51 protein-coding genes and 2 tRNA genes (1 of these 53 only partly in view) are annotated in these 55,433 nt (G+C 69.3%); 34 read left to right on the top strand and 19 right to left on the bottom strand.

Features of this window, described 5'->3' with window-relative positions:
* On the bottom strand, positions 1-132 hold the 5' end (the start) of the coding sequence (locus tag JR064_RS02935) for a LacI family DNA-binding transcriptional regulator (RefSeq protein ID WP_191823972.1). The gene continues 933 nt to the left of window position 1, outside the view; only the first 132 of its 1,065 coding nucleotides appear in the window; the start codon lies at positions 130-132; the stop codon falls past the left edge of the window.
* 476 nt (positions 133-608) lie between these two features.
* Here JR064_RS02935 and thrS point away from each other — a divergent pair, with 476 nt between their 5' ends.
* The 22 genes from thrS to JR064_RS03045 all read left to right on the top strand — a co-directional run bounded on the left by thrS (position 609) and on the right by JR064_RS03045 (position 24,020).
* Positions 609-2,510, top strand: coding sequence for a threonine--tRNA ligase (thrS, locus tag JR064_RS02940; RefSeq protein ID WP_206228776.1), 1,902 nt, complete (start codon positions 609-611; stop codon positions 2,508-2,510).
* 48 nt (positions 2,511-2,558) lie between these two features.
* On the top strand, positions 2,559-3,098 hold the full coding sequence (gene infC, locus JR064_RS02945) for a translation initiation factor IF-3 (RefSeq protein ID WP_080601535.1): 540 nt from the start codon (positions 2,559-2,561) through the stop codon (positions 3,096-3,098).
* A 493-nt stretch (positions 3,099-3,591) separates the two neighbouring features.
* Positions 3,592-3,789, top strand: coding sequence for a 50S ribosomal protein L35 (rpmI, locus tag JR064_RS02950; protein WP_002811096.1), 198 nt, complete (start codon positions 3,592-3,594; stop codon positions 3,787-3,789).
* A gap of 10 nt (positions 3,790-3,799) precedes the next feature.
* Complete coding sequence (gene rplT, locus JR064_RS02955) at positions 3,800-4,159, top strand: 50S ribosomal protein L20 (protein ID WP_003466653.1); 360 nt, start codon at positions 3,800-3,802, stop codon at positions 4,157-4,159.
* A gap of 201 nt (positions 4,160-4,360) precedes the next feature.
* The gene (pheS, locus tag JR064_RS02960; RefSeq protein WP_206228777.1) at positions 4,361-5,356 is read left to right on the top strand and encodes a phenylalanine--tRNA ligase subunit alpha; all 996 of its coding nucleotides are present in this window, start codon (positions 4,361-4,363) and stop codon (positions 5,354-5,356) included.
* A 137-nt stretch (positions 5,357-5,493) separates the two neighbouring features.
* Positions 5,494-7,872: a phenylalanine--tRNA ligase subunit beta gene (gene pheT, locus JR064_RS02965; protein WP_206228778.1), complete on the top strand. Its 2,379-nt coding sequence runs from the start codon at positions 5,494-5,496 to the stop codon at positions 7,870-7,872.
* Positions 7,873-7,893: 21 nt separating this feature from the next.
* Positions 7,894-8,193 (top strand): integration host factor subunit alpha, encoded by a 300-nt coding sequence (locus JR064_RS02970; RefSeq protein WP_003466661.1) that lies wholly within the window; start codon positions 7,894-7,896, stop codon positions 8,191-8,193.
* Positions 8,174-8,530 (top strand): MerR family transcriptional regulator, encoded by a 357-nt coding sequence (locus JR064_RS02975; protein WP_009597860.1) that lies wholly within the window; start codon positions 8,174-8,176, stop codon positions 8,528-8,530. Before JR064_RS02970 ends, JR064_RS02975 begins: the two co-directional genes overlap by 20 nt.
* A gap of 97 nt (positions 8,531-8,627) precedes the next feature.
* Positions 8,628-8,704, top strand: a tRNA-Pro gene (locus JR064_RS02980).
* Between the two features lie 611 nt (positions 8,705-9,315).
* A complete protein-coding gene (locus JR064_RS02985; RefSeq protein ID WP_206228779.1) occupies positions 9,316-10,017 on the top strand; it encodes a polysaccharide biosynthesis/export family protein in 702 nt (233 codons plus the stop codon).
* Positions 9,999-11,426 (top strand): GumC family protein, encoded by a 1,428-nt coding sequence (locus JR064_RS02990; RefSeq protein WP_206228940.1) that lies wholly within the window; start codon positions 9,999-10,001, stop codon positions 11,424-11,426. The genes JR064_RS02985 and JR064_RS02990 overlap by 19 nt, the downstream gene beginning before the upstream one ends.
* 317 nt (positions 11,427-11,743) lie before the next feature.
* Positions 11,744-13,204, top strand: coding sequence for an undecaprenyl-phosphate glucose phosphotransferase (locus JR064_RS02995; RefSeq protein ID WP_179565367.1), 1,461 nt, complete (start codon positions 11,744-11,746; stop codon positions 13,202-13,204).
* 247 nt (positions 13,205-13,451) lie between these two features.
* Positions 13,452-14,708: a polysaccharide biosynthesis protein GumE gene (locus JR064_RS03000; protein ID WP_206228941.1), complete on the top strand. Its 1,257-nt coding sequence runs from the start codon at positions 13,452-13,454 to the stop codon at positions 14,706-14,708.
* Positions 14,705-15,802: an acyltransferase family protein gene (locus JR064_RS03005; protein WP_206228780.1), complete on the top strand. Its 1,098-nt coding sequence runs from the start codon at positions 14,705-14,707 to the stop codon at positions 15,800-15,802. Before JR064_RS03000 ends, JR064_RS03005 begins: the two co-directional genes overlap by 4 nt.
* A gap of 43 nt (positions 15,803-15,845) precedes the next feature.
* Positions 15,846-16,979 (top strand): glycosyltransferase family 4 protein, encoded by a 1,134-nt coding sequence (locus JR064_RS03010; RefSeq protein WP_206228781.1) that lies wholly within the window; start codon positions 15,846-15,848, stop codon positions 16,977-16,979.
* The gene (locus JR064_RS03015) at positions 16,976-18,025 is read left to right on the top strand and encodes a glycosyltransferase (protein ID WP_206228782.1); all 1,050 of its coding nucleotides are present in this window, start codon (positions 16,976-16,978) and stop codon (positions 18,023-18,025) included. Before JR064_RS03010 ends, JR064_RS03015 begins: the two co-directional genes overlap by 4 nt.
* Positions 18,022-19,527, top strand: coding sequence for a lipopolysaccharide biosynthesis protein (locus tag JR064_RS03020; RefSeq protein ID WP_206228783.1), 1,506 nt, complete (start codon positions 18,022-18,024; stop codon positions 19,525-19,527). Before JR064_RS03015 ends, JR064_RS03020 begins: the two co-directional genes overlap by 4 nt.
* Before the next feature lie 52 nt (positions 19,528-19,579).
* Positions 19,580-20,767, top strand: a complete 1,188-nt coding sequence (locus tag JR064_RS03025; protein WP_225209651.1) for a GumK N-terminal domain-containing glycosyltransferase — start codon at positions 19,580-19,582, stop codon at positions 20,765-20,767.
* Positions 20,768-20,821: 54 nt separating this feature from the next.
* Positions 20,822-21,613 carry a polysaccharide pyruvyl transferase family protein gene (locus tag JR064_RS03030; protein WP_206228784.1) on the top strand — a complete coding sequence of 264 codons (792 nt, stop codon included), beginning with the start codon at positions 20,822-20,824 and terminating at the stop codon, positions 21,611-21,613.
* The gene (locus tag JR064_RS03035) at positions 21,600-22,364 is read left to right on the top strand and encodes a WecB/TagA/CpsF family glycosyltransferase (protein ID WP_206228785.1); all 765 of its coding nucleotides are present in this window, start codon (positions 21,600-21,602) and stop codon (positions 22,362-22,364) included. Before JR064_RS03030 ends, JR064_RS03035 begins: the two co-directional genes overlap by 14 nt.
* 105 nt (positions 22,365-22,469) lie before the next feature.
* Positions 22,470-22,940: a cupin domain-containing protein gene (locus tag JR064_RS03040; RefSeq protein ID WP_179565351.1), complete on the top strand. Its 471-nt coding sequence runs from the start codon at positions 22,470-22,472 to the stop codon at positions 22,938-22,940.
* A gap of 57 nt (positions 22,941-22,997) precedes the next feature.
* Complete coding sequence (locus JR064_RS03045; protein WP_206228786.1) at positions 22,998-24,020, top strand: TraB/GumN family protein; 1,023 nt, start codon at positions 22,998-23,000, stop codon at positions 24,018-24,020.
* Between the two features lie 51 nt (positions 24,021-24,071).
* Here the strand turns inward: JR064_RS03045 and dxs are convergent, their stop codons facing one another.
* From dxs to JR064_RS03085, 8 genes are all read right to left on the bottom strand, one after another.
* A complete protein-coding gene (gene dxs / locus JR064_RS03050; protein WP_206228787.1) occupies positions 24,072-25,985 on the bottom strand; it encodes a 1-deoxy-D-xylulose-5-phosphate synthase in 1,914 nt (637 codons plus the stop codon).
* A 150-nt stretch (positions 25,986-26,135) separates the two neighbouring features.
* Positions 26,136-26,795 carry an HNH endonuclease gene (locus tag JR064_RS03055; protein WP_179565345.1) on the bottom strand — a complete coding sequence of 220 codons (660 nt, stop codon included), beginning with the start codon at positions 26,793-26,795 and terminating at the stop codon, positions 26,136-26,138.
* 102 nt (positions 26,796-26,897) lie between these two features.
* Entirely contained in the window at positions 26,898-28,682 is a 1,785-nt protein-coding gene (locus tag JR064_RS03060) for an acyl-CoA dehydrogenase C-terminal domain-containing protein (RefSeq protein WP_206228788.1), read from the bottom strand.
* Positions 28,683-28,845: 163 nt separating this feature from the next.
* Positions 28,846-29,841 (bottom strand): HlyD family secretion protein, encoded by a 996-nt coding sequence (locus JR064_RS03065; protein ID WP_191823987.1) that lies wholly within the window; start codon positions 29,839-29,841, stop codon positions 28,846-28,848.
* An 8-nt stretch (positions 29,842-29,849) separates the two neighbouring features.
* Positions 29,850-30,056: a DUF1656 domain-containing protein gene (locus JR064_RS03070; protein WP_179565340.1), complete on the bottom strand. Its 207-nt coding sequence runs from the start codon at positions 30,054-30,056 to the stop codon at positions 29,850-29,852.
* Entirely contained in the window at positions 30,040-32,211 is a 2,172-nt protein-coding gene (locus JR064_RS03075) for an FUSC family protein (RefSeq protein WP_206228789.1), read from the bottom strand. Before JR064_RS03075 ends, JR064_RS03070 begins: the two co-directional genes overlap by 17 nt.
* Positions 32,208-32,705, bottom strand: coding sequence for a MarR family winged helix-turn-helix transcriptional regulator (locus tag JR064_RS03080; protein WP_206228790.1), 498 nt, complete (start codon positions 32,703-32,705; stop codon positions 32,208-32,210). Before JR064_RS03080 ends, JR064_RS03075 begins: the two co-directional genes overlap by 4 nt.
* 282 nt (positions 32,706-32,987) lie before the next feature.
* The gene (locus JR064_RS03085) at positions 32,988-33,464 is read right to left on the bottom strand and encodes an LEA/WHy family protein (RefSeq protein ID WP_206228791.1); all 477 of its coding nucleotides are present in this window, start codon (positions 33,462-33,464) and stop codon (positions 32,988-32,990) included.
* Between the two features lie 671 nt (positions 33,465-34,135).
* Here JR064_RS03085 and JR064_RS03090 point away from each other — a divergent pair.
* Together JR064_RS03090 and JR064_RS03095 are read left to right on the top strand one after the other, a co-directional pair.
* Positions 34,136-34,211, top strand: a tRNA-Phe gene (locus JR064_RS03090).
* A gap of 330 nt (positions 34,212-34,541) precedes the next feature.
* Positions 34,542-34,823 (top strand): hypothetical protein, encoded by a 282-nt coding sequence (locus JR064_RS03095; RefSeq protein ID WP_241092830.1) that lies wholly within the window; start codon positions 34,542-34,544, stop codon positions 34,821-34,823.
* On the opposite strand, the gene JR064_RS03100 is transcribed toward JR064_RS03095, so the two are convergent.
* Positions 34,820-35,140 (bottom strand): hypothetical protein, encoded by a 321-nt coding sequence (locus JR064_RS03100; RefSeq protein ID WP_206228792.1) that lies wholly within the window; start codon positions 35,138-35,140, stop codon positions 34,820-34,822. The genes JR064_RS03095 and JR064_RS03100 overlap by 4 nt on opposite strands.
* Here JR064_RS03100 and JR064_RS03105 point away from each other — a divergent pair.
* Positions 35,139-35,681: a lipocalin family protein gene (locus JR064_RS03105; RefSeq protein WP_206228793.1), complete on the top strand. Its 543-nt coding sequence runs from the start codon at positions 35,139-35,141 to the stop codon at positions 35,679-35,681. The two genes, JR064_RS03100 and JR064_RS03105, sit on opposite strands and share 2 nt — an antisense overlap.
* A gap of 39 nt (positions 35,682-35,720) precedes the next feature.
* On the opposite strand, the gene JR064_RS03110 is transcribed toward JR064_RS03105, so the two are convergent.
* From JR064_RS03110 to queG, 3 genes are read right to left on the bottom strand one after another with little or no spacing between them, the layout of a single operon-like run.
* On the bottom strand, positions 35,721-36,116 hold the full coding sequence (locus JR064_RS03110; protein ID WP_179565330.1) for an antitoxin Xre/MbcA/ParS toxin-binding domain-containing protein: 396 nt from the start codon (positions 36,114-36,116) through the stop codon (positions 35,721-35,723).
* A 44-nt stretch (positions 36,117-36,160) separates the two neighbouring features.
* Positions 36,161-37,492, bottom strand: a complete 1,332-nt coding sequence (gene xseA, locus JR064_RS03115) for an exodeoxyribonuclease VII large subunit (protein ID WP_206228794.1) — start codon at positions 37,490-37,492, stop codon at positions 36,161-36,163.
* 28 nt (positions 37,493-37,520) lie between these two features.
* Positions 37,521-38,648: a tRNA epoxyqueuosine(34) reductase QueG gene (gene queG / locus JR064_RS03120; RefSeq protein ID WP_206228795.1), complete on the bottom strand. Its 1,128-nt coding sequence runs from the start codon at positions 38,646-38,648 to the stop codon at positions 37,521-37,523.
* A gap of 23 nt (positions 38,649-38,671) precedes the next feature.
* Between queG and JR064_RS03125 the strand changes: the two genes are divergently transcribed.
* The 6 genes from JR064_RS03125 to JR064_RS03150 all read left to right on the top strand — a co-directional run bounded on the left by JR064_RS03125 (position 38,672) and on the right by JR064_RS03150 (position 46,278).
* The gene (locus JR064_RS03125) at positions 38,672-40,156 is read left to right on the top strand and encodes an NAD(P)H-hydrate dehydratase (RefSeq protein ID WP_206228796.1); all 1,485 of its coding nucleotides are present in this window, start codon (positions 38,672-38,674) and stop codon (positions 40,154-40,156) included.
* Positions 40,153-40,632 carry a tRNA (adenosine(37)-N6)-threonylcarbamoyltransferase complex ATPase subunit type 1 TsaE gene (gene tsaE, locus JR064_RS03130; protein WP_179565323.1) on the top strand — a complete coding sequence of 160 codons (480 nt, stop codon included), beginning with the start codon at positions 40,153-40,155 and terminating at the stop codon, positions 40,630-40,632. The genes JR064_RS03125 and tsaE overlap by 4 nt, the downstream gene beginning before the upstream one ends.
* Before the next feature lie 81 nt (positions 40,633-40,713).
* A complete protein-coding gene (locus tag JR064_RS03135) occupies positions 40,714-42,342 on the top strand; it encodes an N-acetylmuramoyl-L-alanine amidase (protein WP_206228797.1) in 1,629 nt (542 codons plus the stop codon).
* 159 nt (positions 42,343-42,501) lie between these two features.
* Positions 42,502-44,367, top strand: coding sequence for a DNA mismatch repair endonuclease MutL (mutL, locus tag JR064_RS03140; RefSeq protein ID WP_206228798.1), 1,866 nt, complete (start codon positions 42,502-42,504; stop codon positions 44,365-44,367).
* Positions 44,367-45,296 carry a DUF1684 domain-containing protein gene (locus JR064_RS03145; RefSeq protein ID WP_191823997.1) on the top strand — a complete coding sequence of 310 codons (930 nt, stop codon included), beginning with the start codon at positions 44,367-44,369 and terminating at the stop codon, positions 45,294-45,296. Before mutL ends, JR064_RS03145 begins: the two co-directional genes overlap by 1 nt.
* Positions 45,297-45,312: 16 nt before the next feature.
* Positions 45,313-46,278, top strand: a complete 966-nt coding sequence (locus tag JR064_RS03150; protein WP_206228799.1) for a TraB/GumN family protein — start codon at positions 45,313-45,315, stop codon at positions 46,276-46,278.
* A 123-nt stretch (positions 46,279-46,401) separates the two neighbouring features.
* Here the strand turns inward: JR064_RS03150 and phaR are convergent, their stop codons facing one another.
* The 3 genes from phaR to gluQRS form a co-directional block, all read right to left on the bottom strand.
* Entirely contained in the window at positions 46,402-46,917 is a 516-nt protein-coding gene (phaR, locus tag JR064_RS03155) for a polyhydroxyalkanoate synthesis repressor PhaR (RefSeq protein WP_009597630.1), read from the bottom strand.
* A gap of 215 nt (positions 46,918-47,132) precedes the next feature.
* Positions 47,133-47,873: a beta-ketoacyl-ACP reductase gene (phbB, locus tag JR064_RS03160; RefSeq protein ID WP_179565313.1), complete on the bottom strand. Its 741-nt coding sequence runs from the start codon at positions 47,871-47,873 to the stop codon at positions 47,133-47,135.
* A gap of 57 nt (positions 47,874-47,930) precedes the next feature.
* Positions 47,931-48,839, bottom strand: a complete 909-nt coding sequence (gluQRS, locus tag JR064_RS03165; protein ID WP_179565311.1) for a tRNA glutamyl-Q(34) synthetase GluQRS — start codon at positions 48,837-48,839, stop codon at positions 47,931-47,933.
* A 103-nt stretch (positions 48,840-48,942) separates the two neighbouring features.
* Between gluQRS and htpX the strand changes: the two genes are divergently transcribed.
* A complete protein-coding gene (gene htpX / locus JR064_RS03170; RefSeq protein ID WP_206228800.1) occupies positions 48,943-49,830 on the top strand; it encodes a protease HtpX in 888 nt (295 codons plus the stop codon).
* Between the two features lie 206 nt (positions 49,831-50,036).
* Here the strand turns inward: htpX and JR064_RS03175 are convergent, their stop codons facing one another.
* From JR064_RS03175 to JR064_RS03185, 3 genes are all read right to left on the bottom strand, one after another.
* Entirely contained in the window at positions 50,037-52,109 is a 2,073-nt protein-coding gene (locus JR064_RS03175) for an EAL domain-containing response regulator (RefSeq protein WP_179565307.1), read from the bottom strand.
* A gap of 202 nt (positions 52,110-52,311) precedes the next feature.
* Positions 52,312-53,508, bottom strand: coding sequence for a BaiN/RdsA family NAD(P)/FAD-dependent oxidoreductase (locus tag JR064_RS03180; protein WP_206228801.1), 1,197 nt, complete (start codon positions 53,506-53,508; stop codon positions 52,312-52,314).
* Positions 53,505-54,050 carry a YaeQ family protein gene (locus JR064_RS03185; protein ID WP_179565304.1) on the bottom strand — a complete coding sequence of 182 codons (546 nt, stop codon included), beginning with the start codon at positions 54,048-54,050 and terminating at the stop codon, positions 53,505-53,507. Before JR064_RS03185 ends, JR064_RS03180 begins: the two co-directional genes overlap by 4 nt.
* A gap of 120 nt (positions 54,051-54,170) precedes the next feature.
* Between JR064_RS03185 and JR064_RS03190 the strand changes: the two genes are divergently transcribed.
* The gene (locus tag JR064_RS03190; protein WP_206228802.1) at positions 54,171-54,542 is read left to right on the top strand and encodes a hypothetical protein; all 372 of its coding nucleotides are present in this window, start codon (positions 54,171-54,173) and stop codon (positions 54,540-54,542) included.
* A complete protein-coding gene (locus JR064_RS03195) occupies positions 54,539-55,414 on the top strand; it encodes a pseudouridine synthase (protein WP_206228803.1) in 876 nt (291 codons plus the stop codon). Before JR064_RS03190 ends, JR064_RS03195 begins: the two co-directional genes overlap by 4 nt.
* Positions 55,415-55,433 lie beyond the last annotated feature (19 nt).

The raw sequence follows: 55,433 nt of genomic DNA on the forward strand, positions 1-55,433 counted from the left end.
GACCGCCGGGCTGCCGCGCAGTGCGCGCGAGACGGTGGGCTGCGATACGCCCGCCAGGTAGGCGATATCGAGCGATGTGGCCTTGCCTTTGATGACGGGCGCTCGCAGTGCAGGGGAAACAGGCCGAAGCATGCCATGGCGTACGGGATAGCACTTGCTGCGGCGCAGCGTGGGGTGGGGCGCGGGGCACGGGACTCGGGACTCGGGACTCGGGACCGGGGGACGCGGAAGAGCGCAGCCCGTGCAGCTTCTTGCCCACCGCGCTGCAGGCCTTGACCGTCGATTGCCACGCACACCATCAACGCCAGCCAAGCGCCTTTCCGAGTCCCCGGTCCCGAGTCCCGCGCTTCCACCCCTTCAAATCCACAAACCACCCAAATGCGTTACCATTTGGTCTCTCTTCAATGCGGAACTACGGGTGGCCCGCGGCAACGCCGGCCGAGCGTGCGACATGAGCACTACCATCGCCCCAGCATGAAACCCCGTCCAAGGCTGTCCGAGCAGGCGCCCTTGTGGCGCCTTCTTTGTATCCCGCGCCTTGCGCCGCCGGCTTCCGGCGCGCCGCGGGAAACGCCCGACCCGCCTCGCTTTCCTTCTTGCCGACTCCCATGATCACGATCACGCTCCCCGACGGCAGCCGCCGCGAATTCGAACATCCCGTCAGCCCCATGGACGTGGCCCAGTCCATCGGCCCGGGCCTGGCCAAGGCGACCATCGCCGGCCAGGTCGACGGCCGCCTGGTCGATGCCTGCGACCTCATCGAGCACGACGCCAGCCTGCGCCTCATCACCGCCAAGGACGCCGAGGGCGTGGAGATCATCCGCCACTCCTGCGCGCACCTGGTCGGCCATGCGGTCAAGCAGCTGTATCCCGAGGTCAAGATGGTGATCGGCCCGGTCATCGCCGAGGGCTTCTACTACGACATCTACAGCGAGCGCCCGTTCACCCCCGAGGATATGGCGGCGATCGAGAAGCGCATGCAGGAGCTGATCGCGCAGGATTACGACGTGATCAAGAAGGTCACCCCGCGCGCCGAGGTGATCGAGCTGTTCCGCCAGCGCGGCGAGGACTACAAGCTGCGCCTGATCGAGGACATGGCCGACGTCACCGCGATGGGCCTGTACTACCACCAGGAATACGTGGACATGTGCCGCGGCCCGCACGTGCCCAACACGCGCTTCCTCAAGGCGTTCAAGCTGACCCGCATCTCCGGCGCCTACTGGCGCGGCGATGCCAAGAACGAGCAGCTGCAGCGCATCTACGGCACCGCCTGGGCCGACAAGAAGCAGCTGGATGCCTACATCCTGCGCATGGAGGAAGCGGACAAGCGCGACCATCGCAAGATCGGCAAGCAGCAGGGCCTGTTCCATCTGCAGGAGGAGGGCCCGGGCCTGGTGTTCTGGCATCCGAAGGGCTGGTCGATCTGGCAGGTGGTCGAGCAATACATGCGCCGCGTGTACCGCGACAGCGGCTACGGCGAGGTGCGCTGCCCGCAGATCCTGGACGTGTCGCTGTGGCAGAAGTCCGGCCACTGGGACAACTACCAGGACAACATGTTCTTCACCGAGTCGGAGAAGCGCACCTACGCGGTCAAGCCGATGAACTGTCCCGGCCACGTGCAGGTGTTCAACCAGGGCCTGCACAGCTACCGCGACCTGCCGATCCGCTACGGCGAGTTCGGCGCCTGTCACCGCAACGAGCCGTCCGGCGCGCTGCACGGCATCCTGCGCGTGCGCGGTTTCACCCAGGACGACGGCCACATCTTCTGCACCGAGCAGCAGATCGAGGCCGAGGTCACCGCGTTCCACCAGCAGGCGCTGAAGGTGTATGCCGACTTCGGGTTCGACGACATCCAGATCAAGATCGCGCTGCGCCCGGAAAAGCGCCTGGGCGACGACGCGACCTGGGACAAGGCCGAGGCCGCGCTGCGCGCCGCGCTCGGCGCCTGCGGCGTGGAATGGCAGGAGCTGCCGGGCGAGGGCGCGTTCTACGGCCCCAAGATCGAGTACCACCTGAAGGACGCGATCGGCCGCACCTGGCAGCTGGGCACGATGCAGGTCGACTTCATGATGCCCGGCCGCCTCGGCGCCGAGTACGTGGACGAGAACAGCCAGAAGCAGCACCCGGTCATGCTGCACCGGGCCATCGTCGGCTCGATGGAGCGGTTTATCGGCATCCTGATCGAACACCATGCCGGCGCGTTCCCGGCCTGGCTGTCGCCGGTGCAGGCAATGGTGATGAACATCACCGATGCCCAGGCCGACTATGTAGACAGCGTGCGGAAACTCCTTGCAAATCAAGGCTTCCGCATCGAGGCCGATTTGCGGAACGAAAAAATCGGCTATAAGATTCGCGAACACACGCTGCAGCGGGTGCCGTACCTGCTGGTGGCGGGCGACCGCGAGAAGGAAAACGGCGCCATTGCAGTCCGCACGCGATCGGGGGAGGATCTGGGAACCATGTCGGTTGCCGCCTTCGCCGAACGGCTGCGCGCCGAGCAACTGGCGTAAGACAACCCCGATGCGGGCGGAGCCTCCGCCCGCGTCGGTCCGATTCCCCTGGGAGATTGCAACATCAGTACCCCTGACAACAAACAGAACCGCAAGAACCAAGAGATCCGTGTCCCGCGCGTTCGCGTGATCGGCAAGGACGGCGAGATGGTCGGCGTGTTGACCCGCGACGAAGCGTTGGCGCTGGCCGAAGAGGATGGGCTCGACCTGGTCGAGATCCAGCCGCAGGCCGATCCGCCGGTCTGCAAGATCATGGACTTCGGCAAGTTCAAGTTCGAGCAGCAGAAGAAGGCGAACGAAGCCAAGAAGAAGACCAAGCAGGTCGAGATCAAGGAAATCAAGTTCCGTCCGGTCACGGACGAGGGCGATTACCAGATCAAGCTGCGCAACATGCGTCGCTTCCTCGAAGAGGGCGACAAGGTCAAGGTCAACATCCGTTTCCGTGGCCGCGAGATGAGCCACCAGGAACTCGGGCGCGAAATGGCGTCGCGGATCGAAGCCGACCTCGGCGAAGACATCGTCATCGAATCGCGTCCGCGCCTGGAAGGTCGGCAGATGGTGATGATGATCGCGCCGAAGAAGCGCTGACCAGCAGTTCAGGATCGCGCCCCCGCCCATGTGCGGGAGCGCGGCCGCTGCCGGGCGCCTGCTGGCGCCCTTCGTGTTTTCCGATCGTCGCTTGCTGCCGCCGCCTGGCGGTAGCGGCGCGTGGATGCGCGCTGTCCGGGGGCAAGTCGCCCGCCATGCGGTCCGGTACCCATGCAGGGCGGGGCCGGCATCCGTTCGAGGCAGCAGCGCACTGCGAGCGCGTCCCCGTCTGATGGCGCAAGCACCCGCGATGCCGCAGCCTTTTCGATTCCCGATTCCCGATTCCCGGCGCCCGGGAAATCCATGATTTGCAAGGCATTCCAAGCCCTGGCATAATGCGCGGCCCAGTACATCGGGTTTGCCGTCAACGCGGCAATAGGACCCGCCCTGATTCTTTGAGGATCAAGGGCTTACAAGCCGGTACGGGCACGGACGGAAAGCGTGGCGCAGCCACCGCCCTGACCAGTGACAAAACACCATCAAGGACATTGCAATGCCCAAGATCAAGACCAACCGGGCGGCGGCCAAGCGTTTCCGCAAGACCGCCTCCGGCAAGTACAAGTGCGGCCACGCCAACCGTAGCCATATCCTCACCAAGAAAGCGACCAAGCGGAAGCGCAACCTGCGGCAGACGAACCATGTTCGTGCCGAGGACGCTGGCCGTCTTGACCGTATGCTGCCTTACCTCTGAGGACTGAACCATGGCTCGAGTAAAACGTGGCGTCCAGGCACGCCGTCGTCACAAGAAAGTTCTGAACCTGGCCAAGGGCTACTACAACGCCCGTCGCAAGGTCTTCCGCGTCGCCAAGCAGGCGGTGATCAAGGCGCAGCAGTACGCCTACATCGGCCGCAAGCAGAAGAAGCGCGTGTTCCGTTCGCTGTGGATCACCCGCATCAACGCGGCGGCCCGCATCAATGGCCTGAGCTACAGCCGTTTCATGAACGGCCTGCTCAAGGCTGGCATCACCCTGGATCGCAAGGTGCTGGCGGACATCGCCGTGCACGACGCGCAGGGCTTTGCCGCCTTGGCTGAGAAGGCAAAGGGCGCGCTGGCGGCATAAGTGCGAGGCCCTCGCAGGAGCCCGCGCATCCATGTGCGGGTGTTCGGCGAGGGAGCCATCGCAGACATGCAGGGGAAGGGCGCGAGTCCTTCCCCTTTTTGCGTTTTGTGCATCCCGATCGCGGGATCGATCCTGTCGCGGGGTGTCTCCCGGGCGCAGGATCCGGGTCGGGATGGTCGGCTGAAGTGAGGCGCGAGTGCAATGAGTGAGATCGAATCCCTGAGCAGGCAGGCGCTGGCGGACATCGCCGCGGCGGCCAGTCCCGAAGCGCTGGAGCAGCTGCGTGTCGCGCTGCTGGGCAAGAGCGGCAGCATCACCGCGCAGCTGAAACAGCTCGGCGCGCTGCCGCCCGAGCAGCGCAAGCTGGCCGGCGAGGCGATCAACCAGGCGCGCGATGCGGTCTCCGCGGCGCTGGCCGAACGCCGCGCGTTGCTGGAAGGCGCGGCGCTGGATGCGCGCCTGGCCGCCGAGCGCATCGACGTGACCCTGCCGGGCCGGCGCGGCGAACGCGGCGGGCTGCATCCGGTCACGCGCACGCTGGAGCGCATCACCGAGATCTTCGCGCGGCTGGGCTACGAACTGTCCGACGGCCCGGAGATCGAGGACGACTGGCACAACTTCGAAGCGCTGAACTTTCCGCCGCACCATCCGGCGCGGGCGATGCACGACACCTTCTACTTCGGCGACGGGCGCCTGCTGCGCACCCATACCTCCGGCGTGCAGGTGCGCTACATGGGCGAGCACGCGCCGCCGCTGCGCATGATCGCCGCCGGCAAGGTCTACCGCAGCGACAGCGACCAGACCCATTCGCCGATGTTCCACCAGGTCGAAGGCCTGCTGGTCGACGAACATTCCACCTTCGCCGACCTCAAGGGCACCTTGTCCGAGTTCGTGCGCGCGTTCTTCGAGCGCGATTTCGAGATGCGTTTCCGCCCCAGCTATTTCCCGTTCGTCGAACCCGGCGCGGAAGTGGACATCGCCTGGCAGCAGCCCGACGGCAGCACCCGCTGGCTGGAAGTGCTCGGCTGCGGCATGGTCCATCCGAACGTGCTGCGCAGCGTCGGCATCGATCCGGAACGCTACACCGGCTTCGCCTTCGGCATGGGCGTGGAGCGCTTCGCGATGCTGCGCTACGGCGTCAACGACCTGCGCGCGTTCTTCGAGAACGATGTGCGGTTCCTTAGGCAGTTCGCCTGAGGCTGGGAGTCGGGAAACGGGAATCGGGAATCGGGAATGGGTAAAAGCAAGGCTGAAGCTCGTTTCCCGCATCTCCGTCCGTTCCAGTAAACCGCTCTTCCATTCCCCATTCCCCATTCTCGATTCCCGGCCCCTCAATGAAATTCAGCGAAAACTGGCTGCGCAGCCACGTCCCCACCCAGGCCACGCGCGATGAACTGGCCGCGACCCTGACCGCCATCGGTCTGGAGGTCGAAGAGGTCACGCCGCTCGGCGAATCGCTGCAGCAGGTGGTGGTGGCGCGCATCGTCGAAGCGGTGCGGCATCCGGAAGCCGATCGGCTGCAGGTGTGCCAGGTCGATGCCGGGCAGGGCGGCTTGCTGCAGATCGTCTGCGGCGCGCCGAACGCGCGCGCCGGGCTGGTCGCGCCGCTGGCGCTGGTCGGCGCCCAGGTCGGCGGCATCGCGATCAAGGCGGCCAAGCTGCGCGGCGTGGAGTCCAACGGCATGTTGTGCTCGGCCAAGGAGCTGGGCCTGGACAGCGATGCGTCGGGCCTGTTCGAACTGCCCGACGACGCGCCGATCGGCCAGGCGCTGGCCGAGTACCTGGGCCTGCCCGACGCCAGCATCGAGATCAAGCTGACCCCGAACCGCGCCGATTGCTTCGGCGTGCGCGGCATCGCCTACGACGTGGCCGCGGCCTGCGCCAGCGAAGTGCTGCCGTTCGCGGCCGAGCCGGTCGCCGTCGCCAGCGAGCGCCACCTCGAGGTGCGCCTGCAGGCGGGCGGCGATGCGCCGCGCTACTGCGGCCGCGTCGTCGAGGATATCGACCCGGCGGCGAAGACGCCGCTGTGGATGGCCGAACGCCTGCGCCGCAGCGGCGTGCGCCCGGTGTCGCTGCTGGTCGATATCACCCAGTACGTGATGCTGGAACTGGGGCAGCCGATGCATGCCTTCGACCTGGAGACGCTGCGCGGCCCGGTCGGCGTGCGCCGCGCGCGTGCCGGGGAAACGCTGAAATTGCTCGACGGCCGCGACGCGACGCTCGACGACAGCTTCCTGGCCGTCACCGACGGCGACCGCGTGGTCGCGCTGGCTGGCTTGATGGGCGGCCACGACACCCGCGTCACCGATGCGACCCGGCATGTGTTCCTGGAGGCCGCGCACTTCGCGCCGGCGGCGATCATGGGCCGCGGCCGCAAGGTCGGCCTGCACACCGATGCCGGCCACCGTTTCGAGCGCGGCGTGGATCCGGCGCTGCCGCGGCCGGCGCTGGAACTGGCGACGCGGCTGGTGCTGGAACTGGCCGGCGGCCGCGCCGGCCCGGTGGTGGAGGCCGAGCTGCGCGAGCACCTGCCGACGCCGGCGCCGATCACGCTGCGCCGCGCGCGCATCGTGCGCGTGCTCGGCATCGAGATCGTCGACGCCGACGTCGAGCGCATCCTGCGCGCGCTGGGCATGGAGGTCGTCGCAACCGGCAATGGCTGGCAGGTCACCGCGCCCAGCCGCCGCTTCGATATCGCCCTGGAAGAAGACCTGATCGAGGAGCTGGCGCGCATCCACGGCTACGACCGCTTGCCGACCACGCTGCCGGGCGGCGCCTCGCGCATTGCCATGGGCAGCGAGACGCAACTGGACGAATTGAGCGTGCGCCGCCAGTTGGTCGCGCGCGAGATGCTGGAAACCATCAACTACGCCTTCGTCGATGCGGCCCTGCTCGACCAGTGGGGCCTGGACGCCGGACGCGTGGCGCTGGCTAATCCGCTCAGCGCCGAACTGGCGGTGATGCGTCCGTCGCTGTTGCCGGGGCTGGTCGCGGCGCTGGGCCGCAACGTCGCCCGCCAGGCCGGGCGGGTGCGCCTGTTCGAGCTGGGCAAGGTATTCGCGGCCGCGGCGACGGCCGGCGCCGCGCCGGCGGAGACGCAGCGCGTGGCGGCCGCGGTGTGCGGCGATGCCGATGCGCTGCAGTGGGGCCTGCCGGCACGCAAGGTCGACTTCCACGACCTGAAGGGCGACCTGGACGCGCTGGCCAGTGCCGCCGGCGCGCGCCTGGACTACCGTCCGTCGGCGCTGCCGTTCGCGCATCCGACCCGTGCGGCCGACGTGTACCGCGATGGCGCGCGGATCGGCTGGATCGGCCAGTTGCATCCGCGCCTGTTGCAGGCCATGCAGATCGACGTGGAGGTGCTCGGCTTCGAGCTGGATCTGGCGCCGCTGGCGGCGCGTGCGCTGCCGCGTGCCGCCGAGCTGTCGCGGTTCCCGTCGGTGCGCCGCGACCTGGCCTTCCTGGTGCCCGAGGCGGTGGCCTGGTCGGCGCTGGCGAGCAGCGTGCGCGGCGCGGTCGGGCCGCTGCTGCGCGACGTGGTGCTGTTCGATCGCTACGTCGGGCCGGGGGTCGAGGCGGGTTTCAAGAGTCTCGCTATGGGCTTGATTTTGCAGGACAACTCGCGCACTCTGACGGATCGCGATGTGGATGCCGTGGTCGCCGATGCGGTGGCGGCGCTGGCGCGCGAACACGATGCGCGGATTCGCGGCTGAGACGTAGGGGATAGCAGGGCAATGGCGTTGACCAAAGCGGAAATGGCCGAACGGTTGTTCGACGAAGTCGGGCTGAACAAGCGCGAGGCCAAGGAATTCGTCGATGCTTTCTTCGATGTGCTGCGCGATGCGCTGGAGCAGGGACGGCAGGTGAAGCTGTCCGGTTTCGGCAACTTCGATCTGCGCCGCAAGAACCAACGGCCCGGTCGCAATCCCAAGACCGGCGAAGAAATCCCGATCTCGGCGCGGACGGTGGTGACCTTCCGCCCGGGACAGAAGCTCAAGGAGCGAGTGGAGGCTTATGCTGGACCCGGGCAGTAACCGCGAACTTCCGCCGATTCCGGCCAAGCGCTACTTCACCATCGGTGAGGTCAGCGAGCTGTGCGACGTCAAACCGCACGTGCTGCGCTACTGGGAAACCGAATTCCCCAGCCTGGAACCGGTCAAGCGCCGCGGCAACCGCCGCTACTACCAGCGCCACGACGTGCTGATGGTGCGGCAGATCCGCAGCCTGCTGTACGAACAGGGCTATACGATCGGCGGCGCGCGTCTGCGCCTGGAAGGCGAGGGCGCGCGGCAGGAGTCGGCGCTGAGCAACCAGATCATCAAGCAGGTGCGGCAGGAACTGGAAGAAGTGCTGCAGTTGCTGCGGCGCTGAGCGGCAACCGCGCGACCGGCTAGGAATGGCCGCGCCAATCCCGCTATAATCGCCAGCTCGCCGCGAGGCGGGACCGCCGCAACGGCGGAGTTTTTACCGGGGTATAGCGCAGCCTGGTAGCGCACTAGTCTGGGGGACTAGTGGTCGTCGGTTCGAATCCGGCTACCCCGACCATCTTCGAAGGCCCATGTCAGCGACATGGGCCTTTTTCGTTTTGCGGGGGTGGGCCGTCCGGGCCGCCACAAACATGCAGCCGGCGTAACCGGCGATCGGCAGGCAGTCGCCGCAGTGCTCGCCCCGCGGCGGACGCTGGTGGCGCGCGCCACTGGTGCCGTCCCGTCGCGGATCGGCTGCAGGACCGTTCGGACGAGGGTGTAGACAAACGCGCTCGGGTCGATGCGATGCCTGCTGCGGCCGCCGCGGGACCTGCGACGACCGGGACGGAAATCCGGTAGCGAACTGCGGACGAGGACCGTCAACGCCTTGACATGCGTCACGTTAACGTCGTGTATTTTGCGACGTGGCTTCGTTGAACATGCTGAATATTCGGACATGTACTTGAATCCACGCGGTATAGCGTCAAAAAAATGCCGCAAGATGTCTTGGTGAGGGCGGGTAGCTGTGCCATAGTGCACTGCAACACGAGGCTTCGCTGTTGGCCTGGGCGGTCGTCCCAGGCAGGAAATGACACTGCAATCGTCTTACCCGACCGGTGATGGAGCGCTGGCCGGATAGAGGAGTGCGGCGTTCCCAAAACCACTCGACAGAGGGCGTCTGCATCGCGCATGGGTAAACTCTCCGGTACGTTCAACTGGGCATTGTGTCTGGCCCTTTCTTGTCTGGTCTTCCTGACCGGGTGCAGCAGCACCGGGCCGAAGATGCTGACGGAATTGCCGGCAGGCGATCCGCTGGCCGCCTCCATGGGGCAGCCGGAGTACCTGCTCGGCCCCGGCGACCTGCTGACGGTCAAGGTGTTCCAGGTGGACGACCTGGAGCGCCAGGTGCGGGTCGACAACGAGGGCCGCATCTCGCTGCCGCTGGTCGGCGACATCAAGGCCGCCGGACTCAGCGTCAACGCATTGCAGAAGGACATCACCCAACGCTACCGCAACGGCTATCTGCAGAACCCGCAGGTGTCGGTGCTGGTCGACGAGTTCACCGGCAACCGGGTGACCGTCACCGGCGCGGTGGGCGAGCCGGGCATCTACCCGATCGCCGGTTCGGCGCTGACCCTGCAGCAGGCGCTGTCGCTGGGCAAGGGCGTCAGCGACGTGGCCAGCCGCGGCAACGTGGTGGTGTTCCGCAACGTCGGCGGGCAGAAGATGCTGGCCCGTTTCGATCTGCGCGATATCCAGAAGGGCGTCTCGCCGGATCCTGAAATCTACGGCGGCGACATCGTCGTGGTGTACCGCTCCGATGCGCTCGTCGTGCTGCGCACGATGGTGCAGCTGACCCCGTTCGTCATGGTCTGGCGGGCATACCGATGAGTTCCTCGAGCATGCATGCCCGCACCTCCTCGGCGCCGCTGAGCCCGGCCGACATCAGCCTGCTGGACTACTGGAACGCCCTGTACCGGCAGCGCTGGCTGATCGTTGGCCTGACCGTGGCGGTCGTCGCGCTGGCGCTGCTGGTAACGTTATTGATGACGCCCAAGTACCGCGCCACCAGCGTGCTGCAGATCGAGCGCGAGTCCTTGAACGTCACCAACGTGGCCAACCTGATGCCGGTGGAATCGCCGCAGGATCGCGATTTCTACCAGACCCAGTACGAGCTGCTCGGCAGCCGTTCGCTGGCCCGCGCGGTGATCCGCGAGGCGCGGCTGACCCAGGACCCGACGTTCAAGCCGCTGGTCGACGAGGCGCTGGAGAAGCTGCAGGGCAATGGCGATGGCCGTGCCCCGTCGCCGGAGGCGCGCGCCGCCGCCGCCGAAAATGCGCTGGTCGGCCCGGTGCTGGACGCGTTGACGATCGAGCCGGTGCGCGATTCGCGGCTGGTGCGGATCAATTTCGATTCGCCCGACCGGGTGCTGGCCACGCGCGTGGCCAACACCTACGCCAAGATGTTCATCGCCTCGACCCAGGAGCGGCGCCTGCAGGCGTCCTCGTTCGCCGCCAAGTACCTGTCCGAGCGGCTGGAGCAGCTGCGCGACAAGGTGGAAGAGTCGGAGAAGAACGCGGTCGACTACTCCAGCAAGGAGCAGATCGTGTCGCTGGGCGACGACAAGCCGTCGCTGCCGACGCAGAACATGAGCGAGTTGAACGTGCGCCTGGCCGCCGCGCAGGATGCGCGGATCAAGGCCGAGTCGGCCTGGCGCCAGGCCGGGATCGGCGACGGCATGGGCCTGCCGCAGGTGATCAGCAGCCCGCTGATCCAGAGCCTGCGCGCCGAGCAGGCCAAGCTGGCGGCCGACTACCAGCAGAAGCTGGCCACCTTCCAGCCGGGCTACCCGGAGATGCAGCGCCTGCAGAACCAGATCGCCGAGACCAAGCGCCAGATCGGCAACGAGATCGCCAACATCCGCAGCGGGCTGAAGAACGATTACGAAGCGGCGCGGCAGCAGGAGACGCTGTTGTCCGAACGCATCTCCAGCCTGAAGAACGACGAGCTGGATCTGCAGACCCGCAGCATCCGTTACAACATGCTGCGGCGCGAAGCCGACACCAACCGCCAGCTCTACGACGCGCTGCTGCAGCGCTACAAGGAGATCGGCGTGGCCGGCAACGTGGGCACCAACAACGTGTCGATCGTCGACCGCGCCGACGTGCCGGGCAAGCCGAGTTCGCCGAAGACCTTGCTGAACCTGGCGCTGGCGTTCGTGTTCGGCCTGTTCTCGGCGATCGCCATCGCCCTGATCCGCTACTTCCTGCGCGAAGCGCAGGCGGCGGCAGCGGCATGAAGCGCGCGGCGCGACGCCTGCTGCGATGCGCCGTGACCGCGGTCGCGACCGATGCGACGACGCAGGCACATCGTCATGTTTCCTACGCAAATTCTTCAGTGAGGTGATACGTGGTTCAGCTAAGTACAGAGGTGTTCCATTATTTTCCTGACCGGTTGTACGCAGTCGCGGTTCTGTTGAAATAAACATGGGCTGCCGTGGACCTGGGGTCGGTGAGGAAGGCACCGCAGCGGTCCACTGGCAGATGAGATCGAGGCTCGCATACGTCGCATGTTCCCCCGCATGCCACCGACCGAGTTTGGATAGGAATCCCGACCATGCTTCTGGCAGACCTGAGTAGCGCCACCTATACAACGTCGTCCCCCCGCCTGCTGTCCAAATATGCAGCCGCGGCGGATATCCTGCTACGCGTATCGGATCTGACGGTCATCGTCGCCGGTGCGCTGCTGACCCACCGCCTGCTGTTCGGCAACTGGATGCCGGAAGCGTCCTACCGCGTCGCGATCGGCACCACGTTGCTGTACGCGGTGATCTGTTTCGCGCTGTTTCCGCTGTACCGCAGCTGGCGCGGACGCGGCCTGATGCGCGAGATGATGGTGCTGAGCCTGGCCTGCGGCGGCGTGTTCGCGCTGTTCGCGGTGCATGCCTTCGTGGTGCAGTTCGGGCAGCAGGTCTCGCGGCTATGGATCGGCCTGTGGTTCGCCACCAGTCTGGCCACCTTGCTGGTCTCGCGCACCATGGTGCGCGGCGTGCTCAACCACCTGCGCTCGGAAGGCGTGGACGTGCAGCGCGTGGTGGTGGTCGGCCTGCGCCATCCGGTGGTCAAGATCCACAACTACCTGAGCCGCAATCCGTGGGTGGGCATGCAACTGGTCGGCTATTTCAGCAGCGACTACGACCTGTCGGTGGCCGATCATCCGAAGAAGCTGCAGTGCCTGGGGGCCGGCACGCCGGAGTCGCTGATCGACTACCTCAACAACAACGAGGTCGAGCAGGTATGGATCTCGCTGCCGCTGGGCGAGCGCGACCACATCAAGCAGCTGCTGCAGCAGATGGACCGCTATCCGATCCAGGTCAGGCTGATCCCGGACCTGTTCGACTTCGGCATGCTCAACCAGTCCGGCGACCAGATCGGCAACGTGCCGGTGATCAACCTGCGCCAGGGCGGGGTGGACCGCAACACCTACTTCGTGGTCGCCAAGGCGCTGCAGGACAAGCTGGTCGCGCTGGCCGCGCTGGCGATGCTGTGGCCGGTGATGCTGGCGATCGCGGTGGGCGTGAAGCTGAGTTCGCCGGGTCCGGTGTTCTTCCGCCAGCGCCGCCATGGCCTGGGCGGCCGCGAGTTCTACATGTACAAGTTCCGCTCGATGCGCGTGCAGCAGGAACCCAGCGACGTGGTGGTGCAGGCCAAGCGCGGCGACAGCCGGGTCACCCCGTTCGGCGCGTTCCTGCGCCGCAGCAGCCTGGACGAGCTGCCGCAGCTGTTCAACGTGCTCGGCGGCAGCATGTCGGTGGTGGGGCCGCGGCCGCATGCGGCGCAGCACAACACCCACTACGAGAAGCTGATCAACCATTACATGCAGCGGCACTACGTCAAGCCGGGCATCACCGGTTGGGCCCAGGTCAACGGGTTCCGCGGCGAGACGCCGGAGCTGCGGACGATGAAGAAGCGCATCCAATACGATCTGGATTACATCCGCCGCTGGTCGCTGTGGCTGGATACGCGGATCATCGTGCTCACCGCAGTGAAGGTGCTCGGGCAGAAGACCGCCTACTGATGCGCCCGATGTACCGTTATCGCGCCGACCGTCCCCACTGCCGGCGCCGCCCCGTCGTCGCCGCCGGTGGCGGGGACGGCGGCGGCTGGGGCGCGGGCCGCGGCGCCATCGAGGTCGCTTGCCGCCGTGCCGTGCACGCGGGGCGTTCCGCCATGGGCACGTTGCGGCCGCCGTTGTCGCAACCCGTGACGCGTCGCGTCGCGCAGCGAGGTGCCGCGTGCTGAATACCGCCATCGATGCGCCGCCGATGACGCTGCGCGAGCAGCGCCACAATCTTCTGATCGAACTGGTGCTGCTGTTCGCCATCGGCTACAACTTCCTGCTCGCAGTGGTGAACGCCAAGGTGTTCCGGGTCAGCCCGGCGATGACCTATGTCGCGGAACTGGCGATCTACGGCGCCTGCTTCCTGATCGGCCTGTGGTCGCTGGACCGCAAGCGCACGGCGATGGTGTTCACCGGCATCGGCCTGCTGGCGCTGCTGATGCTGGTGCGGCTGTTCCTGGTCTGGTCGATCGATCCCAAGTTCTTCCGCGACGCGCTGATCCCGTTCGCGTTCCTGGTGCTGGGCGCGGCCTATACCGGTTCGTTGCCAAAACTTTTTCTGCGCATGGCGCTGATCGTGTCGCTGGTGGCGGCGTTCGAGCTGGCCCTGCCCAAGGTCTACGGCGACGTGGTCAACCCGAAGAGCTACTTCGTCAATGCGCGCGGCGCCAGCGCGTCGAGCTTCTGGAACCAGGACAGCAACCTGTTCGTCAGCGCGACCCGGCCGGGCGCGCGCAACTTCCTGCCGTCCTCCAACCTGCCGCGCGCCTCCTCGGTGTTCATCGAGCCGGTGACGATGGGCAACTTCATCATCTTCTTCACCGCGATCCTGCTGACCTTCTGGCGCTGGATGCGGCCGGTGGGGATCGCCGCGTCGGTGGCGATGATCGGCTTCCTGATCGTGGCCTCGGACGGACGCCTGGCCGCCGGCACCTGCGTGATGATGGTGGCGCTGACCCCGCTGCTGCTGCGCATGGACCAGCGCCTGGGCTTCCTGATCTTCTTCGGCGTGTTGCTGGGCGCGTGGCTGATGGTGTGGGCGTCCGGCATCCAGAGCTACGAGGACACCACCCTGGGGCGGGTGTTCTTCACCGTGTACTCGATCCGCAACATGACCGCCGAATCGTGGCTGGGCCTGGATTTCGACACGCCGTACAAGTATTTCGACAGCGGCATCGCCTATTTCATCTCCTCGCAGTCGGTGGTGCTGGTGCTGGCGTTCCTGCTGGCCTATTCGTTCGCGATGCTGATGCGCACGATCGAGGGCCAGCTGTTCAAGAATTTGCTGATCTTTGCGTTCGCGTTGAGCCTGCTGGTCTCCAACGGCTACTTCTCGATCAAGACCGCGGCGCTGTGGTGGTTCGTCTGCGGCTGCCTGTGGCAGATGGTGCCGCGGCGCGCAGTGGCGGCGGCATTGCCGCCGGCAACCGACACCACGCCGCGTGCGGCGGTGGCGACATGAGCGCCTCCACGCAGGCACTGCAGACGGTGCTGGCCGAGCAGCCGGCCCGCAGCGGCGTGCGCGGCACGCGCGATGCGCGCATCGACGCGGCCAAGGCGCTGGCGATCCTGCTGGTGGTGTTCGGCCACGCCAAGGGCATCCCGCATGCCTATGTGATCCTGGCCTACAGCTTCCACGTGCCGATGTTCTTCGTGCTGTCCGGCTGGGTCGGCGAGGCGTTCGGCAAGCGGCCGCTGGGCATGGCGACCTGGACCAAGCTGGCGCGCAGCCTGTTGCTGCCGTATCTGGCGTTCTTCCTGGTCGCCTACGCGTACTGGATGCTGACCCGCAACATCGGTTCCAAGGCGCAGCTGTGGGGCGACCGGCCGTGGTGGGAACCGTTGCTGGGCCTGGTCAGCGGCATCGGCCCCAAGCTCTACGTGATGCCGGCGTTGTGGTTCCTGCCGGCGCTGTTCGTGACCACGCTGAGCTATCTGTACCTGCGCCGGCGCCTGTCGCTGGAGATGCTGGCGGTGTTGTCGCTGCTGCTGGCCTGGGGCTGGGCGATCTGGTTCCCGACCCAGGATTACCGGCTTCCGTTTGCGCTGGATGTACTACCGGTGTCGCTGTGTTTCTTCGCGGTCGGCGCGGCCGCAGCCAAGCGCAGCGGCCTGCTTCCGACCAGCCGCACGGGCAACGCGCTGGCGGCATTGCTGCTCGGCGCAGTGTGGTTCGCGATCGCCTGGAACAACGGCCGGGTGGACGTGAACATGATGAAGTTCGGGCATTCGCCGCTCGGTTTCCTCGCCGCCAGCCTGCTCGGCAGCGCGATGGCGCTGTGCGTGGCGCGGCTGGTGCAGGAGTGGGCGTGGCTGCAGTGGATCGGACGCAACACCTTGCTGATCCTGTGCACGCATACGTTGCTGTTCTCGGTCATGGCCGGCGTGGCCAGCCGTACCGGCCTGGTCCGCGGCGATGCCTGGGGGCCGGCCTGGGCGGTGTCGGTGAGCGTGCTGGCGGTGCTCGCCAGCGTGCCGATGCGCGCGGTGATCGTGCGCGTGGCGCCGTGGATGATCGGGCTGCGGCGCGAGCCGGCACGGCAGGAGGCGTCCTGATGGCGCTGTCGCAATGCGGTGCGCTGGCGCAAGGGAGCGTTCAATGAAGGTGGTTCACGTCGTGCGCCAGTTCCATCCGTCGGTGGGCGGCATGGAGGAGGTCGTGCTGAACATCGCGCGGCGGCACCTGCAGCAGGGCCGCGATCAGGTCGAGGTGGTCACCCTGGACCGGGTCTTCACCCGGCGGCAGGAGCGGCTCGCGCAGCGCGATGCGTATCAGGGCGTGCCGATCGTGCGGCTGCCGTACCGCGGGTCCTCGCGTTATCCGCTGGCGCCGAAGGTCCTGGCCGCGCTGCGCGGCGCCGATCTGGTGCACGTGCACGGCATCGATTTCTTCTACGACTTCCTGGCCTTGACCCGGGTGCTGCACGGCACGCCGATGATCGTCTCCACCCATGGCGGCTTCTTCCACACCACCTATGCCTCGCGGCTGAAGATGCTGTGGTTCAAGACGCTGACCCGGGCCTCGGCCCGGGCCTACGCGCGGGTCGTGGCGACCAGCGAGAACGATGGCCAGGTGTTCTCGGCGGTGGTCGCGCCGCAGCGCCTGCGGGTGATCGAGAACGGCGTGGATGTGAGCAAGTTCGCCGGGCAGGGCAGCGCCACGCCGGGCCGCACGCTGATCTATTTCGGGCGCTGGTCGGTCAACAAGGGCTTGCTGGAAACGCTGGACCTGCTGCGCGCGCTGGCGGCGCAGGATCCGGCCTGGCAGCTGATCGTGGCCGGGCGCGAATACGATTTCACCCAGGCCGACCTGTTGCAGGCGATCGCCGAACGCGGCCTGCAGGACCGCGTGCAGCTGCGCGTGGCGCCGTCGCAGGAGGAACTGGCGCAGCTGCTCGGCAGCGCGCAGTACTTCGTGTGCCTGTCGCGTCACGAAGGCTTCGGCCTGGCCGCGGTCGAAGCGATGAGCGCCGGTCTGTTGCCGGTGCTGAGCGACATTCCGCCGTTCGCGCGCCTGGTGCGCGAATCGGCGCAAGGCGTGCTGCTGGATCCGGCCGATCCGCAGCGCGCCGCCACTGCGGTACAAGCCTATGCCGCCGCCACCGACGCGACGTTCCCCGCGCAGCGGCAGGCGGCCATGGCCTACGCGCAGCGCTACGACTGGGAGCATGTGGTCGGCGCCTATCTGGACGAATACCGCGCGGTACTGGGCAAGACGGAGGCGGGGCGATGAGCGACGAACCGCGTTGCAGCGGCGATGCGCGCGTGCCGGGACCGCCGATCACCGTGCTGCTGTCGACCGAGCGGCCGGGCGCGACCACCAATCCGTACCTGACCCAGTTGTACGCGGCATTGCCGCAGCAGGTGCAGTTGCGTTTCTTCTCGATGCGCGCGGCGCTGCTGTCGCGCTACGACGTGCTGCACGTGCACTGGCCGGAATACATGATGCGGCACCCGACGGCGGTGGGCACGCTGGCCAAGCAGGCGTGCATGGCGCTGCTGCTGCTGCGGCTCAAGCTCGGCGGCGTGCCGCTGGTGCGCACCTTGCACAACGTGGCCCCGCACGAGGACAAGGGCTGGCGCGAGCGCCTGCTGCTGCGCTGGACCGATCGCCTGACCGCGCGCTGGATCCGCATCAACGCGACCACGCCGGAGCGTGCGCCGGCCACCGACACCATCCTGCACGGCCACTACCGCGACTGGTACGCGGCGATGCCGCAGCCGCCGCGGGTGCCGGGACGCCTGCTGCATTTCGGCCTGCTGCGCCCGTACAAGGGCGTGGAAACCCTGGTCGCGACGCTGCAGGCCTTGCCCGACCCGGCGCTGAGCCTGCGCATCGCCGGCAATCCGATCGATGCGCAGATCCGCGCCGTGGTCGAACAGGCCTGCGCCGCCGATCCGCGGATCAGCGCGCGGCTGCAGTACGTGGAAGACGAGGTGCTGGCGCGCGAAGTCGGCGAGGCCGAACTGGTGGTGCTGCCGTACCGGCAGATGCACAACTCCGGCACGCTGCTGCTGGCGCTGTCGCTGGCGCGGCCGGTGCTGGCGCCGTGGAACGAGGCCAATGCGGCGATCGCCGAAGAGGTCGGGCCGCAGTGGGTGCTGCTGTATCGGGGCGAACTGGATGCGGCGCAGCTGGCCGACGCGCTGGCGCAGGCGCAGCGCCTGCCCGCCGACGCGGTGCCCGACCTGTCGCGGCGCGACTGGAGCGCGATCGGCGTGCAGCACTACCGCAGCTATCTGGATGCGCGCGGCGTGCGCAGCGAGGCACGGGCATGAGCACGACCGAAACCCCCGGTCCCGCAGCGCCGCCGGAACGCAGCCTCGGCTCGCGCGCGGCCGGTGGCGCCGCCGTCACCATGGCCGGGCAGTTGGCGAAGATGGTGGTGCAGTTCGGCGGCATCGTGCTGCTGGCGCGCTTGCTGACGCCCTACGACTACGGGCTGATGGCGATGGTCACCGCGATCGTCGGCATGGCCGAGATCCTGCGCGACTTCGGCCTGTCCTCGGCTGCGATCCAGGCCAAGCACGTCAGCCGCGAGCAGCGCGACAACCTGTTCTGGATCAACAGCGGCATCGGCCTGGTGCTGGCGATCGTGGTGTTCCTGTCCTCGTCGTGGATCGCGCACTTCTATCGCGAGCCGGCGCTGCTGGGTATCTCGCAGGCGCTGGCGGTGACCTTCCTGCTCAACGGCATGACCACCCAGTACCGCGCGCATCTCAGCCGTGGGCTGCGCTTCGGCCAGGTGTCGCTGAGCGATGTCGGCGCGCAGGTGATGGGCCTGGTCGCCGGCGTCGGCGTGGCCCTGGCCGGCTACGGCTACTGGGCGCTGGTGTGGCAGCAGGTGGTGCAGGCGCTGGTCAACCTGGCGATCGCCGGCGCCTGCGCGCGCTGGCTGCCGCGCGGCTATCGCCGCGACGCGCCGATGCGCGCGTTCCTGAGCTTCGGCTGGAACCTGATGGCCGCGCAGTTGCTCGGCTACGCCAGCCGCAACGTCGGCCAGGTGATCATCGGCCACCGCATCGGCGCCGAGGCGCTGGGCCTGTACAACCGCGCGTTCCAGCTGCTGATGATGCCGCTGAACCAGATCAATGCGCCGGCCACCTCGGTGGCGTTGCCGGTGCTGTCGCAGCTGCAGGACGATCCGCCGCGCTTCGGCAGCTTCCTGCTGCGCGGGCAGACGGTGATGGTGCACCTGATCGTGGCGCTGTTCTCCTGCGCCTGCGCGCTGGCGCTGCCGCTGATCGTGCTGGTGCTCGGTGAACAATGGCGGCCGGCGGTGCCGCTGTTCCAGGTGCTGACCCTCGGCGGCATCTTCCAGACCGCGTCCTACGCCACCTACTGGGTGTTCCTGGCGCATGGCCTGATGCGCGAGCAGTTGGTGTATTCGGTGGTCGGGCGGGTGACGCTGATCGCCTGCATCTTCGCCGGCTCGGCCTGGGGCGTGATGGGCGTGACCATCGGCTACACCCTGGGCCTGCTGGTGATGTGGCCGCTGTCGGTGATCTGGATCGCCAAGGTGGCGCCGCAGGTGCCGGCGCTGGAATTGTTCAACAACGGCCTGCGCGCGATCCTCGGCTACGGCGCGGCCGGCGTGGCGGCGTACTTCGCCGCGCAGCAGTGGGGCGGCAGTTCGCTGTGGCAGCAGCTGGCGGTGGGCGGCGCGGCGATGGCGCTGGGCTGCGTGCTGGTGTTCGCGCTGTGGCCGGCGTTCCGCCGCGACGTGATGGCGATCCTCAACATGCGCACGTTGCTGCGCGATGCCAGGGCCAAACGATGACCCGCGATCCGGCGATCTTCCCGACACCCCTCTACCGCAAAGGAGCGATGGCATGAGCGATTCTTCCGCAGCGGCGACGCTCGCCGCGGCACCGGCCGCGGCCCTTGCCGGACGCCCGCCGTGCTATCTGGTGCTGTCGGCGCACGACTACCGCACGCCGCGCCGCGCCAACATCCACTTCATCGCCGACGAGCTGGCCAAGCGCGGTACCACGCGCTTCTTCTCGCTGCGTTACAGCCTGCTGTCGCGGATGAAGGGCGACCTGCGGTTGCCGCTGGACGCCACCGCCAACACCGTGGTCAAGCACAACGGCGTGGACTGCTATCTGTGGCGCGCGCCGCTGCATCCGTTCAACACGCGGCGGCGCTGGCTGCGGCCGCTGGAAGACCTGATGTTCAAGCTGTACGCGGCCAAGCCGCCGGCCACGTTGCTGCGCTGGATGCAGGAAGCGGATGTGATCGTGTTCGAAAGCGGCATCGCGGTGGCCTTCATCGAGCTGGCGGCACGCATCAACCCGACCGCGCGCAAGGTCTACCGTGCCTCCGATGGCCTGAGCACGATCAACGTCGCCGACTACATCGAGCGCGAGTTCGACCGCGTGGCGCCGAGCCTGGACGTGATCGCGCTGGTGTCGCCGGCGATGGCCGAGGAGATTTCCAGCCGCCACAACGTGTTCCATGTGGGCCATGGCGTGGACCACAACCTGGACACGCTCGGCGATCCGTCGCCGTACGGCGAGGGCATCCATGCGGTGGCGGTCGGCTCGATGCTGTTCGATCCGGAATTCTTCGTCGCCGCCAGCCGCGCCTTCCCGCAGGTCACCTTCCACGTGATCGGCTCGGGCATGGGCCGCGCGCCGGGCTACGGCGACAACGTGGTGGTGTACGGCGAGATGAAGCACGCCGAGACCATCGGCTACATCAAGCACGCGCGCTTCGGCATCGCGCCGTACGCGTCGGAACAGGTGCCGGTGTATCTGGCCGACAGCTCGATGAAGCTGCTGCAATACGATTTCTTCGGCCTGCCGGCGGTGTGTCCGAACGCGGTGGTCGGCAGCTACCAGTCGCGCTTCGGCTATACCCCGGGCGACGAGGCCTCGATCGTCGCGGCGATCGAAAAGGCGCTGCACGCCCCGCACGTGCGCCATCGCCAATGCCTGAGCTGGTCCGAGACCACCGACCGTGTCCTGGATCCGTCGGCCTATCCGGAAACCCGGCTTTTCGCAGGCGATACCGCCTGACACGGAGCCGCTCGCCCGCGAACGGCGTTCGCGTACACAAGGGAGGATGTCGCATTGTCCGCACTGCAAAAATGGATCGACTACGAAGAACGCCGCGCGCTGTTCTGGTGGAAGCCGAAGAACGGCGAGATCAACGTCGGCGATCACCTGTCCAAGATCATCGTGTCCAACGTGCTGGCGCAGCGCGACCGGACCCTGCTGGACAAGCGCGACAAGCGCAAGCGCCTGATCGCGATCGGTTCGGTGCTGCATTTCGCCAGCGACGGCGACACGGTGTGGGGCAGCGGCATCAACGGCAAGATCCCGGCCGAGCGGCATCGCTTCCGCGCGCTCGACGTGCGTGCGGTGCGCGGACCCAAGACCCGCGCGTTCCTGCAGGAACGCGGGCTGCAGGTGCCGGAGATCTACGGCGATCCGGGACTGCTGATGCCGCTGTTCTTTCCGCTCGACGCGCTGGCGCCGCCGGCCGTGCGGCAGCCGTTCCTGATCGTGCCGCACTTCAACGAGCCATCGGACAAATACGCACGCTACAAGGACCAGCTGGTGCTGCCGAACCGGCAGCCGGCCGGGTTCGTGCGGCAATTGCTGGCCGCGGAACTGGTGGTTTCCAGTTCCCTGCACGGCCTGATCCTGGCCGAAGCCTACGGCGTGCCGTCGGTGTACCTGGACTGGGGCAACGGCGAGGACCGCTTCAAGTACGACGATTACTACTACGGCACCGGGCGCACGCAGTGGCATGCCGGCCACAGCGTCGAGGAGTGCCTGGCCCTGGGCGGCAACGCCCCGTTCGAGCTGAATGCCCTGCAGCGCGGTCTATTGGACAGTTTTCCCCATGACCTCTGGTGATGCGCACTCCGAGCGGCAGGAGGTGATGGCGCTGGGCGGCTATCCGATCCTGCGCACCACCGAAGCGGCGTTCGCGCACGCGCTGTTCCAGGCGCAGGCGCGCGGCGAGCAGCGCCAGGTGTTCTTCGCCAACACCAACTTCGTGGTGCAGTGCCAGGCGCTGCGCACGCGCCTGCGCGCGCCGGGCGTGCGCATCGTCAACGACGGCATCGGCATGGACCTGGGCGCGCTGCTGGTGCATCGCCGCCGCTTCGCCGGCAACCTCAACGGCACCGACCTGATTCCGTACCTGTGCCGGCACAGCCGGCGGCCGCTGCGCTTCTTCCTGCTCGGCGGGCGGCCCGGCGTGGCCCAGGCCGCCGCGCAGACACTGCGGCAGACACTGGGCCAGAACGTGGTCGGCACCTGCGACGGCTACGCCGAGTTCGCCGCCGCGGGCACGGCGCTGACCGAGCGCATCAACGCCAGCGATGCCGACGTGGTGCTGGTGGCGTTCGGCAATCCGCTGCAGGAAACCTGGATCCTCGACCATGCCGCGCAGCTGGACGCGCGCTTGCTGTTCGGGGTCGGCGCGCTGCTGGATTTCCTGTCCGGCAACGCCCAGCGTGCGCCGGCCTGGGTGCGCCGCCTGCACATGGAGTGGATGTACCGCCTGCTGCGCGAGCCGCGGCGCCTGCTCAAGCGCTACAGCTGGGACCTGCTGGTGTTCTTCGGCGTCTGCCTGCGCAACGGCCGGCGCCTGGTGGGCTAGCCTAGCCAGGCAAGGCGGGCCGGCACTCGCCGGCGCCCATCAACCGCCAGGGCGGCCCCCGTCGGTGGTCTAGCCCAAGCCGGCCGACAGGCCCTAAACTGGGCCATGTCTACGAAATCGTCCACTCGTATCGCCACCTTGGTGCGCGACCTGTCGCTGCTGCCGCACCCGGAGGGCGGGCGCTATGCGCGCGTACATACCTCCGCACTGCAGGTCCAGCACGAGGGCGTCACGCGTCCGGCCTGCACCGCGATCCGCTTCCTGCTGGTGCGCGGCGAGTGCAGCGATTGGCACCGGATCGATGCCGACGAAACCTGGCAATGGGAGGAGGGCGGCGCGCTGGAATTGCTGAGCTTCGATCCGCAGCATGGCCTGCAGCGCTACCGGATGGACGCCAGCGAGCGCGGGGGCCTGCCGTCGGTGGTGATCCCGGCCGGCAGCTGGCAGGCGGCGCGGCCGCTGGACGACTACAGCCTGGTGCGCTGCGTGGTGGCGCCGGGGTTCCTGTGGGAGCGCTTCCAGCTGCTGCCCGTCACCGATCCGCTGGCCGCGTACCTGCCCAAGCTGTCGGGCTGATATCGTCGCGACGCGCTGGATCTTCGGCGTCGGTCCGAATTCCTGGAGAGTGCCGCGATGCCCTGGACGAATGCGGTGAGAGGCGTGTGTGCGGCAATGCTGCTGGCGTTCGCGGGCCTGGCTGCCGCGCATCCGGCGGTGCCGCCAGCGGCGCCGGCCGCCGCGCCGGTGGTCGATCTGGAGGCGGTGCTGGTGACCGGCCAGCAGCCCGGTCCCGGACTGTGGCAGGTGCGCCGCGGCGACCACGTGCTGTGGATCCTGGGCACGGTGTCGCCGTTGCCCAAGCGCATGCAGTGGGCGTCGGGCGAGGTGGAGCGGGTGATCGGCCAGTCGCAGCAGGTCATCGCGGCGCCGACGCTGTCGCTGTCCTCGAACCTGGGCGTGTTCCGCAGCCTGCTGTTGCTGCCGTCGCTGCTGAAGGCGCGGCGCAACCCGGACGGCCAGACCCTGCAGCAGGTACTGCCGGCCGACCTGTACGCGCAATGGCTGCCGCTGAAGGCGCGCTACCTGGGCCGCGACGCCAGCGTGGAAACGTGGCGGCCGGTGTTCGCCGCGCAGGAACTGTACGAGGCGGCGATGCGCAAGTCCGGGCTGAGCATGGCCAGCGTCACCGCGCCGGTGATCGAGCGCGCGGCCAAGCGCGCCAAGGTGCCGATCGTGCCGGTGGTGGTGGAAGTGAAGGTGCCCGACGCCAAGCGCGCGCTGCAGGAATTCCGCGCGACGGCGCTGAACGACCGCAACTGCTTCGCGCGCACGCTGCAGGTCATCCAGGGCGACCTGGAAACGATGCGGCAGCGCGCCAATGCCTGGTCCGAGGGCGATCTCGACGCGCTCGGCAAGCTGCCGGGCAACGATCAGTACCGGGTGTGCATGGACGCGGTCGGCGAGGCGGCGATCGCGCCCAAGCTGGGCCTGGGCGATGTGCGCCAGCGCGCGCTGGGCAAGTGGCTGGAAACGGCGGAGCGGGCGCTGGCGCAGAACCACTCCAGCTTCGCGGTGCTGTCGATGCAGGGCCTGCAGGAGGCAGATGGTCCGCTGGACCGGCTGCGCGCACGCGGTTACGAGGTGATCGCGCCTTGAGCGGGTGAGGTGCGACGCGCGTTGCCTGCCTGGCCGCGCCGCACCTGCCGTTCACGCCTTGGCCAGGCGCGCCGCGTTGGCGCCGGTCGCCAGCTGCGGCCAGCGCGCCAGGATCGCCGCGCGGATGCCGGCGGCGTCGATCCCGGCTTCGGCCAGCAACTGCTCGCGGCTGGCGTGGTGCTGGAATGCGTCGGGCAGGCCCAGGTGCAGCACCGGGCGCAGCACGCCTTCGGCATTGAGCAGTTCGGCCACGCCGGAACCGGCGCCGCCGGCCACCACGTTGTCCTCGATGGTCACGAAGCCGTCGTGGCTGCGCGCCAGTTCGAGCAGCAGCGCGCGGTCCAGCGGTTTGACGAAGCGCATGTTGACCACGCTCAGGCCGAGCTCGCGGCCGACCTGTTCGGCCGCCGCCACGGTCGCGCCGAACGCCAGCAGCGCCAGCGTGGCGCCGTTCGCACGGACCTGCGCCTTGCCGATCGGCAGCGTGTCCAGCGCCGTGCCGGGCGCCACGCCGGGACCGGTGCCGCGCGGATAGCGCACGGCGGCCGGACCGGCGTGCTGCAGGCCGGTGCTGAGCATCTGCCGGCACTCGGCCTCGTCGGCCGGGGCCATCACCACCAGATGCGGCACGCAGCGCAGGAAGCTCAGGTCCAGGTTGCCGGCATGGGTGGCGCCGTCCGGACCGACCACGCCGCCGCGGTCGATCGCGAATAGCACGTCGAGCTGCTGCACCGCCACGTCGTGCACCAGCTGGTCGTAGCCGCGCTGCAGGAAGGTCGAGTAGATCGCCACGACCGGCTTGGCGCCCTGCGTGGCCATGCCCGCCGCCAGCGTCACCGCATGCTGCTCGGCGATCGCCACGTCGAAGTAGCGCTGCGGGTATTCCTTGCTGAAGCGCACCAGGCCCGAGCCCTCGCGCATCGCCGGGGTGATCGCCAGCAGCGTCGGTTCGGCAGCGGCCATGTCGCAGATCCAGTCGCCGAACACGTCGGTATAGGTCGGCGCCTTGGCGCCCGGCTTGGACACCAGGCCCTTGCTGGGATCGAACGGGCCGACCGCGTGGTAGCCGATCTGGTCGCCCTCGGCCAGTTCGTAGCCCTTGCCCTTGGTGGTGATCACGTGCAGCAGCTGCGGACCCTTGAGCGTCTGCAGCGTCTTCAGCGCGCCGATCAGCGCCGGCAGGTCGTGGCCGTCGATCGGCCCGGTGTAGTGGAAGCCCATCTCCTCGAACAGCGTGGAGGGCACGAACATGCCCTTCCAATGCTCCTCCCAGCGGCGCACGAAACGCGCGGTGGGATTGCTCTTCTTGTCGCCGAGGATCTTCTTGCCGCCTTCGCGGATCGCATTGAGGGTCTTGCTGCCGCTCATCCGGCCGAGCATCTTGGTGACCCCGCCGACCGCTTCGGAGATCGACATGCGGTTGTCGTTGAGGATCACCAGCAGGTTCGGTTCCGGGTCCATGCCGCCGGCGTGGTTCAAGGCCTCGTAGGCCATGCCGGCGGTCATCGCGCCGTCGCCGATCACCGCCACCACCTTGCGCTCGTCGCCGGCGCGCTGCAGCGCGATGGCCATGCCCAGCGCCGCGGAGATCGAGGTGGAGGAATGGCCGACGCCGAAGGTGTCGTACTCGCTCTCCTCGCGCTTGGGAAACGGCGCCACGCCGCCGGCCTGCTTGACCGAATGGATCTCGTCGCGCCGCCCGGTCAGGATCTTGTGCGGATAGGTCTGGTGGCCGACATCCCACACCAATCGGTCGACCGGGGTGTCGTAGAGATAGTGCAGGGCCACGGTGAGTTCGATCACGCCCAGGCCGGCGCCGAAATGGCCGCCGCTCTTGCCGACGCACTCGATCAGGTAGGCGCGCAGTTCCTCCGCGATCGCCGGCAGCTCCGACTCCTCGAAGCGGCGCAGTTCGGCGGGGATCTGGATGCGCGCGAGGCGCGGATAGCGGGTGGGATCGATCATCGGGATTAGGGTTCAGCGGACCGTCCATTTTCCTCCCCATTCCGGGCACGGGCAAGCAACCCGTTCAGTTGCGCACGGGCACAGGCCACGCTGGCAGGGAGGTGCGGCAATCCGTCGCAGTGCGCGGCGCGTTGCGCGCCGGCCTGGCGGTCAGACCGACAGCTTGGAACGCTTGGGCAATTGCGCCTTCAGGAACGACATCTGGTCGGCGAGGATGTTGCGGTTGGACAGGATCAGGTGCTCGATCCAGCTCGGCCGGTACGGGACCGCCAGCAGCGGCATCGACGCCTGCTGCGGGGTGCGGTTGCCCTTGCGCGAGTTGCAGTGGAAACACGCGGTGACCACGTTCTCCCAGGTGTCGCGGCCGCCCTTGGAGACCGGCAGCACGTGGTCGCGGGTCAGTTGCGGGCGGCTGAACTGCTGGCCGCAGTACAGGCACAGCTGCGCGTCGCGGGCGAACAGCGCGGTATTGGTCAAGGTGGGCGTGGGATCGAGCGCGCGCGAGCGGGCATGGCCGCGCGCGGCGATGATCGGATGCAGGTGCAGCACGCTGCGCTCGCCGCTGGCGCGCGACATGCCGCCATGGATGTGCATGCACGGCTCGCCGAGGGTCCAGGCCACCGCGCCGCGCGCATACAGGCAGGCGGCCGATTGCCAGTTGATCCAGTCCAGCACCCGGCCATGCGCATCCAGCGACAGCAGGCGCACCGAAGGCAGGTGGGTAGGGGGCGACGAAAACGACGCGTCGCCGGCCGAAGCGGCGAAGGCTCCGGTATCGATCAGACCAAGCGTTGTTGTGTCTGTCTCCATCGGGAAAACAGCTTATACCCGATTGTTGACGATTTGTGTATCGAAGCGGGACGGATCTGCGCGACCGGCGCAGTGCGCCGCCGGTCGCGCAGCGCACCTTGCTCAGAAGTGCGCGTCGGCCATCGCCATCAGCGGTTCGGCACCGGCCTCGATCACCGCGGCGTGGGTCAGCGTGCGCGGCAGGAGCTTGGCGTAGTAGAAGCGCGCGGTCTCGCGCTTGGACTGCTTGAACGCTTCGCTCTGCGCCGATGCATCCGCGGCGGCGACGCTGCGCGCCCACCAGTAGGCCAGCACCACGTAGCCGGAATAGAACACGTAGTCGTAGCTGGCCGCGCCCAGCTCGTCGGCATTGCCGGCGGCGCGCTGCAGGATGCGCTTGGTCAGCGCCGCCCATTCGCCGGCCTTCTCGCGCAGCGGGCCGACGAACTCGGCCACGGCCGGATTCTCGGCATGCTCGGCGAGGAAGGCCTCGATCTGCGCCAGGAACAGCTTCAGTCCCGCGCCCTGGCTGGACGCGGTCTTGCGCCCGATCAGGTCCAGCGCCTGGATGCCGGTGGTGCCTTCGTACAGCGTGGTGATGCGGGCGTCGCGCGCCAGCTGTTCCATGCCGTGCTCGTGGATGTAGCCGTGGCCGCCGAAGCACTGCAGCGCGTGATAGGTGTTCTCCACGCCCCATTCGGTCTGGCAGGCCTTGGAGATCGGGGTCAGGAAACTGACCAGCACGTCGGCCTGCTCGCGCTCGGCCGGGTCCTGCGCGTGGTGGGCGATATCGATCAGGGTCGCCGCGTGCAGCGCCAGCAGGCGGCTGCCTTCGGTCAGCGCCTTCACCGTCAGCAGCATGCGGCGCACGTCCGGATGCACCAGGATCGGGTCGGCCGGCTTGTCCGGCAGCTTGGCCCCGGTCAGCGAACGCGACTGCAGGCGTTCGCGCGCATAGCGCAGGGCGTTCTGGTAAGCGCGTTCGGACAGGCCGATGCCCTGCAGGCCGACGCCCAGCCGCGCCGTGTTCATCATCGTAAACATGGCCTGCAGGCCCTTGTGCGGCTGACCGACCAGGTAGCCTTCGGCGCCGTCGAAGTTCATCACGCAGGTGGCCGAGCCGTGGATGCCCATCTTGTGTTCCAGCGAGCCGCAACGCACCGCGTTGCGCGCGCCGACGCTGCCATCGCGGGCGACCTTGAACTTGGGCACCACCAGCAGCGAGATGCCCTTGGCCCCGGCCGGCGCATCCGGCAGCCGCGCCAGCACCAGGTGCACGATGTTGTCGGTGAAGTCGTGCTCGCCGGCGGTGATGAAGATCTTGGTGCCGCTGACCGACCAGCTGCCGTCGGCATTGGGTTCGGCGCGGGTCTTGAGCAGGCCCAGGTCGGTGCCGCAGTGCGGCTCGGTCAGGCACATGGTGCCGGTCCAGCGGCCATCCACCAGCGGCTTCAGGAACACCTCCTGCTGCCAGGCCTCGCCGTGCTGCTTCAGCGCCTCGACCGCGCCATGCGACAGCAGCGGGAAGTTGCCCCAGGCCAGGTTGGCGGCGTTGACCATCTCGTTGAGCGGCACGTCCAGGGTATGCGGCAGGCCCTGGCCGCCGAACTCGGTGGCCGCGGTCAGGCCGGTCCAGCCGCCGTCGGCGAACTGCCGGTAGGCCTCGCGAAAGCCGGGTGCGGTGGTGACCGCGCCGGTAGCCGCGTCCAGCGTGCAGCCGTGTTCGTCGCCGACCCGGTTCAGCGGCGCCAGGACGCTGCCGGTGAAGCGCGCGGCTTCCTCCAGCACGGCATCGACCACGTCGGTGGTGGCCTCGGCATAGCCGAGGCGGACGAACAGCGCTTCCACCTGCAGCACGTCGTGCAGCGCGAAGCGCAGGTCGGTCAGCGGGGCTTGGTAGGTGCTCATGCGGTCGCTCGAACAGAGGCCGCGGCGCGGCCGAGGTGCGCAGGATACTACGGCGTATGGATGTGGGGCGGGGATTCGGGATGGGGGATTCGGGATTCGCAACGGCCGTCGCGCGGCGGAAGATCGGAACCGGCTGTCGCTTTTACGAATCCCCAATCCCGAATCACGGCTCCCCATGCACCGTGACCGTCGCGGTCATGCCGGCGGCCAGGACCGTGCCGCGCGGCACGCTGGCCGGATCGATGCGCACCCGCACCGGCACCCGCTGCGCCAGGCGGATCCAGTTGAAGGTGGGGCTGACGTCGGCGAGCAGCGAGGCGCTGGTCGGGTTGTCGCTGTCGGCGATGCCGCGGGCGATGCCTTCGACCTTGCCGTGCAGCATCACTCCGCCGCTCATCAGGCGGATATCGGCGCGATCGCCGACGTGCACCCGCGGCAGCTTGGTTTCCTCGAAGTAGCCGTAGATCCACATCGCGTCGTCGCGTACCAGCGCCAGCCGCGCGCTGCCGGCCTGGGCGTAGTCGCCGACGCGCACGTCCAGGTTGGTGACGTAGCCGTCGGCGGTGGCGCGCACCTGGGTGCGTTGCAGGTCCAGTTCGGCCAGATCGACCGCGGCCTGCGCCTGCGCCACCGCCGCCAGCGCCTGCGCCTGCGCGGCGCTGGCCTGGCCGCGCACGGCGGCGGTGCGGTGCACGTCGGCCTGCGCCGAGCGCGCGGTGGCCTCGGCATCGGAACGGGCCTCGGCCGAGATCACCGACGCGGCGCGGGCGCGGCGTTCGGCCTGCGCGCGGCGCATCTGGAATTCGGCCTCGCTGGCGGCCTGGCTGGCGGCCGCGGCGGAGATGCTGGCACCGGCCGAGCGCGCCTGCGCCTGCGCCGCGGCCAGATCGGCGCGGGCCTGCGCCAGGGCCAGCTCGAAGCGCCGGCGGTCGACGCTGAACAAGACGTCGCCGCGCTCGACGTGCTGGTTGTCGGCCACCGCGACCGCATCGACCAGGCCGGACACGTCCGGGGCGATGCGCACCACCTCCGCACGCACGCGGCCGTCGCGGGTCCACGGCGACAGCATGTAGTGCCGCCACAGGGCGTGCGCGAGCAGGGCGGCGATCAGCACGATCGCGGCGGTCAGGGCGAAACGGATCAGGGCGGATGTCTTCATGGCGGGACTCACGGCAAAAGGAGCAGGCCGAGCGCGGCGAACACGCCGACGTACAGGGCCAGACGGAACAGCGGCGGATGCCAGGCGTAGCGGTACAGCCCGGCGCGGCCGGCGAGCGCATCCACCGCCCAGGCGGCGAACAGCAGCGCCACCGCCAGCACCAGCAGGCCGGGCACGTACACGCCGGCGATCGAGATTTCAGCGGGCAGCGCCATCGGCGGCTCCTGGCGAGGTCGGGGCGGGCGTATGCCCGGCGGCGAGGGCGGCGAGCACCGAGTCGGCATCGAGCAGCGCGCCACGCAGCAGGTGCAGGTGTTCGCGGGTGCGCTTCCAGCGCAGCGGCACCGCGCCGTCGAGACGGCTCGCCGCCAGCGCCGCATCGATGCGCTGCAGGGCCAGCCGATGGCGTTCGGGCGAAGGTGCCAGGTACAGCTCGGCCAGTGACTGCACCGCAGCGTCCACATCGGTGGCCAGCGCGTGCGGCAGGTCGCCGTCGGCCGCGTCGCGGCGCAACTCGACCAGGGTGCGCCCGGTCTCGTGCACCGACAGCGCCCAGCCCAACAGGTCGCGCAGCTCGTCGCTGCCCGGCGGGGTATGCGCGACGATCTGCTGGAACAGGTCGCGGTTGACGCTCTCCAGGCGCAGGTGCAGGCCGGGCAGCGGCGCGCGTGCGGCCAGTGTGGTCTGCCGGCGCAACTGTTCCAGCAGGCGCTGGCGATGCCAGCGCGTGCCGATCACCGGCGGCACGAACACGAACGCCACGCTCACCGCCAGCGTGCCCAGCAGCAGCGGCACCACGCTGTTGAAGGTGGTGACGGCGTTGAAACTCGGCGTCGGCTGCACCGCCAGGATCGAGACGAAGGCCAGATTGGTGCCGGTGGCGAAGCCGAACAGCGCCGGCTTGGAGGCCAGGTACAGGGTCAGCAGCAGGAACGGCGCGGTGCCGGCGACGAACAGGCCGTAGCCATCCATCTGCGGCAGCACCAGCAACTGGCAGACCGCGCCCAGCGCGGCGCCGAACACGAAGCCCTTGAACAGCGAACGCGCCGCCGCCGGTGCGTTGGCGCTGGACGACAGGATCGCGCTCAACGCCACCGCCTGGAACACCGCGGTGGCGCCGCTGATCCAGCCGGCCTGGATCCATAGCCAGCACATCGCCGCCACCAGCAGCGCGCTGCGCAGCGCGGTCAGCGCGGCGGCCGCGTAGTCGTTGCCGCGCAGGAACACGGCGGTGTCGCCGCCGGCCTGCGGCGTGCGCCACTGCTGCGGGGCGACCAGCGCGGCCTCCGCGGCGACGTAGTCGTGCAACTCGCCGAAGAAGCGCTGCAGCAGCGACACGCCGGTGTCGAAGTCTTCGTGGCGCGCGCTCGGCAGGGTGTCGCGCACTGCGGCGGCTCGCGGCGCCAGCGCATCGCGGCATTCGGCCAGCCGGCGCGCGGTCTCGACGGTGCGTTCGCGGCCGCCGCGTTCGCTCAACGCGGCTTTCAGCGGCCGGTACAGGCCGATCAGCGCTTCGGCGACATCGCCTTCGGCCTGGCGCAGCAGGCGGTTGATGTAGTGATGCAGCGACTGGAAGCTGGTGGACACCGCCATGAAGCGCTGGTTGAGCAGGCGCAGGCGGCCGCTGCGCACGCGTGCCTCCGGGTCCTCGAACACCACCGAACTGCGCAGGTCCTCGATCTGCACCGCGTCGCGGACGAAGCGCAGGTGCGCCTGTTCCATCGACGCGCGCGACAGCTGGCCGCCGGTGGCGTCGCGGACGAAATCCAGGAAGCCGTCGTAGGCGCGGCGCACCGTGTCGCGCAGGGTCTGGCGCAAGCGGCTGGGGAACACCACGTCGCTGATCACGCCGGTCACCAGCAGCCCCAGCAGCACCTCGGTGACGCGCGCGGTGACCAGCGCGAACACGTTCTGCGGCTGGTTCACCGCCGGCAACGCGATCAGCGCCACGGTGTAGCCGGACAGCACGAACGCGTACGCCTTAAAGTTGCGGTACAGCAGCGCGCCGCCGGTGCACAGGCCGATCCAGATCGCCAGCACCAGCACGAACAGCACCGGTTCCTGCGGGAACAGCGCCACCATCGCCAGCGCGGCGACGCTGCCGATCAGCGTGCCCAGCACGCGGTAGAAGCCCTTCGCGAACACCATGCCGGTCTGCCGGTGCATCACCACCACCACGGTGATCATCGCGGTCATCGGCGAGGACAGGTCCAGGCGCAGCGCGATCCAGCCGGCCAGGTAGATCGACAGCAGCGTGCGCAGCACGAACAGCCAGGCCTCGCCTTCGCCGCGCAGGGCGTCGGCCAACACGGCGCGCAGCCGCGGCGGGGCGGCGGCGTTGGCTGCGACATCGGTCCCGCGCGCGCTCATGCGTCGCCTTCCACGCTGCGCAGCAATTGCTTCAGCAAGGCTTCCAGCTGCGCCAGTTCGGCGCTCTCCAGGTGCTGCGTGTACCCGCGCAGTTGCGCGAACACGTCCGGCATGAACGCGGCGATCAGGCGCTCGCCCTCGGCGGTCAGGCGCAGCAGCAACATGCGCCGGTCCTCGGCGCTGGGCGTGCGCTGGATCAGGCCCTTGTCGACCAGGTGGCTGGTCAAGCGGGTGATGTTGGCCGACTTCTCGCTGGCCGCGTCGCTCAACTGCGACGGATTCAAGGTCCCGTCCGGGCTGGCGTCGATCATCATCAGCACGTTGTATTCGGAGTAGTTCAGGCCGTAGGCGCGCAGCATGTCGTTGCCCTGATCCAGGATCAGCTTGTGCAGCAGCTTGATCAGGCGCACCACCGCGGCCGCGTCGCGAGGGAACCCCGGATGCTTCTGGCCGGTGACGTCCAGGCGCTGCTCGGTGGCGGTGAAGCGGCTCATGGCTGGCTAGGCATTTGGTACATATGTATATATTACATTTGTGTATTAAATGCGCGGTAATGGCAGCTGAACGCGTGCTCGGCGGGACGGCGCTCTTGGGTCGGGGATGGGGCGACGGCAGCGGTCGCGAAGCGGCCCGGGCAATGGCGGGCCTGCCAGCGCAGCGGTTGCGGGGGGCTGGCTGAAGCGCCGATCGACCGGCACGGCGTCGCTGCCCCTAGCTCACAGCGGGCGCAAGAAGTGAGGGTGGGACCGCGCCGCGGTGGCGCGGGCGGGATGCGGCTAGCGCAGGACGCCGTCCAGTCCGGGCGCGGGGGTGAGCATATTGCGCGTATCGATCTCGAACCTGCGCTGCTTCTTCTCTTCCGGGGTGGCGTCGATGCTGCCCTTGAGGGTGTAGTCGAGGCTGCGGCGGCCGGCCAGGGCATCGGCGACGGCGATGCGCGCGGCCGAACTCGGGCGTAGCGCGACGCTGACCACGTCCGCCGTTTCCGGCCCGATCGAGATGCCAGGCGCGAGCTGCAAGGTCCCCGCGGCTTCGCCGCCCACGCCCAGGTCCAGGCGTACGCCGTCGTAACGCATAGGGATGCTGCTGTAGTTCTGCAGGCGCAACTCCACCTTCCAGCTGCCGTCCATGTTGACGGTGAGCTGCTGCAGGCTGGCCGCGGGGTCGGACACGCGCCGCACCATGCCGTCGCCGCAGGCGGCCAGCAGCGCAGTGCACAACACGAGCAAGCCGAAGCGAAGCCGCTGACGCATGACCGGATTCCAGGACGTGAAGACCGGCGAAGAATACTACGGCGCCCAGGGACCCGGCGTGGCGAGCGCTGGGCCACCGTCGCGCGTCGCCTGCGGCGAGCCGCCAGCCGCGCACCCTGGTGGCGCGGTTCCTCTGCAGGCCACGTCGTCTTCAGCCCGGCGTGGCGGCAGTTGCGCACTTTGCCCAAGTGCTTCGGCGCTCCGCTGTCCCGGCGCTTCGACGCACTCGGGTGCTTCGACACGCTCGGATGCGGCACCGCTCCGGTGCCACCGCGGCACGTCATCGGCTGCACCGCCTTGCGGGGCTGCAGGTCGGCGGCGTTCGCGGCTTCCGGGCGAAGGCGTCCGCGGCCAGCTTTGCGGCAGGGCCGGCTGGCCGGTCACCGGCATGGATGCCCTACGGCAGCGTCGTCGACCCAGCGGCGAACGCGCCGGATCTGACAGCGCCGCGGTGTCCTTGGCGGCCTGGCCTATGACCATCACCAGCGGCATCCGTGCCCGTGCATAGGCCAGGCGCCGAGGACGCCTTCAGCATGCGCGGCGGCGGAATCCGGCGCAGTCGGCGCGGGCCGTGTCGTCCGGTAGGAAAATTCCGAAATGCCGCACTTGCCCAATCCCGAACGCATCGCTATGATGCGCGTCCCCGCACCGGTCCTGCCGCGTTGCGCAGTGGCCGAGTAGCTCAGTTGGTAGAGCAGGGGATTGAAAATCCCCGTGTCGGCGGTTCGATTCCGTCCTCGGCCACCATTCCATGAAAGGCTTGCAGAAATGCAGGCCTTTTTCTTTGCGCTGCCGTATCCCGCGGCGCGATGGCGGGTGTCCTCGCAGGGGAGGCCGCGCCCGGCCGGTAGAACGCGGATCCGCGATGCCCAGCACCTGCGACGGGCCGGGCGAGCACACGCATTGTGTGCCGACTTCCGCATTGGAGCTGGCCTATTCATGCTATCGCCAGCGGAAGCGGCCGCGTTTACGCTCGTAGACAAGTGCGGCAATTCTCAGGTTTGCCGTGATGTAACGCTCAACTATGCGGGGCCGATGTCGTAATCATGTGCACATGGTTAATCTGAGAGCGGGCCAATGCACAAGGAATTGACGCGGCTATGTGTACTGGCCCTTGCATTGGCGGTGGCCGGTGGCGCCGGCGCCGCGCCGGCGTTGAGCAAGCTGGATCCCGCCTATCAGGCCGGTCACGATCCGGCCGCGCCGTATATCGAGCAGGTCGGCTCCGAGTGCGTGATGGTCAACGTGTACCTGGAGCAGCGCGACGGTGTCGTCCAGCAAGTCATCCTGCGCGAGCCGGTGGAATGCAGTAACAGCAGCCAAGGCCAGGACCTTGCCGTGGCCGACCTTTCGCCCTAGCGCGTCGGCGTGGCACGTTTGCGGCTTCCGTTCCTGGTCGTCGCAGCGGGCGGCACCTGTTTCGCCAGTTGCCGGGTAGGCGAGGCGCCGTGTTGAATGCGCTGCGCCCACACGTCGCGCGGACTGCGTAATTCGTGCACTGCTTTCTTGCGTAGCGCTGGCCTGCCGCCGCGGCGCGCGCCTTCAGTTGTGGTGTTGTCATGGCGTGCCGCCGCAATGGCGGTTCGTCGCAGGCCTGCACGAAGGCTGCGCTTTACATCGCCGCGCCGCTCCTGCATAAGGCTGGTCTTCCTCCTTTTTTGCAGGAACGTCCGCATGCGTCCTCCATCGCTCGCGATGCTGCTGGCCTGCCTGCTGTGCCTGGCGCTGCCGGCACGGGCCGCGCAACCGGTGACGTCGGTCGCCGAGTTCGATCTCGGCCGCTATGCCGGGCAGTGGCACGAAATCGCGCACCTGCCGGTGTCGTTCCAGAAGAAATGCGTCGCCGACATCACCGCGGCCTACGTGCTGCGCGACGACGGGCTGATCGGCGTGCGCAACGCCTGCCGTACCGGCAAGGGCGACATGCTCGCCGCCGAGGGCGTGGCGCGGCGGGTGGCCGGCCATCCCGGGCGGCTGCAGGTACGGTTCGCGCCGGATTGGCTGGCCTGGGTGCCGCTGGTCTGGGCCGACTATTGGGTGATCGCGCTGGATCCGGATTACCAGTGGGCGCTGATCGGCGAGCCGGATCGCAAGTATCTGTGGGTGCTGTCGCGTTCGCCGCGGATGCCTCGCGTGCTGTTCGAGCAGGTCAAGGCCAAGGCGCGGGCGATGGGCTACGACCTGGATCCGCTGTTGGTCGTCGCGCCGCTGGAGTGAGCGGCCTGCCGGTCGGCGCGCAAGAGCGGCGCAGCGCCGCTAGCCGGCGAAGCAGGCGCGGGCCGCATCGAGCAGCCGCGCGCTGGCGCCGTCCCGCAGCAGTTGCCGCGGCGTCTGTCCGCCGAGCTGCGCGTGGCTGCCGTTGAGCCACTGCGACAGCGCGGCACGGTCGCCGCCGCAGCCGTTGCAGACGATGCAGATCGTCTCGCCGACATCGAGCAGGTGCTCGCTGCGCAACGTTGCCAACGTGTCCGCATCGCGCCCCAGCCAGTCGAGCACGCGTTGCGCGTCCTCGGTGGAGCCATAGCTGGCGCCGTCGATCAGCGACAGCGTGTCGGTCGAGCGCGATAGCCGGCCGGCCTTGTCGCGCTCGGCGCGGCGCATGCCTTGCAGCACCGCCTTGATACGTTGTTCGTTTGAAGCTGGCTGCGACATGGAAATGCACTGGCGATGAGTAGCGGTCGACAGGTGTACCGCAGTCATTCTGTACGTAGCGTCACCTCGCCGTCGGCAAGCCGCGCGCGCAGGCGGTCGCCGGGCGCAACCTGCGTGGTCGAGCGCACCAGCGTGCCGTCGTCGATCCGGGTCAGGATCGCGTAGCCGCGCGTCACCGTGGCCAGCGGGCTGACCGTCTCCAGCGCGCGGGCCAGCGCGCGCAGGCGCTGCGTGTCGGCCTGCAGCTGCCGCGCCATCGCCGCTTGCGGGCGCCTGCCGAGCGCGAGCAGGCGCTCGTGCAGGGCGGCCAGGCGCCGTTGCGGCTGGGCTGCGCGCAAGACCGCGGCGGCGTGGCGCAGGCGCGCGCCGCGGCGTTCCTGCTGTTGCCGCCACAACGCCAGCAGGCGGCGCGCGGCATCCTGCTGGCGGCGCTTCAGCATTTGCAGTTGCGCCTGCGGACTCTGCGCCTGCAGCCGCAGCGAGGCGCGATCGGCGCGCTGCATCGCCTGGCGCAGGCGGTGCTGCTGCCACTGCAGCAGCCGCGCGTGCTGGCCGCGCAGGCGTGCGGCGAGGTCGCGCTGGTCGGGGGCGAGCAGTTCCGCGGCGACCGATGGCGTCGGCGCGCGCAGATCGGCGGCGAAGTCGGCCAGGGTCACATCGGTTTCGTGGCCGACCGCCGACACCACCGGCGTGGCCGCGGCGGCGATCGCCCGCGCCAGGCGTTCGTCGTTGAACGCCCACAGGTCTTCCAGCGAGCCGCCGCCGCGGGTCAGCAGGATCGCGTCGTAGCGGCCGCTGGCATCGGCGCGCTGCAGCAGCGAGGTGAGTTGCGCGGCGGCGCTGTCGCCCTGCACCAGGCTCGGCAGGATGTCCACTTCCAGCAGCGGCAGGCGCCGGCCGAGCACGCTCAGTACGTCGCGCACCGCCGCGCCGCTGGGCGAGGTGATCACCGCCAGGCGGCGCACGAAGGCGGGCAGGGCGCGTTTGCGCTCGCTGGCGAACAGGCCCTCGGCGGCGAGCCTGGCCTTGAGTTCCTCGAACGCGCGGCGCAACGCGCCTTCGCCGGCTTCCTCCAGGTGATCCAGCACCAGTTGGTAGTCGCCACGCGCCTCGTACAGGGTCAGCCGGCCGCGCGCGAGCACGCGCAGGCCTTCGCGCGGAACGAACTTCAGCCATTGGCTCTTCGGCTTGAACATCGCGCAGCGCACCTGCGCGCGCGCGTCCTTCAGGGTGAAGTACAGATGTCCGGACGAGGGTCGGGTGACGTTGCCCAGCTCGCCTTCCACCCAGGCCAGCGGGAACGCGCTTTCCAGCAGGTCGCGCGCCAGCGTGTTGAGCTGGCTGGGGCTGAGGATCTGGTCGTCGCGATCGGGCATGCGGGCGCTGCGTGGGCGTGCGGGGCGCCTATCCTCGCACGTCGCCGTGAGCGGCCGGTCGCGGCAACGCGACCTCGCCGGCAGACGCCCGGTCCGCATGCTGCGCCAGCGCCCACTGCACGTGTTCGCGCACCAGCGGCGAGGCGTGCTGCGCGCGCGTGCCCAGCGCGGCCAGCACCTGCGGTGTGCTCGGCGCATTGCCCAGTGCCACCGCCAGGTTGCGCAGCCAGCGCTCGTGGCCGCTGCGGCGGATCGCGCTGCCTTCGGTGCGGCGCAGGAACTCGTCCTCGTCCCAGGCGAACAGCTGCGCCAGCGTGGCCCGGTCGAGATCGTTGCGCGCGCGGAAGTCGGGTTCGTCGCTGCGCTTGGCGAACTTGTTCCAGGGGCACACCAGCTGGCAGTCGTCGCAGCCGAAGATGCGGTTGCCGATCGCCGGGCGCAGCTCCTCGGGAATCGCGCCGTCGTGCTCGATGGTCAGATAGGCGATGCAGCGGCGCGCGTCCAGCCGGTACGGGGCGACGATCGCCTGGGTCGGGCACACGTCGATGCAGCGCGTGCAGGTGCCGCAGTGCGCGCTGGCCGGCGGATCGATCGGCAACGGCAGGTCGACGTAGATTTCGCCGAGGAAGAACCAGGAGCCGCCGTTGCGGTCGATCAGGCAGGTGTGCTTGCCGATCCAGCCCAGGCCGGCGTCGCGCGCCAGGGCGCGCTCCAGCACTGGCGCCGAATCGACGAAGACGCGATGGCCGAACGGGCCGATCTCGGCCTGGATGCGCTCGGCCAGTTTCTGCAGGCGGTTGCGCATCAGCTTGTGGTAGTCGCGGCCCAGCGCGTAGCGGGCGACGTAGGCGCGCTCGCCATCGTGCAGCGTGTCCCAGGCCGAATCGTCGTCGTTGCGTCCGTAGTCCAGGCCGACCGAGATCACCCGCAGCGTGCCTGGAATCAGTTCGGCCGGACGCGCGCGCTTGTCGCCATGTTGCGCCATCCATTGCATCGTGCCGTACAGGCCTTGCGCCAGCCAGTCGCGCAGATGCGCTTCGTCCTGCTGCAGCTCGATCCCGGCGATGCCGCAGCGCTGGAAGCCGAACTCGCGCGCCAGCGCGCGGATGCGCGCGGCAACGGTGTTGGGATCGGCGGGGGCGACGCTGCTGGACATGGCGCAAGTATAGAATCCCGCGCATGTCCGACTCGTTCGATCTCTACGATACCGCCGCCGCGCGGCGCATCGATGCGCAGGCCACGGCCTTGCTCGGCGGCGACGGCTACACGCTGATGCAGCGTGCCGGCCAGGCCGCCTGGCAGACGTTGCTGCAGCATTGGCCGCAGGCGCAGCGCATCCTGGTGGCCTGCGGCACCGGCAACAATGGGGGCGATGGCTACGTGCTGGCGCGGCTGGCGCATTGCGCCGGACGCCGCGTGCGCGTGCTGCATCTGCCTGGGCGTGGCCCGCAATCGGCGTTGGCGCAACGCGCCTGTACCGACTACATCGGCGTCGGCGGCCGTATCGAGGTGTTCGATGCGGCGCTGGACCAGGCCGACGTGGTCGTCGACGCGTTGCTCGGCATCGGCCTCAATCGCGCGCCCGACGCAGAACTGGCCGCGCTGCTCGGCGCGCTCGCCGGACTCGGTGCGCCGGTGTTGGCGCTGGACGTGCCCAGCGGCGTGGACGCCGAACACGGCACCGTGCCGGGCGCGGCATTGCCGGCGACGCTGACCGTGCAATTCATCGTCGCCCATGCCGGCTTGCATACCGGGGCGGCGCTGAACCATGTCGGCGCCACTGCGTTGGCGACGCTGGAGGTGCCGGCCGCCGCATTCGACGGCTGCGCGGCGCAGGCCCAGGCCTGGACCGGCGCGGCGCTGGCCGCGCGCCTGGCGCCGCGGCGGCGCGACAGCCACAAGGGCGATTCCGGGCATGTGCTGTGCATCGGCGGCAACCTCGGCAGCGGCGGAGCGGTCATGCTCGCCGCCGAATCGGCGTTGCGCAGCGGTGCCGGCCTGGTCAGCGTGGCGACCCGCGACGCGCATGTCGCGCCGTTGCTGGCGCGGTGTCCGGAGGCGATGACGCACGCGGTCGAGGACGGCGCCGCGCTGGCGCCGTTGCTGCGCAAGGCGAGCGTGGTCGCGCTGGGGCCCGGGCTGGGCCAGGACGAATGGGCGCAGGGCCTGTGGCGGCTGGCGCTGGCGGCGGAGCTGCCGTCGGTGATCGACGCCGATGCGCTGAACCTGCTGGCGCAGGCGCCGCGCGCGTTGCCGAACGCCGTGCTGACCCCGCATCCGGGCGAAGCCGGGCGCCTGCTCGGCATCGCCACCGCCGAGGTGCAGCGCGACCGCTTCGCCGCCGCCGCGGCACTGGCCGAGCGCTACCAGGCCGTGGTGGTGCTGAAAGGTGCCGGCAGCATCGTCGCCGCGCCGGGGCGGGTCCCGCGGGTCATCGCCGCCGGCAATCCGGGCATGGCGGTCGGCGGCATGGGCGATCTGCTGACCGGGGTGATCGCGGCGCTGCGCGCGCAAGGCCTGGCCGCCTTCGAAGCGGCCAGCGTCGGCGCATTGCTGCATGCGGCCGCCGGCGATCGCGCCGCAGCCGCCGGCCAGCGCGGCCTGCTGCCGTCCGACCTGCTGCCGGCGCTGCGCCACCTGGCCAATCCGGAAGCGAACCGATGATGCGGCTCCATCTGCAAGACAGCGACGCCACCGAGCGCCTCGGCCAGGTCCTGGCCGCCACGCGTCCGGCGCAGGCGATGGTGCACCTGCGCGGCGATCTCGGTGCCGGCAAATCGACCCTGGCGCGGGCCCTGCTGCGCGCGCTGGGCGTGCAGGGCGCGATCCGCAGTCCGACCTACACATTGGTCGAGCGCTATCCGTTGCCCGACGGCGAAGCCTGGCACCTGGACCTGTATCGCATCGGTGCCGCCGGCGAGCTGGATTTCCTGGGGTTGGACGAGGCATCGGCGACCCTGTGGCTGGTGGAATGGCCGGAACGCGGCGGCGATGTGCTGCCGCCTGCCGACCTGGTCGTGGCCCTGGCGCTGCACGACGAGGGGCGCGCCGTGCAGCTGCAGGCCGGCACGGCGGTCGGCGCGGCCTGGTTGTCGCGGATGGCCGAACGGGACGACTTGCGGGGTTTTTCTGCCGGCTGACACTAGGAAGTGCAGGCAGGTTATGGATTATTAAGGGAAAACCGCTTGTGTTTATGTGCGCGGGATGCTTGAATCGCCTTCATGCGCCTGGGGACCCGTTTTTTCGCCTGTTCCGCCATCGCCGCAGGCTGGTGCCTAGCGGCGCAATCGGCGTTTGCGGGTCAGGTCCAGGCGGTTTCGCTCGGTAATGGCGCCACCGGCACGCGTGCCGAGATCCGGCTGCAGGGCAGCGGTGGCTTCACCACGCTGACCCTGGCCAACCCCAACCGGCTGGTCGTCGATCTGCCCGAATCCTCCGCTGCGCAGGGCCTGAAGCTGCCTGCCGGAAACGGGGTGGTCACGGCCGTGCGTACCGGTCATCCGGTCCCCGGTACCTTGCGCATCGTGTTCGACCTGAGCAGCCCGGTGGTGGCGTTCAAGCCGCAGATGCAGACCGTGGCCGGCAGTTCGGTGCTGGTGATCGAATGGCCGGGCGATGCGTCGTCGGCCAAGCCGCTGGCCAATGCCGGCAATGGCGCGGCAACGCCCGCGCCGACGGCATCCACGGCGCCCACCGCGGCGGCGGTTGAACCCAAGCCGACGCCCGATCCGCGCCTGGAAGCGGCGCGCGCGACGGCGGCCCTGACCTCGTCGGTGGTGCAACGCGCGGCACCGCCGCCGCCGCCGACACCAGTACAGACACCGACGACGACCGCGGCGGTTCGCCCTGGCGTCGTGCCGGCACCACCGGCCGCTGCACCAGGGACTTCCGTTACCTCGATGGCACCGACCGCATCCGCATCCGCGTCGGTCGGCGCCGCCGTGCCGGCGCAGCAAAGCGCCGTCGCGCCGACGCCGATGCCCGACCGGCCCGACGCGGCCAGCGTCGACGATGTGGCCGCCGCTGCTGCCGCCGAGGCGCGCCCGGTGATGCCGAGCGCACCGTCGCGGGTGGCGATGAAGCCGGGCATGCGGCCGTTGATCGTGGCCATCGATCCCGGCCATGGCGGCCAGGATCCCGGCGCGATGGGGCCGACCGGCAAGCGCGAGAAGGACGTGACCCTGGCGATTGGCCGCGAGCTGGCGCGGCAGATCAACGCCACGCCGGGCATGAAGGCCTACATGACCCGCGATACCGACGTGTTCATCCCACTGCCGATGCGCGCGCAGAAGGCGCGCGCGGCCAAGGCCGACATCTTCATTTCGATCCACGCCGACGCCGCCGAGAACCGCAGCGCGACCGGCTCTTCGGTGTATGTCCTCTCGACCAAGGGCGCCTCCTCGCAGCGCGCGCGCTGGCTGGCGGACAAGGAAAACGCGGCCGACCTGGTCGGTGGCGTGCGTCTGCAGAAAACCGACAGCACCCTGGCCAGCGTGTTGCTGGACCTGGCCCAGAGCGGGCACATGAAGGCCTCCGAAGACGCGGCCGGACATGTGCTGGGCGGGCTCAAGCGGATCGGCAACAACCACAAGCCGGAGCTGGAGCGCGCCAACTTCGCGGTGCTGCGTACCTCGGACATGCCGGCGATGCTGGTCGAGACCGCCTTCATCTCCAATCCCGACGAAGAGCGCCGGCTGACCGATCCGGGCTACCAGCGGCGCCTGGCCGGCGCGGTGCTGGACGGCGTCAATACGTTCTTTACCCGCCAGCCGCCGCCGGGCACGCTGTTCGCCGCGCGCGCGCAGGCCGAGGCGGAAGCGGCCAGCACCGTGGCCGGCGGCAGCCGCTGAGGCGCTCGGCTATCATCGCCGGCTGATCCCGATGGCGGCGTCCGCGCCGTGAGCCGTGCCGATGTCCTGTAACCGTTTCCGTTCTCCTGTTTCCGAACCCCGCGTAATCGCACAGCGGCCGCGTTGCGCGTGCGCGCCGCAGCGCGGGCGGCAGCCGGCATGAGCATTCGCCAGCTGCCCGAGATCCTGATCAACCAGATCGCCGCAGGCGAAGTGGTGGAGCGTCCGGCCTCGGTGGTCAAGGAGCTGGTCGAGAACGCGCTGGATGCCGGCGCGCGCCGCGTCGACATCGACCTGGAAGAAGGCGGCGTGCGCCTGATCCGGATCCGCGACGATGGCGGCGGCATCCCCCCCGAGGAACTGCCGCTGGCGGTGTCGCGGCACGCGACCAGCAAGATCGCTTCGCTCGACGACCTGGAGTCGGTCGGCACGCTCGGGTTCCGCGGCGAAGCGCTGCCGTCGATCGCCTCGGTCAGCCGCTTCACCCTGGCCTCGCGCCGCCCCGGCGACGAGCACGGCGCCGCGCTGCAGGTCGATGGCGGCAAGGTCGGGCAGGTGCAGCCGCGCGCGCAGGCGCCGGGCACCACGGTCGAGGTGCGCGAGCTGTTCTACAACGTGCCGGCGCGGCGCAAGTTCCTGCGCGCCGAGCGCACCGAACTGGGCCATATCGAGGAATGGCTGCGCTCGCTGGCGCTGGCGCGCCCGGATGTGGAACTGCGCGTGTCGCACAACGGCAAGCCGTCGCGGCGCTACAAGCCGGGCGACCTGTATTCGGACGCGCGGCTGGGCGAGACCCTGGGCGAGGACTTCGCGCGGCAGGCGCTGCGCGTGGACCACAGCGGCGCCGGGCTGCGCCTGCACGGCTGGATCGCGCAGCCGCATTATTCGCGCGCCAGCGCCGACCAGCAGTACCTGTACGTCAACGGCCGCTCGGTGCGCGACCGCAGCGTCGCGCATGCGGTGAAGATGGCCTATGGCGACGTGCTGTTCCATGGCCGGCAGCCGGCCTATGTGCTGTTCCTGGAACTGGAGCCGTCGCGGGTCGACGTCAACGTGCATCCGGCCAAGCACGAGGTGCGCTTCCGCGATGCGCGGCTGATCCACGACTTCGTCTATCGCACGCTGCAGGACGCGCTGGCGCAGACCCGCGCCGGCAGCACGCCGACCGCGGGCGATGCCGCGCAGGCGGCGCCGCTGGCGTACGCCGGCGGCGCGCAGCCGATGTCCGGCAACGCGAGCGGCGGTGGCTCCGGCGGCCAGGGCTACGGCGCGCAATGGCGCCCGGCGCAGTCGCCGCTCGGCCTGCGCGTCAACGAGGCGCCGGCCGCCTACGCCGCGCTGTACGCCGCGCCTGCAGGCGCGGCCGATGCCGCAGCGGGCATGCCGCTGCAGGCCCAGGATGCGGCCGGCGGCCTGCCGCCGACCTCGCCCGACAGCGGCGTGCCGCCGCTCGGCTATGCCATCGCGCAGCTGCACGGCATCTACATCCTGGCCGAGAACGCCGAAGGCCTGATCGTGGTGGACATGCATGCCGCGCACGAGCGCATCGGCTACGAGCGGCTGAAGAACGCGCACGACGGCATCGGCCTGCATGCGCAGCCGCTGCTGGTGCCGATCACCCTGGCGGTGGGCGAGCGCGATGCCGATACCGCCGAGCGCGAGGCGGAAACGCTGGCCGCGCTCGGCTTCGAGATCACCCGCAGCGGCCCGCAGTCGCTGCATGTGCGCAGCATCCCGGCGTTGCTGGCGCAGGCCGAGCCGGAAGCCCTGCTGCGCGACGTGCTGACCGATCTGCGCGAGCACGGCCATAGCCGCCGCGTGGCCGGCGCGCGCGACGAACTGCTGTCGACGATGGCCTGCCACGGCGCGGTACGCGCCAACCGGCGCCTCACCGTGCCGGAAATGAACGCGCTGCTGCGCGACATGGAAGCCACCGAGCGCTCCGGGCAGTGCAATCATGGGCGTCCGACCTGGGCCCGTTTCACGCTGGGCGAGATCGATCGTTGGTTCTTACGGGGGCGCTGATGGGCAAGCGGGGAAGGGCGGCGGCGCTGCTGGCAGCGCTGCTCGCGGTGGGCGCATGCGGCAAGCAGGCACCGGTGCCGGCCGCGCCGGCGGTCGCCGACAAGGCATTCCTGGCCGATGAGCAGCGCTGGCGCGAGCAGCGCAAGCAGGAGCTGCAGGCCGCCGACGGCTGGACCAGCCTGGTCGGCCTGCACTGGCTGGAACTGAAGGAGCATTACATCGGCAGCGGCCCCGGCAGCGGTATCCGCCTGGCGGTCGGGCCGGCACGGATGGCGCTGGTGTCGCGGGTGGGCGCCCAGGTGTTCCTGACCCCCGAACCCGCCGCGGCGCTGAGCCTGGACGGCAAGCCGTTGCTGCGGCGCACCCGTCTGTACAGCGACCACGATGCCACGCCCAGCGTGATCGAGTTCGACGGCGGCAAGGGCAAGCTGAGCCTGATCGAGCGCGGCGGCCGCTATGCGTTGCGGGTCAAGCACGCCGATGCGCCGACCCGGATCGGCTTCGCCGGGCTGCACTATTGGCCGATGGCCGAATCCTGGCGCATCCGCGGCCGCTTCGTGCCCAACGCGCCGGGCAAGACCCTGCCGATCGTCGACATCATCGGCGTCACCACCGAATCGCCGAACGCCGGCGCGCTGGAGTTCGAGCGCGACGGCAAGCGCTTCCGCCTGGAAGCGATCGGCGAACCCGGGCGCCCGCTGTTCGTGGTGTTCGCCGACCGCACCAGCGGCCGCGGCAGCTATCCGGCCGGGCGCTTCCTGGACGTGCCGGCGCCGAATGCCGACGGCAGCGTGGTGCTGGATTTCAACCGCGCCTACAACCCGCCGTGCGCGTTCACCCCGTTCGCGACCTGTCCGCTGCCGCCGCCGGAGAACCGGCTGGACCTGGCGGTGGAGGCCGGCGAGCAGGCCTATGCCGCCGCACACTGAACCGAGAGCCCCGACGATGCCGATCCCGCGCCTGCTGCGCAGCCTGCTGTTGTGTCTGACCCTGTTCGCCGCCGCGCCGGTGCCGGCGCGCACGCCGCCTCCGACGGCAACACCCAGCGCGACGCCTGCGCCGCCGACGCCGCTGTTGTGGAAAGTCAGCGGGCCGCGCGGTGCGCTGTACCTGCTCGGTTCGTTCCACCTGCTCAAGCCGGACGACTATCCGCTGGCGCACGAGGTGGACGCGGCCTACGCCGCGTCGCCGCGGCTGCTGTTCGAGCTGTCGCCGCAGGACGTGGAGTCGCCGCAGCTGGGCGCGCAGATGCTGCAGGCGGCGCAGCGGCAGGACGGCAAGCGCCTGCAGGACGATCTGGACACGGCCACCTGGCAACGCCTGCGCCGCTATGCCGCCGGCCACGGCCTGCCGCTGGAGCAGATGGGCGGATTCGAGCCCTGGTTCGTCGGCCTGAGCATCAGCATTGCCGAAATGAAGGCGCAGGGGCTGCAGGCCGATGCCGGCCTGGACCGGCATTTCATGGACATGGCGGTGCAGGCCGGCAAGGCCGTGGAGGGCCTGGAAACCGCGCAGGCGCAGATCGCGATGCTCGACGGCATGGAGCCGGTGGAGCAGAAGCAGATGCTGATCGAAGCGCTGGACGACGCCGAGCAGGGCGCGGCACAGACCCAGCGCCTGCACGATGCCTGGCGTCGCGGCGACGAGCGCCTGCTGTGGCAGGACATGGGCATGGAGATGAAGCGCGATTACCCGCGGCTGTACCAGCGCATCAACGTCGATCGCAACCAGGCCTGGGTGCCGCGGCTGGAGCAGCGCCTGCGCGACGGCCAGGGCGACACCCTGGTGGTGGTCGGCGCCTTGCATCTGCTCGGCCCCGATGGCGTGGTCGAAGCGTTGCGCGCGCGCGGCTACAAGGTCGAGCGGATCTGTGCCGGTTGCCGGACGTCGCCAGCGCCGCGTTCGCGCTGAGCCCGCAGCGCGGTCGTGTGAGTGACATGTGTAGGAGCGGCTTCAGCCGCGACCGGGGCTTTGCCGGTCGCGGCTGAAGCCGCTCCTACAAGGGGGCAGGCGCCTGAAGGCGCCGCAGCGCGCTCAGCGCGCCCGCGACTTCGGTGCGGCGCCGGCGGCCGGCGGCTCGCTCGGCTTGGTGCCGCCCGCGGCAGGGCGACCGAAGCCGGTGCCCAGATTGCGCTGGAACTCCTGCCACAGCTCCATGTTGCGCTCGGTCAGCTGGTTCATCATGGTCCACGGGGTCTGCCCGAGCAGATTGCCCATCTGCTGGCGGAACTGCTGCTGCTGGTCCAGGAACACCTGCATGCTGCGCTCCAGGTAGTTGCCCATGAAGCCCTGCAGCGAATCGCCGTAGAAACGGATGATCTGGCTGAGCAACTGGGTGGACAGCATCGGTTCGCCGTCCTGTTCCTGGTCGGCGATGATCTGCAGCAGCACTGCACGGCTCAGGTCTTCGCCGGTCTTGGCGTCGCGGACCTCGAATTCTTCGCCGTCGATGATCAGCTGACGGACATCTTCGATCGTGATGTAACTGGAAATCTCGGTGTCGTAGAGGCGGCGATTGGGATACTTCTTGATGATGCGGATCTCAGCCATGAAGCGTTCGCTCTTGACGGTAGGCGCGCAGCATGGCGCAGCGCAGCAGGGCTTGCAACCGCCAAAAGCCCCTGAACTCGGGCCCGACGGCAAAAAAAATGCTGCGCAGCACGCGCGCAGCACGGGTACGAAGCGCGCAACGCCAGCTGCAGCATTTTCGGTAGCGTTACCTTGGCGGTGCCGCCTGCGCGCCTGAGCGGTTCAGTCGCCTGTCGCTACCAGCCCATGTGGTGGCCGCCGTTGATGTCCAGGTTCGAGCCGGTGATCCAGGCCGCCTCTTCGGCGACCAGGAACGCGACCGCGTAGGCGATCTCTTCCGGCCTGCCCAGACGCCCGGTGGGGATGTCGGCGATGATCTTGGCGCGCACCTCTTCCGGCACCGACATCACCATGTCGGTGGCCACGTAGCCCGGCGACACCGTGTTGACGGTGATGCCGTAGCCGGCGTTCTCGCGCGCCAGGGAAATGGTGAAGCCGTGCATGCCGGCCTTGGCCGCGGCGTAGTTGGCCTGGCCGTACTGGCCCTTCAGGCCGTTGATCGAACTGATCTGGATGACCCGGCCCCAGCGCTGCTTGCGCATGCCTTCGATCACCGGGCGGGTGACGTTGAACACCGAGTTGAGGTTGGTGTTGATGACCTCGTGCCACTGCTCGGCGGTCATCTTGTGGAAGGTGGTGTCGCGGGTGATGCCGGCGTTGTTGATCAGCACCTCGATCGGACCGAGCTGCCGCTCCACTTCCTGCACCAGCGCCTGGGCGTGGTCGGGCGAGGCGACGTCGCCGGCGACGATGGCGACGTCGTGGCCGCGTTCGCGCATGCGCTGCTGCCAGGCCTGCGCCTTGGCCGCGTCGCGGTAGTTGCTGGCCACGCGGTGGCCCTGTGCGGCCAGCCGCTCGCAGATGGCGGTGCCGATGCCGCCGGTACCGCCGGTGACCAGCGCAACGCGTGATGTCATGGATTCGCTCCGGATGGGGGAAGAGGAGAGGGCCGCGCCGCAGCCGAAACCCCGATTCTAGTCAGCCTTGGCGTCGCTGGGGATACCGGCCGCGTCCGCCAGCCTCCGATCCTGGGCCGGCAGCCGCGCCGGCTCGAACGCGCGCAGCGCCGCGGCCAGCAATGCGGCCACCGAGCCGGCCCCGGCCAGCGCTGCCGGGGCCTGCCCCAGCAGGCTCCAGGCCAGGCGTAGCGCGGGCAGCGGATCGGCGTCGTCCAGCGGCAGCGCCGCATGCGACTTGGACAGCTTGCGGCCGTCGTCACCGAGCAGCAGCGGCAGGTGCAGGTAATTCGGCGTCGGCAGGCCCAGTGCGCGCTGCAGCAGGATCTGCCGCGGCGTCGAGTCGAGCAGATCGGCGCCGCGGACCACGTCGCTGATGCCTTGCGCGGCATCGTCGACCACCACCGCCAACTGGTAGGCCCAGCAGCCGTCGGCGCGCAGCAGCACGAAATCGCCGACCTCGGCATGGACGTCCTGTTCGACATCGCCGCGCACGCCGTCGCGAAACCCGACCGTGCTGCCCGCGGCCACGCGCAGGCGCAGCGCCGGCTGCGGCCGCGCCTGCGCGGCCACGCAACGGTGGTGCACGCCGCCTTGCGCGGCCAGTTCGCTGCGGCTGCAGCTGCAGGCGAACGCCTGGCCGCGCTGCAGCAGGCGCTGCGCGGCGGCCTGGTAGAGCGCAGCGCGCTCGCTCTGGCGCAGGATCGGCCCATCGGCTTCCAGCCCGCAGGCGCGCAGGCTGGCAAGTTGGCGTTCGGCCGCGCCGGGCACGCTGCGCGGCCGGTCCACGTCCTCGATGCGCAGCAGCCACTCGCCGCCGGCATGGCGCGCCAGCAGCCAGCTGCCGAAGGCGGCGAGCAGCGAGCCCAGGTGCAGCGGGCCGGTGGGCGAGGGCGCGAAACGGCCGCGGTAGGGAGGCGAGGACATGGGCAAGCTGAATCGTCGGTCAGGTATGCGCTTGAATTCAAGCTGTACGCGCCGCAGATTCGAGCCAGTCCTTCATTTTTCCTGGTGCGGAGTCCACGCCTACATGTTCAATCGAATCGCCTTGTTCCTCATCACCAATCTGGCGGTGCTGGTGCTGGCCGGCATTGTCATGTCCGTGTTCGGGATCAATCCCAACCAGATGGGCGGCCTGCTGGTGATGGCCGCGCTGTTCGGCTTCGGCGGCTCGCTGGTGTCGCTGCTGCTGTCCAAGTTCATGGCCAAGCGCGCCACCGGCGCGCAGGTGATCACCGAGCCGCGCAATCACACCGAGCGCTGGCTGCTGGAGACGGTGCGGCGGCAGGCGCAGGCCGCCGGCATCGGCATGCCCGAGGTCGCGGTCTACGACGGTCCGGAGATCAACGCCTTCGCCACCGGCGCCAACCGCAACAATGCGCTGGTCGCGGTGTCCACCGGCCTGCTGCGGAACATGACCGAAGACGAAGCGGAAGCCGTGCTCGCGCATGAGATCAGCCATGTCGCCAATGGCGACATGGTGACGATGGCGCTGCTGCAGGGCGTGCTGAACACCTTCGTGATCGTGCTGGCGCGGGTGGTCGGCGGGATCGTCGACGGTTATCTGTCAGGCAATCGCGACGGCGGCCGCCGCGGTCTGGCCTACTACGCCATCGTGATGGTGCTGGAGATGGTGTTCGGCCTGTTCGCGACGATGATCGCGATGTGGTTCTCGCGCTACCGCGAGTTTCGCGCCGACGCCGGCGGCGCCGGCCTGGCCGGGCGCCACAAGATGATCGCGGCGCTGCAGCGGCTGGAACTCAACCATGGGCAGAGCACGCTGCCGTCGCAGGTGCAGGCGTTCGGCATCGCCGGTGGCCTGGGCCACGGCCTGCGCAAGCTGTTCATGAGCCACCCGCCGCTGTCCGAGCGCATCGCCACGCTGCGCGCCTCGCACAGCAATGCGACGGTGAGCTGAGGCAGGAAGCGGGCTGTCACGCTCTCGGATGGCGCTTCGGCGGACTCGAGCCACCGACAGCACCTGACAGTCGGCTCGGGCAACGCCAGGCAGCTCACCCTGCCTGGCGTTGCTTTTTGCAGGATCGTGTGGATTTGCAGGATCGTGTGGAACGGCCTGGCCACTGCCGCTGCAAATCCCGAATCCCAAATCCCAAATCCCAGCCCTCAAGCAAAATCGAAGGTCATCCCCGGTCCCGCCAGGCCGACGAATTCGCCCTGCACGTAGTCGACGCCGGCGCTGAACAGCAGGCTCATCGACGTGGCGTCGGTGACGAACTCGGCGATGCTGCGGATCCCGGCCGACTGCGCGCGCTCGGTGATCTCGCGGATCTTTTCCTGGTGCTCGCGGGTCTGCGCCAGGTCCTGGGTGAAGCCGCGATCCAGTTTCAGGAACGAAGGCTGGAAATGCGCCAGCAGCTGGAACGAGTCCAGGCCCGAGCCGAACTGCTCCAGCCCGACCTTGCAGCCCAGTCCTGTGGCCGCCGCCAGGAACTGCTGCGCATTGCGCAGGTGGGTGAACACCTTGGCTTCCGGCGTCTGCAGCCACAGGCGCTCGCCGGGCACGCCGTGCGCGGCCAGTTCGCGGCGGATCAACTCCACCATCTGCAGGTCGGCGAAGGCGTCCGGGCTGATCTTGACCAGCAGGCTGGTGGCATGGCCGGCGCGCTGGCGCTCGCCGATCACCGCGATCGCGCGCGCCACCACCCAGCGGTCGATCTCGGCCATCAGCCCATGTTCGGTGGCGATGCCGAGGAACGTGGTCGGGCCGATGATCTCGTCGTTGCGCTCCAGGCGCAGGTAGGCCTCGTACAGTTCGTGCGGCTCGCCCTGCAGGTTCAGTACCGGCTGGTAGTGCAGCAGGAAGCCGTCGCCGGCCAGCGCGTCGCGCAGTTGCTGCACCCAGCGCTGGATGCGCTCTTCCTCGACCCGGTCGGCCGCGCCGGGGTCGAAGATCTTGCAGGCGTTGCCGCCCAGCTCGATGGTGGCCTGCACGTTCTCGCTGGCGCGGGCCAGGACCTGGCCGACGGTGGCGATCTTCTCGCCGATCTGCACGCCGCCGATGCTGACGGTGACCGTGGCCGAGCGCTCGCCGACGCTGAACACGTGCGCGGCGTAGGCGTTGAGCAGGCGCTCGGCCTGCGCCGAGGTGCGGCCGTAGTCGCCCTGCAGCAGCAGCGCGAAGTTGTGTTCGCCGAAGCGCGCCGCCTGCACGTCGCCGTCGATCGCCGCGGCCAGGTGCTGGGCCAGCGCCGCGACAAGTGCGTCGGCCGAGTCCAGGCCGATGTCGGCCAGCAGCCGCGTGTAGTGATCGGGTTCGACCAGCAGGAAGCCGTAGTGGCCGTCGCCGCGGCCGACCTGGGCCACCGCGTTCTCCAGCGCCAGCATGAAGGTGGGACGGTTGAGCAGGCCGGTGACCTGGTCGCGCTGGCGCAGGTCCTCGACCTCGCGCGCCAGTTCCGGATCGAATTCCTCGCGGCGGCGGAACACCACCTGCACGCAGGCCTCGCCCTCGTAGCTGGCGGTGGCGAACTCCATCGTCGCCGGGAAGCTCTCACCCTCCATGGTGCGCGCGTCGACCTGGTACTGCGCCGGCGGCGGTTCGCCCTTGCCCAGCGACTTCAGCAGTTGCTTGAATTCCTCCACGTGCTGCGGCGCGACCATGTCCAGCAGCGAGACGCCTTCCACGTCGTCGAACGAGGCGAAGCCGAACATCTCCAGGTAGGCGTCGTTGGCGCGGATGTGCATGCCTTCGTGGATGTAGGCGATCGGGTCGCGCGAGGAGGCGATCAGCGCATCGCAGCGGCGCTCGGTCTCGCGCATCTGCGCCTCGATCCGGCGCAGGCCGCGGCGCGCGTGCAGGTCGGCCCAGGTGTTGCGCAGCACCGACAGCAGGTGCTCGGGACGCTGCCGCAGGGCGATCGCGCGCGCGCCGCCGGCCACCGCCTCGACCCATTCGTTCTCGTCGATGCTGTCGGCGAGCAGGATCACCGGGATGTCCTTGCCGCTGGCGCCTACGCGCTGCAGCACCTGCGGCAGCGGGATGGCCTGCGAACGCGCGCTCAGCACCAGGTCGATCGGCTGCGCGGCGAGCATGGCGCCCAGTTCCTCTGCGTGCTGCGGCCGCGACGGTCGCACCGCGATGCCGCTGTTGCGCAGGCTGCTGACGATCGCTTCGGCGTCTTCACCGCTGTCGTCGACGATCATCAGGCGCAGGGTGGTGTCTTTGCCTGTTTGCATGAAGCCTCCCGGAGACGGGGTTTAATACACGATGCCCGCAGCGGCGTCCATGTGTGGCCGGGATTGGGGATTCGGGATTGGGGATTCGCAACGGCGCGCTTCGATGTTTACGCCCAGCTTTGGGCAACCCACGAACGTTCAGGCACCGGGAACCGCTGTTACGAATCCCGAATCCCGAATCCCAAATCCCCAATCCCGGCCTTCAGGCCACCATGCCGGCCGCGTGGCCCGAGGCCCAGGCCCACTGGAAGTTGTAGCCGCCCAGCCAGCCGGTCACGTCCAGGACCTCGCCGACGAAGTACAGGCCGCGCACCTGGCGCGATTCCATGGTCGCCGACGACACCTGATCGGTGTCCACCCCGCCCAGGGTGACCTCGGCGGTGCGGTAGCCCTCGGTGCCGCTGGCCACCAGCGGCCAGGCGCCGAGCAGGGCGGCGGCGGCGCGCAGCTGCGGTTCGTCGAGCTGGCGGACCGGCTTGTCCGGCAGCCAGACTTCGCACAGGCGCTGCGCGAAGCGGCGCGGCAGGGCCTCGCCCAGCACCGTGCGCAGCTCGGCGGCGCCGCGCAGGAGCTTCTGCTCGCGCAGCCACGCGGCCGCGTCCTGCCCGGGCAGCAGGTCCAGGCGCAGGTCGTCGCCCGGCTGCCAGTACGAGGAGATCTGCAGGATCGCCGGGCCGCTGATGCCGCGATGGGTGATCAGCATGAAGTTGCGGAAGCTGGCGCCATTGCAGCTGGCTTCCACCGGCAGCGCCAGCCCCGACAGGTCCTGCAGGCGCTCCTGGTGCTTGCCGCTGAGGGTCAGCGGCACCAGTCCGGCGCGGGTCGGCAGCACGGCGTGGCCGAACTGGCGGGCCAGTTCGTAGCCGAAGCCGGTGGCGCCCAGGCTGGGAATGGACAGCCCGCCGCTGGCCACGACCAGCGAGGCGGCGTGCACAGGGCCGTCGTCGCTGTCGATGCGGAACCCCTCGCTGTCGCGTTCCACGCCGCGCACGCCGCACTGGGTGCGGATGGTGACGCCAGCCGCGTCGCATTCGTCCACCAGCATGCGCACGATCTGCTTGGAGGAAATGTCGCAGAACAGCTGGCCCAGTTCCTTCTCGTGATAGGCGATGCCGTGGCGTTCGACCATCTCGATGAAATCGGCCGGGCGGTAGCGCGCCAGCGCCGACTTGCAGAAGTGCGGGTTGGCGGACAGGAAATTGCCCGGGCCGGTGCCGGTATTGGTGAAGTTGCAGCGCCCGCCGCCGGACATCAGGATCTTCTTGCCGACCTTGTTGGCATGCTCGATCACCCGCACGCGGCGCCCGCGGCGGCCGGCGGTCAGCGCGCACATCAGCCCGGCGGCGCCGGCGCCGATGACCGCGACGTCGACCCGGATCGGCTCGGCGCGCGCGCTCATGCCGCGGCTTTGCGCACCGTCGGGGTGAAGGTGACGCTGCCGTCGTCGCCGAGCAGTTGCACTTCGCCGTCCTGGATCACCACGTCGAAACGCATGCTGCGCTGGATCAGCTCGGCGGCCGAGGCGACCGCGTCGCCGGGCAGGTCGATCACCTGCAGCGGCTTGAGCTTGAGCAGGCCGGAGGCGTTCTTCTCCCACCAGATGTCGGCGACGCGGCCGCCGTAGTTGGCCACCACCACTTCGCGGGCGCGGCCGCAGGCCTTGCGGATGCGCGATTCGTCGGGCTGGCCGACCTCGATCCACTGCTCGATCGCGCCGGTGTAGTCCATCCGCCACAGGTCCGGCTCGTCGTCGCTGCTCAGGCCCTTGCCGAACAGCAGGCGCTCCTCGGCGAACAGGGCGAAGGTCAACAGCCGTGCCATCAGCCGCTGGTCGGTTTCGGACGGGTGCTGGGCAAGGGTCAGCGCATGCGCCGCGTAGTAGCCGCGGTCCATGTCGGAAATCTGCAGGTCGGCCTTGCGGAGGGTGGCGGTGAGGGCCATGGGGGCACCGGAAGCAAAGAGGACCATGATAGTGGTTTGCTCGAGGCTGTCCGAGACGGTGCTTCTGGATCGACGCGATTGGTGGCACGCTTCCAGCCCGCCGTCCTGGTTGTCCGGTCCATGTCACGCCCCCGTCCCCGACGCCTGCAGATCGAAGGCGCTACCTTCATCTGCGGCGTGCGCCCGCTGCGCGATGCCGCGGCCGCTGCCATGGTATTGGCCGCCCACGGCGCGGGCCGGCATCTGCGGCTGTGCTTCCGCTCCGATCCTGCGCAGGGGTGCCTGGCCGGCGACGCCGGGCTGGAGGCCGGCACCGTGCGCACGGCGGCGGGACGCTGGGTCAGCCTGCACCGTCCCGGTGTGATGCGGGCGCTGATCGAGGCCGGGTTGGCGCACACCGCGCCGGCAGGGCACCTCGATGACGGCTGGCAGTTGCTGGCGGCTGCCACCCTGCCGGCCGACAGCCTGGACCACGGCAGGGAGCCGGGATGACCCTACCCAGTCGCCTGCAATTGCCGCCCGGCGCGTGGCCGACCCTGCTGGACGGACTGTGCGCGCGGTTTCCGCAGGTGCCGCGCGGGCACTGGCTGGACCGCTTCGCGCGCGGGCGGGTGCAGGACCGGCATGGCCGGCCGTTGCCGGCGTCGCTGCCGTACCGGGTCGGGCTGGAAGTGCGCTATTTCCGCGAGGTCGCCGACGAGGCGCCGATCGCCGGGGTGGAGCGGATCGTCCATGCCGACGCGCATCTGGTGGTGGCCGACAAGCCGCACGGGCTGCCGGTGACTCCGTCCGGGCGCTACGTGCGCGAGACCTTGCTGGCGCGGCTGGTGGCGCGGCTGGGCAATCCGGCGCTGGTGCCGCTGCACCGGCTGGACCGCGCCACTGCGGGGCTGGTGCTGTTCTCGGCCGATCCGGGTAGCCGCGGCGCCTACCAGGCGCTGTTCCGCGAGCGGCGCATCGCCAAGGCCTACCAGGCGCTGGCCCCGGCCTTGCCGGGACAGGCGTTTCCGCTGCTGCGCGCGAGCCGGCTGGTGCGTGGCGAGCCGTTCTTCCGCATGGCCGAGGTCGACGGCGAGGCCAACAGCCTGACCCGGATCGCCGTGCTGGACGCGCCCGACGGACCGCTGTGGCGCTACGCGCTGGCGCCGGTGACCGGCCGCAAGCACCAGTTGCGCGTGCACATGGCCGCGCTGGGCGCGCCGATCCTGGGCGATGCGCTGTATCCGCAGTTGCGCGCGGAGGAGGAGGGCGGCACCCCCGATGTGCTGCAGCTGCTGGCATGCGGGCTGGCGTTCGACGATCCGCTCAGCGGGCAGACGCGCAGTTTCGCCAGTGCGCAGGCCTTGGCCTGGCCGTCGGCGTGATGACGCGACCGAACTCCGC

The sequence above is a fragment of the Xanthomonas bonasiae genome (assembly GCF_017163705.1).
Taxonomy (GTDB): domain Bacteria; phylum Pseudomonadota; class Gammaproteobacteria; order Xanthomonadales; family Xanthomonadaceae; genus Xanthomonas_A; species Xanthomonas_A bonasiae.

What these genes read in the sequence shown, in the direction of transcription:
- thrS (WP_206228776.1), top strand. Translation starts at nt 609, where the DNA reads ATGATCACGATCACGCTCCCCGACGGCAGCCGCCGCGAATTCGAACAT.
- rpmI (WP_002811096.1), top strand. Translation starts at nt 3,592, where the DNA reads ATGCCCAAGATCAAGACCAACCGGGCGGCGGCCAAGCGTTTCCGCAAG.
- rplT (WP_003466653.1), top strand. Translation starts at nt 3,800, where the DNA reads ATGGCTCGAGTAAAACGTGGCGTCCAGGCACGCCGTCGTCACAAGAAA.
- pheS (WP_206228777.1), top strand. Translation starts at nt 4,361, where the DNA reads ATGAGTGAGATCGAATCCCTGAGCAGGCAGGCGCTGGCGGACATCGCC.
- pheT (WP_206228778.1), top strand. Translation starts at nt 5,494, where the DNA reads ATGAAATTCAGCGAAAACTGGCTGCGCAGCCACGTCCCCACCCAGGCC.
- JR064_RS02970 (WP_003466661.1), top strand. Translation starts at nt 7,894, where the DNA reads ATGGCGTTGACCAAAGCGGAAATGGCCGAACGGTTGTTCGACGAAGTC.
- JR064_RS02975 (WP_009597860.1), top strand. Translation starts at nt 8,174, where the DNA reads ATGCTGGACCCGGGCAGTAACCGCGAACTTCCGCCGATTCCGGCCAAG.
- JR064_RS02985 (WP_206228779.1), top strand. Translation starts at nt 9,316, where the DNA reads ATGGGTAAACTCTCCGGTACGTTCAACTGGGCATTGTGTCTGGCCCTT.
- JR064_RS02995 (WP_179565367.1), top strand. Translation starts at nt 11,744, where the DNA reads ATGCTTCTGGCAGACCTGAGTAGCGCCACCTATACAACGTCGTCCCCC.
- JR064_RS03000 (WP_206228941.1), top strand. Translation starts at nt 13,452, where the DNA reads ATGACGCTGCGCGAGCAGCGCCACAATCTTCTGATCGAACTGGTGCTG.
- JR064_RS03005 (WP_206228780.1), top strand. Translation starts at nt 14,705, where the DNA reads ATGAGCGCCTCCACGCAGGCACTGCAGACGGTGCTGGCCGAGCAGCCG.
- JR064_RS03010 (WP_206228781.1), top strand. Translation starts at nt 15,846, where the DNA reads ATGAAGGTGGTTCACGTCGTGCGCCAGTTCCATCCGTCGGTGGGCGGC.
- JR064_RS03015 (WP_206228782.1), top strand. Translation starts at nt 16,976, where the DNA reads ATGAGCGACGAACCGCGTTGCAGCGGCGATGCGCGCGTGCCGGGACCG.
- JR064_RS03020 (WP_206228783.1), top strand. Translation starts at nt 18,022, where the DNA reads ATGAGCACGACCGAAACCCCCGGTCCCGCAGCGCCGCCGGAACGCAGC.
- JR064_RS03025 (WP_225209651.1), top strand. Translation starts at nt 19,580, where the DNA reads ATGAGCGATTCTTCCGCAGCGGCGACGCTCGCCGCGGCACCGGCCGCG.
- JR064_RS03035 (WP_206228785.1), top strand. Translation starts at nt 21,600, where the DNA reads ATGACCTCTGGTGATGCGCACTCCGAGCGGCAGGAGGTGATGGCGCTG.
- JR064_RS03040 (WP_179565351.1), top strand. Translation starts at nt 22,470, where the DNA reads ATGTCTACGAAATCGTCCACTCGTATCGCCACCTTGGTGCGCGACCTG.
- JR064_RS03045 (WP_206228786.1), top strand. Translation starts at nt 22,998, where the DNA reads ATGCCCTGGACGAATGCGGTGAGAGGCGTGTGTGCGGCAATGCTGCTG.
- dxs (WP_206228787.1), bottom strand. Translation starts at nt 25,985, where the DNA reads ATGATCGATCCCACCCGCTATCCGCGCCTCGCGCGCATCCAGATCCCC.
- JR064_RS03055 (WP_179565345.1), bottom strand. Translation starts at nt 26,795, where the DNA reads ATGGAGACAGACACAACAACGCTTGGTCTGATCGATACCGGAGCCTTC.
- JR064_RS03060 (WP_206228788.1), bottom strand. Translation starts at nt 28,682, where the DNA reads ATGAGCACCTACCAAGCCCCGCTGACCGACCTGCGCTTCGCGCTGCAC.
- JR064_RS03065 (WP_191823987.1), bottom strand. Translation starts at nt 29,841, where the DNA reads ATGAAGACATCCGCCCTGATCCGTTTCGCCCTGACCGCCGCGATCGTG.
- JR064_RS03070 (WP_179565340.1), bottom strand. Translation starts at nt 30,056, where the DNA reads ATGGCGCTGCCCGCTGAAATCTCGATCGCCGGCGTGTACGTGCCCGGC.
- JR064_RS03075 (WP_206228789.1), bottom strand. Translation starts at nt 32,211, where the DNA reads ATGAGCGCGCGCGGGACCGATGTCGCAGCCAACGCCGCCGCCCCGCCG.
- JR064_RS03080 (WP_206228790.1), bottom strand. Translation starts at nt 32,705, where the DNA reads ATGAGCCGCTTCACCGCCACCGAGCAGCGCCTGGACGTCACCGGCCAG.
- JR064_RS03085 (WP_206228791.1), bottom strand. Translation starts at nt 33,464, where the DNA reads ATGCGTCAGCGGCTTCGCTTCGGCTTGCTCGTGTTGTGCACTGCGCTG.
- JR064_RS03095 (WP_241092830.1), top strand. Translation starts at nt 34,542, where the DNA reads ATGCACAAGGAATTGACGCGGCTATGTGTACTGGCCCTTGCATTGGCG.
- JR064_RS03105 (WP_206228793.1), top strand. Translation starts at nt 35,139, where the DNA reads ATGCGTCCTCCATCGCTCGCGATGCTGCTGGCCTGCCTGCTGTGCCTG.
- JR064_RS03100 (WP_206228792.1), bottom strand. Translation starts at nt 35,140, where the DNA reads ATGCGGACGTTCCTGCAAAAAAGGAGGAAGACCAGCCTTATGCAGGAG.
- JR064_RS03110 (WP_179565330.1), bottom strand. Translation starts at nt 36,116, where the DNA reads ATGTCGCAGCCAGCTTCAAACGAACAACGTATCAAGGCGGTGCTGCAA.
- xseA (WP_206228794.1), bottom strand. Translation starts at nt 37,492, where the DNA reads ATGCCCGATCGCGACGACCAGATCCTCAGCCCCAGCCAGCTCAACACG.
- queG (WP_206228795.1), bottom strand. Translation starts at nt 38,648, where the DNA reads ATGTCCAGCAGCGTCGCCCCCGCCGATCCCAACACCGTTGCCGCGCGC.
- JR064_RS03125 (WP_206228796.1), top strand. Translation starts at nt 38,672, where the DNA reads ATGTCCGACTCGTTCGATCTCTACGATACCGCCGCCGCGCGGCGCATC.
- tsaE (WP_179565323.1), top strand. Translation starts at nt 40,153, where the DNA reads ATGATGCGGCTCCATCTGCAAGACAGCGACGCCACCGAGCGCCTCGGC.
- JR064_RS03135 (WP_206228797.1), top strand. Translation starts at nt 40,714, where the DNA reads ATGCGCCTGGGGACCCGTTTTTTCGCCTGTTCCGCCATCGCCGCAGGC.
- mutL (WP_206228798.1), top strand. Translation starts at nt 42,502, where the DNA reads ATGAGCATTCGCCAGCTGCCCGAGATCCTGATCAACCAGATCGCCGCA.
- JR064_RS03145 (WP_191823997.1), top strand. Translation starts at nt 44,367, where the DNA reads ATGGGCAAGCGGGGAAGGGCGGCGGCGCTGCTGGCAGCGCTGCTCGCG.
- JR064_RS03150 (WP_206228799.1), top strand. Translation starts at nt 45,313, where the DNA reads ATGCCGATCCCGCGCCTGCTGCGCAGCCTGCTGTTGTGTCTGACCCTG.
- phaR (WP_009597630.1), bottom strand. Translation starts at nt 46,917, where the DNA reads ATGGCTGAGATCCGCATCATCAAGAAGTATCCCAATCGCCGCCTCTAC.
- phbB (WP_179565313.1), bottom strand. Translation starts at nt 47,873, where the DNA reads ATGACATCACGCGTTGCGCTGGTCACCGGCGGTACCGGCGGCATCGGC.
- gluQRS (WP_179565311.1), bottom strand. Translation starts at nt 48,839, where the DNA reads ATGTCCTCGCCTCCCTACCGCGGCCGTTTCGCGCCCTCGCCCACCGGC.
- htpX (WP_206228800.1), top strand. Translation starts at nt 48,943, where the DNA reads ATGTTCAATCGAATCGCCTTGTTCCTCATCACCAATCTGGCGGTGCTG.
- JR064_RS03175 (WP_179565307.1), bottom strand. Translation starts at nt 52,109, where the DNA reads ATGCAAACAGGCAAAGACACCACCCTGCGCCTGATGATCGTCGACGAC.
- JR064_RS03180 (WP_206228801.1), bottom strand. Translation starts at nt 53,508, where the DNA reads ATGAGCGCGCGCGCCGAGCCGATCCGGGTCGACGTCGCGGTCATCGGC.
- JR064_RS03185 (WP_179565304.1), bottom strand. Translation starts at nt 54,050, where the DNA reads ATGGCCCTCACCGCCACCCTCCGCAAGGCCGACCTGCAGATTTCCGAC.
- JR064_RS03190 (WP_206228802.1), top strand. Translation starts at nt 54,171, where the DNA reads ATGTCACGCCCCCGTCCCCGACGCCTGCAGATCGAAGGCGCTACCTTC.
- JR064_RS03195 (WP_206228803.1), top strand. Translation starts at nt 54,539, where the DNA reads ATGACCCTACCCAGTCGCCTGCAATTGCCGCCCGGCGCGTGGCCGACC.